The organism is Mucilaginibacter sp. UYCu711, from assembly GCF_050433825.1.
Classification (GTDB): domain Bacteria; phylum Bacteroidota; class Bacteroidia; order Sphingobacteriales; family Sphingobacteriaceae; genus Mucilaginibacter.
On sequence record NZ_JBNPWM010000007.1, the window covers coordinates 1 to 57,671 of the forward strand.

At 38.7% G+C, this 57,671-nt stretch carries 51 protein-coding genes, 1 tRNA gene and 1 pseudogene (1 of these 53 running past the window's edge); 37 read left to right on the plus strand and 16 right to left on the minus strand.

What is annotated here, in order from left to right:
* The first annotated feature begins 180 nt into the window (after positions 1 to 180).
* Genes ABIB50_RS15440 through ABIB50_RS15455 form a run of 4 tightly spaced genes read left to right on the plus strand, consistent with a single transcriptional unit; the run spans position 181 to position 1,996 of the window.
* Positions 181 to 468, plus strand: coding sequence for a plasmid mobilization protein (locus tag ABIB50_RS15440; RefSeq protein WP_429381011.1), 288 nt, complete (start codon positions 181 to 183; stop codon positions 466 to 468).
* A 25-nt stretch (positions 469 to 493) separates the two neighbouring features.
* Entirely contained in the window at positions 494 to 1,378 is an 885-nt protein-coding gene (locus ABIB50_RS15445) for a relaxase/mobilization nuclease domain-containing protein (protein WP_429381013.1), read from the plus strand.
* Entirely contained in the window at positions 1,375 to 1,734 is a 360-nt protein-coding gene (locus ABIB50_RS15450; RefSeq protein WP_429381015.1) for a hypothetical protein, read from the plus strand. Before ABIB50_RS15445 ends, ABIB50_RS15450 begins: the two co-directional genes overlap by 4 nt.
* 25 nt (positions 1,735 to 1,759) lie before the next feature.
* Positions 1,760 to 1,996: a hypothetical protein gene (locus ABIB50_RS15455; RefSeq protein ID WP_429381017.1), complete on the plus strand. Its 237-nt coding sequence runs from the start codon at positions 1,760 to 1,762 to the stop codon at positions 1,994 to 1,996.
* A 318-nt stretch (positions 1,997 to 2,314) separates the two neighbouring features.
* Here the strand turns inward: ABIB50_RS15455 and ABIB50_RS15460 are convergent, their stop codons facing one another.
* Complete coding sequence (locus ABIB50_RS15460) at positions 2,315 to 3,685, minus strand: S41 family peptidase (RefSeq protein WP_429381019.1); 1,371 nt, start codon at positions 3,683 to 3,685, stop codon at positions 2,315 to 2,317.
* Between the two features lie 230 nt (positions 3,686 to 3,915).
* Complete coding sequence (locus tag ABIB50_RS15465; RefSeq protein ID WP_429381021.1) at positions 3,916 to 5,205, minus strand: hypothetical protein; 1,290 nt, start codon at positions 5,203 to 5,205, stop codon at positions 3,916 to 3,918.
* 146 nt (positions 5,206 to 5,351) lie between these two features.
* On the opposite strand from ABIB50_RS15465, the gene ABIB50_RS15470 reads away from it, so the two are divergent.
* The 12 genes and pseudogenes from ABIB50_RS15470 to ABIB50_RS15525 all read left to right on the plus strand — a co-directional run.
* Positions 5,352 to 6,455 (plus strand): efflux RND transporter periplasmic adaptor subunit, encoded by a 1,104-nt coding sequence (locus tag ABIB50_RS15470; protein WP_429381023.1) that lies wholly within the window; start codon positions 5,352 to 5,354, stop codon positions 6,453 to 6,455.
* A gap of 10 nt (positions 6,456 to 6,465) precedes the next feature.
* Positions 6,466 to 9,549, plus strand: coding sequence for an efflux RND transporter permease subunit (locus ABIB50_RS15475; RefSeq protein WP_429381025.1), 3,084 nt, complete (start codon positions 6,466 to 6,468; stop codon positions 9,547 to 9,549).
* A complete protein-coding gene (locus ABIB50_RS15480; protein WP_429381027.1) occupies positions 9,524 to 11,029 on the plus strand; it encodes a TolC family protein in 1,506 nt (501 codons plus the stop codon). Before ABIB50_RS15475 ends, ABIB50_RS15480 begins: the two co-directional genes overlap by 26 nt.
* 9 nt (positions 11,030 to 11,038) lie before the next feature.
* Positions 11,039 to 14,164, plus strand: a complete 3,126-nt coding sequence (locus ABIB50_RS15485; RefSeq protein ID WP_429381029.1) for an efflux RND transporter permease subunit — start codon at positions 11,039 to 11,041, stop codon at positions 14,162 to 14,164.
* 247 nt (positions 14,165 to 14,411) lie between these two features.
* Positions 14,412 to 14,837 (plus strand): hypothetical protein, encoded by a 426-nt coding sequence (locus ABIB50_RS15490; RefSeq protein WP_429381031.1) that lies wholly within the window; start codon positions 14,412 to 14,414, stop codon positions 14,835 to 14,837.
* 193 nt (positions 14,838 to 15,030) lie between these two features.
* The gene (locus ABIB50_RS15495) at positions 15,031 to 16,161 is read left to right on the plus strand and encodes a 6-bladed beta-propeller (protein ID WP_429381033.1); all 1,131 of its coding nucleotides are present in this window, start codon (positions 15,031 to 15,033) and stop codon (positions 16,159 to 16,161) included.
* Between the two features lie 11 nt (positions 16,162 to 16,172).
* Entirely contained in the window at positions 16,173 to 17,105 is a 933-nt protein-coding gene (locus ABIB50_RS15500) for a DUF1573 domain-containing protein (RefSeq protein WP_429381035.1), read from the plus strand.
* 84 nt (positions 17,106 to 17,189) lie between these two features.
* Positions 17,190 to 18,470 carry a hypothetical protein gene (locus tag ABIB50_RS15505; RefSeq protein ID WP_429381037.1) on the plus strand — a complete coding sequence of 427 codons (1,281 nt, stop codon included), beginning with the start codon at positions 17,190 to 17,192 and terminating at the stop codon, positions 18,468 to 18,470.
* A gap of 83 nt (positions 18,471 to 18,553) precedes the next feature.
* Entirely contained in the window at positions 18,554 to 20,020 is a 1,467-nt protein-coding gene (locus ABIB50_RS15510; protein ID WP_429381039.1) for a hypothetical protein, read from the plus strand.
* 56 nt (positions 20,021 to 20,076) lie between these two features.
* The gene (locus ABIB50_RS15515) at positions 20,077 to 23,085 is read left to right on the plus strand and encodes a discoidin domain-containing protein (protein WP_429381041.1); all 3,009 of its coding nucleotides are present in this window, start codon (positions 20,077 to 20,079) and stop codon (positions 23,083 to 23,085) included.
* A 486-nt stretch (positions 23,086 to 23,571) separates the two neighbouring features.
* The gene (locus tag ABIB50_RS15520; protein ID WP_429381535.1) at positions 23,572 to 23,703 is read left to right on the plus strand and encodes a DUF6934 family protein; all 132 of its coding nucleotides are present in this window, start codon (positions 23,572 to 23,574) and stop codon (positions 23,701 to 23,703) included.
* Between the two features lie 92 nt (positions 23,704 to 23,795).
* A pseudogene (locus ABIB50_RS15525) lies at positions 23,796 to 23,924 on the plus strand (IS1595 family transposase); the annotation flags it as partial.
* A 1,888-nt stretch (positions 23,925 to 25,812) separates the two neighbouring features.
* Here the strand turns inward: ABIB50_RS15525 and ABIB50_RS15530 are convergent.
* From ABIB50_RS15530 to ABIB50_RS15540, 3 genes are all read right to left on the minus strand, one after another.
* Positions 25,813 to 25,959 (minus strand): transposase, encoded by a 147-nt coding sequence (locus ABIB50_RS15530; RefSeq protein WP_429381043.1) that lies wholly within the window; start codon positions 25,957 to 25,959, stop codon positions 25,813 to 25,815.
* A gap of 728 nt (positions 25,960 to 26,687) precedes the next feature.
* Positions 26,688 to 26,761: transfer RNA gene (locus ABIB50_RS15535), tRNA-Ala, on the minus strand.
* A gap of 138 nt (positions 26,762 to 26,899) precedes the next feature.
* The gene (locus tag ABIB50_RS15540; RefSeq protein WP_429381045.1) at positions 26,900 to 27,712 is read right to left on the minus strand and encodes an SDR family oxidoreductase; all 813 of its coding nucleotides are present in this window, start codon (positions 27,710 to 27,712) and stop codon (positions 26,900 to 26,902) included.
* Between the two features lie 123 nt (positions 27,713 to 27,835).
* Here ABIB50_RS15540 and ABIB50_RS15545 point away from each other — a divergent pair, with 123 nt between their 5' ends.
* The 9 genes from ABIB50_RS15545 to ABIB50_RS15585 all read left to right on the plus strand — a co-directional run bounded on the left by ABIB50_RS15545 (position 27,836) and on the right by ABIB50_RS15585 (position 37,211).
* A complete protein-coding gene (locus ABIB50_RS15545; protein WP_429381047.1) occupies positions 27,836 to 28,462 on the plus strand; it encodes a response regulator transcription factor in 627 nt (208 codons plus the stop codon).
* Between the two features lie 95 nt (positions 28,463 to 28,557).
* Positions 28,558 to 29,652: a DUF4856 domain-containing protein gene (locus ABIB50_RS15550; protein ID WP_429381049.1), complete on the plus strand. Its 1,095-nt coding sequence runs from the start codon at positions 28,558 to 28,560 to the stop codon at positions 29,650 to 29,652.
* Positions 29,653 to 29,729: 77 nt separating this feature from the next.
* Positions 29,730 to 30,842: an imelysin family protein gene (locus tag ABIB50_RS15555; RefSeq protein WP_429381051.1), complete on the plus strand. Its 1,113-nt coding sequence runs from the start codon at positions 29,730 to 29,732 to the stop codon at positions 30,840 to 30,842.
* Positions 30,843 to 30,845: 3 nt separating this feature from the next.
* A complete protein-coding gene (locus tag ABIB50_RS15560; RefSeq protein WP_429381053.1) occupies positions 30,846 to 32,210 on the plus strand; it encodes an HTTM domain-containing protein in 1,365 nt (454 codons plus the stop codon).
* A 4-nt stretch (positions 32,211 to 32,214) separates the two neighbouring features.
* A complete protein-coding gene (locus ABIB50_RS15565) occupies positions 32,215 to 34,644 on the plus strand; it encodes a TonB-dependent receptor domain-containing protein (protein WP_429381055.1) in 2,430 nt (809 codons plus the stop codon).
* A gap of 621 nt (positions 34,645 to 35,265) precedes the next feature.
* Positions 35,266 to 36,471 carry an MFS transporter gene (locus ABIB50_RS15570; RefSeq protein ID WP_429381057.1) on the plus strand — a complete coding sequence of 402 codons (1,206 nt, stop codon included), beginning with the start codon at positions 35,266 to 35,268 and terminating at the stop codon, positions 36,469 to 36,471.
* A gap of 204 nt (positions 36,472 to 36,675) precedes the next feature.
* Positions 36,676 to 36,858, plus strand: a complete 183-nt coding sequence (locus ABIB50_RS15575; protein ID WP_429381059.1) for a hypothetical protein — start codon at positions 36,676 to 36,678, stop codon at positions 36,856 to 36,858.
* A gap of 12 nt (positions 36,859 to 36,870) precedes the next feature.
* On the plus strand, positions 36,871 to 37,026 hold the full coding sequence (locus ABIB50_RS15580; RefSeq protein ID WP_429381061.1) for a hypothetical protein: 156 nt from the start codon (positions 36,871 to 36,873) through the stop codon (positions 37,024 to 37,026).
* Between the two features lie 35 nt (positions 37,027 to 37,061).
* Positions 37,062 to 37,211: a hypothetical protein gene (locus tag ABIB50_RS15585; RefSeq protein ID WP_429381063.1), complete on the plus strand. Its 150-nt coding sequence runs from the start codon at positions 37,062 to 37,064 to the stop codon at positions 37,209 to 37,211.
* Between the two features lie 72 nt (positions 37,212 to 37,283).
* On the opposite strand, the gene lpxB is transcribed toward ABIB50_RS15585, so the two are convergent.
* From lpxB to acs, 5 genes are all read right to left on the minus strand, one after another.
* Complete coding sequence (lpxB, locus tag ABIB50_RS15590; RefSeq protein ID WP_429381065.1) at positions 37,284 to 38,396, minus strand: lipid-A-disaccharide synthase; 1,113 nt, start codon at positions 38,394 to 38,396, stop codon at positions 37,284 to 37,286.
* 47 nt (positions 38,397 to 38,443) lie between these two features.
* Entirely contained in the window at positions 38,444 to 39,217 is a 774-nt protein-coding gene (gene surE / locus ABIB50_RS15595) for a 5'/3'-nucleotidase SurE (protein ID WP_429381066.1), read from the minus strand.
* A gap of 167 nt (positions 39,218 to 39,384) precedes the next feature.
* A complete protein-coding gene (locus ABIB50_RS15600) occupies positions 39,385 to 39,642 on the minus strand; it encodes a Txe/YoeB family addiction module toxin (RefSeq protein ID WP_429381068.1) in 258 nt (85 codons plus the stop codon).
* Positions 39,633 to 39,845 (minus strand): DUF2683 family protein, encoded by a 213-nt coding sequence (locus tag ABIB50_RS15605; RefSeq protein ID WP_429381070.1) that lies wholly within the window; start codon positions 39,843 to 39,845, stop codon positions 39,633 to 39,635. Before ABIB50_RS15605 ends, ABIB50_RS15600 begins: the two co-directional genes overlap by 10 nt.
* Positions 39,846 to 39,931: 86 nt before the next feature.
* Complete coding sequence (gene acs / locus ABIB50_RS15610; RefSeq protein ID WP_429381072.1) at positions 39,932 to 41,833, minus strand: acetate--CoA ligase; 1,902 nt, start codon at positions 41,831 to 41,833, stop codon at positions 39,932 to 39,934.
* Between the two features lie 119 nt (positions 41,834 to 41,952).
* On the opposite strand from acs, the gene ABIB50_RS15615 reads away from it, so the two are divergent.
* The 11 genes from ABIB50_RS15615 (at position 41,953) to ABIB50_RS15665 (ending at position 51,975) form a co-directional block, all read left to right on the plus strand.
* Complete coding sequence (locus ABIB50_RS15615; protein WP_429381074.1) at positions 41,953 to 42,150, plus strand: hypothetical protein; 198 nt, start codon at positions 41,953 to 41,955, stop codon at positions 42,148 to 42,150.
* 130 nt (positions 42,151 to 42,280) lie between these two features.
* Positions 42,281 to 42,514, plus strand: coding sequence for a 50S ribosomal protein L28 (rpmB, locus tag ABIB50_RS15620; protein ID WP_144247620.1), 234 nt, complete (start codon positions 42,281 to 42,283; stop codon positions 42,512 to 42,514).
* Positions 42,515 to 42,620: 106 nt separating this feature from the next.
* A complete protein-coding gene (rpmG, locus tag ABIB50_RS15625) occupies positions 42,621 to 42,803 on the plus strand; it encodes a 50S ribosomal protein L33 (protein WP_175269406.1) in 183 nt (60 codons plus the stop codon).
* A gap of 84 nt (positions 42,804 to 42,887) precedes the next feature.
* Positions 42,888 to 43,049 carry a DUF4295 domain-containing protein gene (locus ABIB50_RS15630; protein ID WP_429381077.1) on the plus strand — a complete coding sequence of 54 codons (162 nt, stop codon included), beginning with the start codon at positions 42,888 to 42,890 and terminating at the stop codon, positions 43,047 to 43,049.
* A 190-nt stretch (positions 43,050 to 43,239) separates the two neighbouring features.
* Positions 43,240 to 44,205, plus strand: coding sequence for a signal recognition particle-docking protein FtsY (gene ftsY, locus ABIB50_RS15635; RefSeq protein ID WP_429381079.1), 966 nt, complete (start codon positions 43,240 to 43,242; stop codon positions 44,203 to 44,205).
* Between the two features lie 19 nt (positions 44,206 to 44,224).
* Positions 44,225 to 45,559: a 30S ribosomal protein S12 methylthiotransferase RimO gene (gene rimO / locus ABIB50_RS15640; RefSeq protein ID WP_429381081.1), complete on the plus strand. Its 1,335-nt coding sequence runs from the start codon at positions 44,225 to 44,227 to the stop codon at positions 45,557 to 45,559.
* Between the two features lie 124 nt (positions 45,560 to 45,683).
* Positions 45,684 to 46,430, plus strand: a complete 747-nt coding sequence (locus ABIB50_RS15645; RefSeq protein ID WP_429381083.1) for a hypothetical protein — start codon at positions 45,684 to 45,686, stop codon at positions 46,428 to 46,430.
* Positions 46,431 to 46,480: 50 nt separating this feature from the next.
* A complete protein-coding gene (locus tag ABIB50_RS15650) occupies positions 46,481 to 47,071 on the plus strand; it encodes a hypothetical protein (RefSeq protein ID WP_429381085.1) in 591 nt (196 codons plus the stop codon).
* Positions 47,072 to 47,153: 82 nt separating this feature from the next.
* Positions 47,154 to 48,776 (plus strand): bacillithiol biosynthesis cysteine-adding enzyme BshC, encoded by a 1,623-nt coding sequence (bshC, locus tag ABIB50_RS15655; RefSeq protein WP_429381087.1) that lies wholly within the window; start codon positions 47,154 to 47,156, stop codon positions 48,774 to 48,776.
* A 341-nt stretch (positions 48,777 to 49,117) separates the two neighbouring features.
* Positions 49,118 to 50,839, plus strand: a complete 1,722-nt coding sequence (locus tag ABIB50_RS15660) for an IPT/TIG domain-containing protein (protein ID WP_429381089.1) — start codon at positions 49,118 to 49,120, stop codon at positions 50,837 to 50,839.
* A gap of 41 nt (positions 50,840 to 50,880) precedes the next feature.
* Complete coding sequence (locus tag ABIB50_RS15665; protein ID WP_429381091.1) at positions 50,881 to 51,975, plus strand: Ldh family oxidoreductase; 1,095 nt, start codon at positions 50,881 to 50,883, stop codon at positions 51,973 to 51,975.
* Positions 51,976 to 52,074: 99 nt separating this feature from the next.
* Here ABIB50_RS15665 and lepB read toward each other — a convergent pair whose 3' ends face one another.
* The 5 genes from lepB to ABIB50_RS15690 are packed head-to-tail and all read right to left on the minus strand — an operon-like array spanning position 52,075 to position 56,466.
* On the minus strand, positions 52,075 to 53,214 hold the full coding sequence (gene lepB / locus ABIB50_RS15670) for a signal peptidase I (RefSeq protein ID WP_429381093.1): 1,140 nt from the start codon (positions 53,212 to 53,214) through the stop codon (positions 52,075 to 52,077).
* A gap of 36 nt (positions 53,215 to 53,250) precedes the next feature.
* Entirely contained in the window at positions 53,251 to 53,997 is a 747-nt protein-coding gene (dapB, locus tag ABIB50_RS15675) for a 4-hydroxy-tetrahydrodipicolinate reductase (RefSeq protein WP_429381095.1), read from the minus strand.
* A gap of 44 nt (positions 53,998 to 54,041) precedes the next feature.
* Positions 54,042 to 54,734: a DUF5683 domain-containing protein gene (locus tag ABIB50_RS15680; protein WP_429381097.1), complete on the minus strand. Its 693-nt coding sequence runs from the start codon at positions 54,732 to 54,734 to the stop codon at positions 54,042 to 54,044.
* A gap of 3 nt (positions 54,735 to 54,737) precedes the next feature.
* Positions 54,738 to 55,661 (minus strand): ParB/RepB/Spo0J family partition protein, encoded by a 924-nt coding sequence (locus tag ABIB50_RS15685; protein WP_429381099.1) that lies wholly within the window; start codon positions 55,659 to 55,661, stop codon positions 54,738 to 54,740.
* A gap of 1 nt (position 55,662) precedes the next feature.
* Positions 55,663 to 56,466 carry a ParA family protein gene (locus ABIB50_RS15690; protein WP_429381101.1) on the minus strand — a complete coding sequence of 268 codons (804 nt, stop codon included), beginning with the start codon at positions 56,464 to 56,466 and terminating at the stop codon, positions 55,663 to 55,665.
* Between the two features lie 232 nt (positions 56,467 to 56,698).
* On the opposite strand from ABIB50_RS15690, the gene ABIB50_RS15695 reads away from it, so the two are divergent.
* Positions 56,699 to 57,220, plus strand: a complete 522-nt coding sequence (locus ABIB50_RS15695; protein ID WP_429381103.1) for an NADPH-dependent FMN reductase — start codon at positions 56,699 to 56,701, stop codon at positions 57,218 to 57,220.
* 38 nt (positions 57,221 to 57,258) lie between these two features.
* On the opposite strand, the gene ABIB50_RS15700 is transcribed toward ABIB50_RS15695, so the two are convergent.
* Positions 57,259 to 57,671 carry the 3' portion of a VIT1/CCC1 transporter family protein gene (locus ABIB50_RS15700; protein WP_429381105.1) on the minus strand. It continues 295 nt past the right edge of the window, so the window shows 413 of its 708 coding nt (coding positions 296-708); the start codon falls outside the window, past its right edge; its stop codon occupies positions 57,259 to 57,261.

Consider the following 57,671-nt stretch of genomic DNA (forward strand, 5'->3'; position numbering starts at 1 on the left):
TACTCATTTACCTATCTCCTGAATTACCCTGCTAAAGTATGAGCTATGTTTTGGTGTTACCAAAACTTGCTGGCCCCATTCATGCTATCGCATTCATGGGGAGATTTTTAAGACAGGAAAGGATTTAAAGATGCTTGAAAAAATAACAAAGGCGGCAGGCCGCCAAAAGAAGTAAAGCGGTTGCGAACACTTTCCGTTAAGTGTTCCTTTTTTGAGGGGATGCAGATTGAAAACAAGGCTAAACAGGTTGGTTTAAGCGTATCCGAATACTTGCGGGAAATGGGCTTGAAAGGAGCGGTAAAATTCCGGGTTAAAACCCTAAATCGAGAGGTATTACAATTGACGGGAACTCTAAACCACATAGCTGCCAACCTTAATCAGATCGCTAAAAAGCGAAATAGCTTTGATGAATTAAGCGTACTTGAACGTGCAAGGCTCAACCAGCAAAGCACCAGCCTACACAAGTAGTTACGGATATTAAGAACTATTTGCAATGATTGGTAAGATAAGCACCGGGAAAAGTTTTCGGGGATGTTTGAACTACCTGCATGAAGGCAGATTACAACAGAGTAAAGCTTTGCAGGAAATAGAACAGGGGAAAAAACAGGCACAGGTTATCTGTTATAATCAATGCTTCGGTAATAAAAAGGAATTGATACAGCAGTTCAATGAGGTGCATTATTTAAACGCAAAGCTATCTAAACCAGTATTACATGCCTCTTTAAGCTTTGCCCATTCAGACCAGTTAACTAACCAGGATAAAATTGACATTGGTAAACAGATGGCTAAAGACTTTGGATTTGAAAAAAACCAATACGTGGTTATAGAACGTGCTGACCGGCAGCACCAGCATGTGCATATTGTGGCCAATAGGGTTGGTTATGATGCTAAAACGGTATCCGATAGCAATAACTATAAACGAATGGCAAACTTTTGCCGAAGTATGGAAAGGAAGCACCAATTGGAACAAGTGCTTAGTCCACGTAAGTTTCTGTCTAAAGAAGAAAGGATGTTGCCACGTCAGGACATCCGTAAAGAAGCATTAAAAGAGGCTATTGCTAAATTCTTAAAGGAATCCACAACCATGAAAAAATTTCAGAATAAGATTACTGCAAAAGGCTATGACGTCGAATTGGGCAGAGGTATCGCTTTTATAGATGCGCAGGCGGTCAGGTTTAAAGGAAGCCAGATTGGTTATCCTTTATTAAAAATTGAAAAGCAATTAGCACAAAACAGACAGATGCAGCAAGAGCAGCAACAACAACCAAGTATGGCTCAAAAGTTAAGGGAGGTGATTCAGCAGCAGAGGCAGCAAGAACAGTTAAAGCAAAAAGAAGAAGAACAGCAAATTAAACAATCGGGAGGATTTAGATTATGATAAACGAAACAGATTTTAATTCGGTGATGGAGGATTTCACCAAAGAATTACAGGCAGTAAAAGACGTGGTTAAAGTATTACCTGCAAAGGTTGATGAACTCACTAAAAAAGTAGAAGGCTTCAAAAGTAAGATAGAGAACATACAGGTAACAGCGCCCGCGCCGGAATTATTACCCGTCTATAACATTGTGGCTGATGGTTTTAGCACTATAAAAAACGCCGTACAAAGGCAGCTTGCCGACCTTTTCATCAAAAACCGTATATTGGTATTGCCGGAGGACGGCGGTAAGGGCTTTCTAAAGATTATGGGCAAACGCTCTATGTATTTAACTGGCCATTATTGCCTGCTTTTTTAGCTGGTTTGGTTTCCGGTACTGGTATATGGATAGCGAGAACACCCGTTTCCGCAAAGCCTGGTATTGGAATTATATTAAACTGGACAAAAATGACAAACAGGAAATGGTTAATGATTTGGACAGTTTTAAGGTATCTCGTATCAACAGCTACAGAACAGACAGCATAGAAAGGTATCAAAAAGGGCAGGAAACTGAGTTGCGTATCAAACAGCTCGAAAGGGAAGCGGATAGTTTGAAATCATTAAAAAAGCAGTCTAATTGACAAAAGCCCTCCATTCCGGCAAAGCAGGTTCATTCATGAATCCCCGGTATCCGGGAATCACTCCTTCACTCGCTTTGCCGGACGCACGGCAGAGTGAAGCTTCGCAAGACACTTGCCCTTTCCCGCCCACAAAAAAATACCAGATTCGCGGCATCCGGCAAAGTTAAAATGGGATAGTGTGGCGACAATAATTTATGTTGGTTGGAAACCCGGCCTCGGGGCTATAAAATATAGGTTTTATCTTTGAGTAAACCCTCCTGGATTCGAACCCATCTTTATTATTGGGGTGATTAGTTAATAATAACAAAGAAGGGCTTTTTATTTATATGCCCCCTTTGCTTTAATGTCATTATATATCCATGTATCCTCCAGATCCGTCTCGTTTAAATAATCATTAATAGTGTAAACAATAGGTACGTCAGGCATTACGCCCCGCCCATATTGTTTCGCCTCCGGTGAAATTTTCAACTGAATAAGGCCAAATCTAAAAAGCAGGCCACTGTTAGGCAAAGCAGACTCATGGGTTATCCCGGCAGTACAGCCATTGCGGCCTCCCCCTGTTTCTTCGCCTACTAAAACAGCTCGGTTGACTTGTAAATTGGCGGCGAGTAAAGCCGCTGCCGAAAAGGAAACGCCATTTATCATGACATAGACCTTTCCTTCAAAATGATTGCTGTCGGGTAATATTGGTGTTTTACTGCCGTAGTCTAATAATTTTGCTGTTGTTTTTTGAGCGTTGTTTAAATCGCCCATTTTTGTTTTGTAAAAATAAGTGGGCTTCCCTATAAGATGTCCAAAAAGCTTACCCATTTGTACAACGTTGCCACCCATGTTATTTCGCAGATCAATTACCAGGTATTTAACACCCTGTTCTTTAATCGTTTTAAAAAGATTAACAAATGGGTCAGATGCGTTAACAAACCCTGCTACCATAATATAGGCAGTGCGCTGCCTGCTAAGTATATAGTAGGAACTTGTTATAACCCCATTAGCGTTGGATTTTGGTTTGGGCCTCGTGAGAACAGATAATTTGCAGGTTTTTATGCTGCCATGTTGCTTTACAGTAAAGGTTAGTTGATCTTTTAACCCATACGTGAAATAATAGCGGGAGGGAAAATCATTTAAGTTTAATCGCCCAATTTTATAAGTTTGATTATAGCCGTCTGACGGCCACTCGTCCGAAAAGTTTTTAATAAGCTCAGAGGCTGGCTTATTATCGATCGAAAGAATTTCCGCACCGGGCAATAGGGTATTATCTCCCGAACTGTTTTTTAAAACGTACAGTTTGCTATTTATGATCTTATATGCCAGCTGCTGTATGGGATATGCTTTGTCACCGTTAAAAAAAAGCATATCAGCTGGGGGGATCTTCGGCTCATTAAATAATAAAGATATATGCCCATCTCCAATACTTGACAAAACCTGGAGTAGCTTAATTCTGAATTGGGGTGCAGTTAAAGGGGTATTGATGGCGTTTTTAAGACTATCAAACTTATAATCAAGCTTGGCCCTACTTATATACCAATATAGATTGGGCTGCTTTTGTGTAAGCGAATCGCGTACATAGTCAATATCCTGCCGTAACTGCTGTGGCGTAAAGGTTTTAACAAAAATGCTGTTGGCATTTTGTTCTTTACCCTTCTGGCAGCCGCATAGCAATAACAGGATGATAAGATAATATTGTTTCAAAGGTTATAGTTTGGTTGGCCTAATATAGATAAATATATTATTTACAGAAATATAATTAGATGTTAGTCACGGCAAACGCATTAAAATTTGACCATGTTACTTTAGAATATGTTGTTAATCATTGGATATTCGGTACCAAGTATACTAATATCTTAACGTACCGAACTTATAAATTAAGAGGTTGATGTTAGAGTCTTATTTAAGGATAGACGTAATAAAATGATGGATTACTAAGCAACCCACAAACCGGAGAGAAAACGATCAAATAAATATATCGATATGAGTATATTTATAAAAAAGATGGTTTTTAGAAAAAAAATCTTTTTTTCTAATGCAACGTAATAGGTAATTATATAATATATTGATGAAATCATAAAGTAAACTAATGTCTGATAGTAATAGGTATGTTGCACGTTTTTTTTATAGAGGCCTAGTTCGAACAAAGTAAATATTAAAGCAAAAAATGCAAAATTTGAACTTTTTTTGATAATGTCTTTTGGAATCTGACTTATAAAAACCATAAAGAAAGGAGTTGAAAAAATAAATCTATTTAAACTCCATAGGGATGTCCCATTATTTAACCGCGTAACGCCACCATAAAATATACCTATAAAACCGATAATAGAAAGGTAGGCAATTGATAAGATAAATGAATTATCAACCGCAAAAAGCTTGTTTTTAATTTTCTTGATAATTAAAATGCAAAGTACAATTATGGCATAATTAGAGAGTAGCAACGCAAAACCATCCAGCCAAAGAATAGAAGTTCCCTCAATTGTGGTTAAAGGAAACTTAGGGAATGAAAAATTCCTGCCAAAGAACGACTGTGCTTCAAAAAAAACAAACCATTCATTTGTTTCGACATATTGAAAGTAAAAAACAAGAAACGTATTTAATACAATAACTATAATTCCTCCAATTAGTTGTTTTTTCCCAATTGCTTTATTGGTGTTTTGTGACATGAGATAAATTAAAATTAATGCTGGTAAAAAAACTATACCAACGGATCTGACCCATGAGGATGCAGCTAAGCCTATCAAAAACAACTTGTAGTTATGCTTTTTAAGTGCTATCAAAATTATTGTTGAACTTAAAAAGAACAAACTTTCGGAATATGGCAAGAAGTAGAATATTGTACTTGGAACAGAAAGAAAAAGTAGCCGATGTATCTTTTGAAAGCTGAAGGTTTTTGAAAGCCAAATAAAAGATGTGAAGTATAATGTAAAATTGAATGCAGATATCTGTAGTTTAGATAAATGTAATAATCGCCATAAGTAGGGAAAGCCAGGAAAAAAAGCTATCGTAGTTCGCCTATTTATTGGGTCATGATAATAACCATTAAAGGCAATATCCTCATACAAAGATGCATCCCACTGTCCAAGATGAAAATTTGTCGGGTAATATTTTATAAGTTGTGCATAATAGCCCACTGCGAATAATGCAACAAAGCAACCAATATATATCCAAATGTCAGTGAGTTGCTCTATGATCGGTTTGATCCATAATTTTTTTCGGGTCATTATTATCTAATGAATTAACGTATGATGGTTTAGTTTAAAGTAAATATGTATTTGATTAATCTTTTTTTTTAAAAATAGCGTAAAAAGCAATAATTAACTAATTTAGTGCATTGAATTAACTAAACCTTTATCATAAACCACATTTCATGCATCTACATCCCAAGGCAGCATATTTGCCCTTCCTTAAATTACTTCTATTTCTTTCAATCTTTTTAATTAGTTGCGGCAGTGAAGAAGAAAAGGCAACTGCGGATTCTGTAGAAAAATTAACAGCTGATTTACCGGCAATTGTTGAGGTTGAAACCCTACGAAAGACAAATTTTAATCAAGAAACTATAAGTAATGGCCACATTAGCTCAGCATCTTTAGTGACATTGAAATTTAACATGCAGGAGATTATCAAAGATGTTTATGTTGCAAATGGATCTATGGTGAGTAAAGATCAAAAAATAGCGGAGTTGGAAAGTTATACTTTGCAAAAAAGTGTCGAACAAGCTAAAACAGGTCTAGCCCGAGCTTATATAGAATATCAGGACTTGTTAATAGGTCAAGGATATAAAGCGGACAATGTAGAAAGCGCTTCAAAGGAGTTAAAAGATCTTGCAAAGATTAAAAGCGGTGTTAACGCTGCGCAAACTCAATATGACTTAGCTCAATATGCACTGAAACATGCCACTCTTCGTTCGCCAATTAGTGGCAAGGTAATAAATTTGTTTGCTAAGGCTAAAACGATGTCTACTGGTGAGCAGTTCTGTCAAGTGATTGATGTTCATAATATGGAAGTTACGTTCCCTTTGATGGAAAGTGAAGTCTATAATGTAAAGATAGGTAATCAAGTTCGCGTAGTGCCATTTAGTAGCCCAAACTTATCTTTTAATGGAGTGATAACCGAAATTAACCCAACTGTGGATGAAAAAGGCACCATTAGAGTTAGGGCAAAGGTTAACTACGACCCATTAATTATTGATGGGATGAATGTTCATGTAAATATTAAAAACCGCGGAGAGATGCAAATTACGGTTCCCAAAGATGCTGTTGTAGAAAGGACCGGCAGACAAGTGGTTTTTTCATTATCCCATGGCAAAGCTGTGTGGAATTATGTAACGGCGAAGCTTGAAAACGAGAATGAATATTCAATTCAAAGTGAAACGCTCCATGTAGGCGACACTATAATCACGAAGGGGAACCTGACACTTGCCCACGAATCGCCAGTTAAAGTAATCAGTCATTTAGAAAGACAACCCAATTAATTCAACAATTATGGTTAAATTCTTTTTAACGCGACCAACATCGGTAGTGTTGGTTTTCATTGCTTGCACAATTCTTGGTGTTATAGCCTATTCTGCGCTTCCGGTTTCACTTTTGCCGGATATATCAATTCCGCAAATAACTATTAAATGCCCCACCAGTCAAATGTCAGCCCGCGAAATTGAAAGGTTAATAGTTGAACCTATTCGATCAAAAGTATCACAAATAAACAGCATAACTGATATACACAGTGAAACTCGGGACAGGTCGGCTGTCATTTCATTAAAATTTAAGTATGGAACTAATACCGATTTGGCATTTATTGAGGTAAACGAAAAGATTGACGGATCAATGAACGGTTTGCCGTACGGGTCAGCCCGGCCTCGGGTGATTAAAGCTAGTGCATCAGATCTGCCTGTATTTTACCTTAATCTTACCTTAAAATCAGATAAAAAAGGTCTCGGCACCAATGATGGCAAATTTTTAGATCTATCTCATTTTGCAGATAATATTGTTAGAAAACGAATCGAGCAATTGCCTCAGGTTGCCATGGCTGATATGACCGGCCTGATGTTTAATGCTATTCAAATCAATCCCGATTACGATAAATTACGTTCTGTCGATCTTACAATAGACGACATTGAAAATGAATTAATTAGGAACAATGTGGAGCCCAGTAGTATGATCTTGAAGGATGGGCAGTATCAATTTAACGTAAGATTTTCGTCTCCATTAAAGTCTCTAGAGGATATAAAAAACGTTTACATTAAAAAAAATGAGAAATTTTATCAAATAAAAGATTTTGCAGAGGTAAGTGTATCTAAGCAAAGGGAAAATGGGTTGTCGATCGTTGATGGGAAGCGTGCAGTTACAATAGCCATTATAAAACAAGGCGATGAAACTATAGGTAATTTGAAGTCGGAACTAAACAAAGTATTAAGAGATTTCCAAAAAAAATATCCCGATGTTGAATTCACAGTGAACAGGAACCAAACGGAACTCCTTGATTACACTATCAACAACTTGCAGTCAAACCTACTTCAGGGATTTGTGTTAGTACTGATTATTGCTGTGTTTTTTCTTGGTAATATCAAGCTACCCATTATAAACGGTATTTGTATGACGGTAGCTCTTATTATATCATTTATTTTTTTCTACCTCTTTAAACAGTCTATAAATATTGTAACATTATCGGGATTAATATTGGCTTTGGGTAACATGATGGATAGTTCCATAGTGGTATCGGACATAATAACACAAAATATAGAAGAGGGATATTCATTAGAAGAAGCCTGCGAAAATGGAACCCGTGAAGTAGCCATTCCTATTTTTAGCTCTACTCTAACATCAATTGCAATATTTGCCCCGTTGGTATTTATGAGTGATGTTGCCGGGGCTATTTTTACGGCACAGGCGTTAGCTGTAACTATAAGCCTACTAGTGTCTTACTTAACCGGAATCATACTTTTACCAGTATTGTATAAGATCTTCTATACGAGCAAAAAAAGTAACAGGATAAATTTGATTTTTTTGAACATTCAAAGAAGTATAGATAAAGTAACGTTTAGTTTCTACGAAAAAGGGGTGGATTATATTTTTAATAATAAGGCCATATTCACTACTTTAATGGTTTTAAGTTTTCCGATATGTTTCCTGCTTTTTAGGATAATGCCCACATCAACTATGCCTCAAATTGATTATATAGAAACGAACGGACGCATAGATTGGAATGAAAATATACATGTAGAGGAGAATGCAAAAAGGATATATGCGTTACTGGCTATTGTCGATACATCATCAGCTAATAATGCTGCTTACGTAGGTGAAAGGCAGTTTTTCATTGACAAAAACAAGGAATTAACGTCATCACAAGCCGAGGTTTATTTAAAGACGGATGCGTCAAGAAAAATTAAAACGATTCAAGAACGCGTCAACAAATGGATAAAGCTAAATTACCCTAAAGCAATAGTTAACTTCGATCCGCCTGAGAATATTTTTGAAAAAATATTTGAACCTGATGCGGGCGATTTTGTAATGGAATTGTATCCAGAAACAAATGATGTTACTAGTTACCCAGCTATAGTTGAATCTGTCCAAACAAAGTTAGCGGCTATTACAAATGAGAAATTTGAACCGGTAAATTTTGAGCAGCAGTATCTGATTGTTCCTAACGCTGATAAACTTTTGAATTTTGGAATTAACCGTAATGACGTGTTCCGGGCCTTAAAAAGCGCTTTAAATGATAGTGAGATAACTTCAATTCAGTCTTATCAAGAAACCATGCCTATAATGATAGCTGGAAGCAAAAAGGGGATATCGAATTTGATTAACAGCACGTTTATCAGGAGCGCAAAAGATGGCTTTGGAAAATTTATAGAAATACCTGTCAGCAGCCTGGTAGAGATTAGAGTTGTGCAGGATTTAAAACAAATTGTTGCCGGCAGAAGCGGCGAGTATATCCCGATAGTATTTCATCAGGTGAAAAACCTTGATAAACTTTCTAAGCAGGCAAAAGCACTTGTAAATACTATGCCGAGATGGTATGCAAAATATTCGGGTAGTATGTTAGCAAACAAAGATTTACTTAAACAACTCCTATTCGTTTTGATAGTGTCTCTACTTTTGATGTATTTCATACTCGCAGCTCAATTTGAAAGCTTAACACAACCCTGGATTATTTTAGCCGAAGTACCTATAGATATAGCCTTTACTCTGGTTATACTTTGGATAACAGGCAATACACTAAATTTAATGAGTGCGATAGGTTTAATAGTGATTATCGGAGTAATAATCAATGATTCAATATTAAAAATTGAAGTTATGAATGAGCAAGTCAAAATAGGAAAAAGCATAATGGAAGCCATACATATTGCCGGAAAAAGACGATTAAGGGCTATAATCATGACGGCATTGACCTCTATCCTTTCGATCATTCCTGTTTTATTAACTAATGATCTTGGATCAGAGCTGCAGCGTCCGCTCGCCATAGCAATGATAACCTCAATGAGCATCGGTACTTTCGTTAGTATATTCTTTATCCCTTTACTTTATTGGTTTTTATACAGGCGGAATGAAACTATCCCAAATTCAATATAGCATGAGACGGTTATTTCTAAGGATCTTTTATTTAATAATTTTATTTCCATCATTTGTCAACGCACAACAAATTAAGGATGTAGAACTAGACTTGATGGAAACTATTAGGTTGGCAAACGATAGTTCATTAACGATCTTCAGGGTGAGAAATGGTTATTTATCAGATTATTGGGCGTTTCAATCTTTTAAGGCCGCCAGGCTACCGTCATTGTCGCTCTCTGCAACTCCGGCTCAATATTCCAGGGATTTCGTTAAACGTTACAATTCAGATCAAAATGTTGACACTTATAGAAGACAAAGCTCTTACTATGGTGAAGCGACTTTAAATTTGCAACAAAATATCGATTTTACCGGCGGAACACTATTTGCACAATCCGGCCTGAGTGTTATCCGAAATTTTGGCGATAATCCGTTTCAGCAATTTTCCAGCATACCAATTAGAGTTGGATATCAGCAAGATTTAATTGGATATAATCCGTTTAAATGGTCAAAGTTGATCGCCCCTTTGAAATTTACAAAAGCTGAGAAAGGGCTTATTTACGGCATAGAAGAAAATTCGGAGACAACTTCACAGTATTTTTTTGATTTAGCGATTGCTCAAAACGAAAATGATTTAGCTCGTGAAAACTTAAAAAATGCCGATACTCTTTACAAAATCGGTATTGAGAAGTTTAAAATACTGTCAATGGGAGAGGCAGATCTTCTAACGTTGAAATTAGATATGATGAATGCGCGTAACAGTGTACAAAGTGCTAAAACGAACTTGAAAAGGGCCATGTTTACACTTACCGCGCATATAAATAAATATAGGGATGCAAATATAAAAGTGAAAATTCCTGATCCGCCACAAAAAATCGAAGTAAATCTCTCTGAATTATTACGATTTGCCAAAGAGAATAATCCTGATATTTTAGAAGGCAAGCAGCAGCTATTAGCGTCCCAACAGGCTTTAGCAAGAACAAAAATAGAGTCGCAATTTAATATTGGTTTTAACGCGACTATTGGCTATAGCCAAATAGGTAGTTCGTTCAGTCAAGCTTACCAGTCCCCTTTACAACAAACTGTGTTTTCGTTGGGTTTAACTATACCTATTATAGACTGGGGCGTCAGAAAAGGTAATTTCAATGTAGCTAAAAGCAACATGTCTATCATTAGTTTATCAGCAAAGGAAACGGAAACAAAACTTGAACGTGAACTCTTAATGACAATAGATGAGTTTTCAACGCAATCGGAATTTATTCAAACCGCGTTTGAGGCACTTCAAATTTCCAAGCGAGCTTATGAACAGAATAAACAACGTTTCATCATTGGGAAAACTGACATAAACAGTTTAACACTTTCTACAAACCGAATGCAGAATGCGCAAAGAAATTACATGGCTGTTTTAAAAAACTACTGGCAAGGTTATTTCAAATTGCGGAAGCTGACATTATATGATATTAACAATCGAAAGCCGATTCGTTTTTATTATCCGCAATAATAACGTTGTATGAATAAGATCTCATCTTTTACGATTATAATGTTATTTGTATGTGCAGCAATAATTGGCTGCTTGCTTTTGCCATTTATACCTGTTAAACTTTTTCCTGATAAAAAGCATCCGGTTTTGAACGTATCTTATTCTATGCCAATGGGATCCCCGAGAAGTGTTGAAATGGCTGTCACGTCGAAATTGGAAGGAATGTTCTCTAGAATTAAAGGAATCGTAAATATCTCGTCGACTTCTGCAAACGGATGGGGGAGCATACAAATGGAGTTAGATAAACATACTGAAGTAGATGCAGCACGATTCGAAGCCTCGTCAATAATCAGACAAGCCTGGGAGCAACTTCCTCAAGGTATATCATATCCTACTTTAACGATGGATTTACCTGATGGTGAATCAATGCCATTTATGCAATATGCGATCACATCAAATAAGAAAGTATCGGAAATCAATTCATTTGCTGAAAAAGTTATAAAAAAAGAACTAAGAAATATACCGGGCATTTACGATATCCAAATAGATGGTTCTACAACAGTGGCCTGGGAGTGTGAATTTGATTACAGGCAGCTTCAATCAATGGATATAGATCCAAATAGTATAAAAGTTGCGTTAGGAGCCCATTTCACAAACGATTTTTTAGGGTTGGTTACAATCAATGAAAAATCTAAGTTTCCGCAGTTTGCAAGAATTCTTGTAACTAATCCAGGAGCATCGATAGCGGATATAAGATTGATTGATGTCTATAACAGAAAAAAAATCCCGGTGAAGCTTGGTGACATAACAAAAATTACTCACGTAGAGGATTTGCCGGATTCCTATTACAGAAGCAACGGAAGAAACGCGATTAATATCTCTATTACGGCAGAACCAAGTTATAGTCAATTGAAATTGAGCACTGCCGTAAATAATTTGATGCATGGTATTAGTATGAAGGAATCTTCAAATTATTCTATAAATTTATTGTATGACTCTTCAAAAATTATCAGGTCAGAACTTGTAAAAGTTTATTACAGAATGGGGTTAACAATCTTATGCTTGCTGGTGTTTGTGTTCTTAATCCGGAGAAGCGTATATTTTGTATTGTTAATTTTTTCTGGTTTATTCATAACGTTCTTTATTTCGTTTATTTTTTATTACTTATTTAAACTGGAAATACATTCGTATTCGCTGATTGCAATAACAATATCATTAAGCTTGGTTATTGATAATGTAATTATTACTTCTGATCATTTTATCAACCGTAAAAACAATAAAATTTTTGCGTCTATATTTACAACTGGTTTAACCTCTGTTAGTTCACTTTCATTGATTTTTTTGCAAAAGGAATCAGTTATCGAAAATTTATCGGATACTATTATTGTTATAGTAATAAATATTATTGTATCAATTTTTGTGGTAGTGTATTTCGTTCCGGCGTTTATCAGCCAGTTTTCAAAGAAAACAGATGCAGCAATTAGCAACCGGAACAAAATAAAAAGGATTAGCCGGTTTCGCATGCTTTATAAGAAGCTTATCAATTTGTTGATAAGAAGGAGGCGACTTGTTTTATTGGTAAGCGTACTCATATTTGGTATACCGTTTTTCTTAATGCCTGATGAATTGATGAAGGGTACTTTCATGTCAGGTGTTTATAATAATCTATTCAATAACAATACTTTCAAGAAACAGATTAAGCCAAAAATTGCGACCTTTTTAGGGGGCTCAATAAACTTTTTTCATGAAAAAGTAACATCGAAAAAGCCTGAGAATACCCCCGCCATGAAAGAAAGCATAACAATTATGGCTAAGATGCCCCCTGGTTCAAGCATTCAGCGCATAAGTGATGCGATCGGCCAGATGGAACGTTTCCTTTATAGATTTGACGGTGTAGAAAAATTTGAAACATCAATCTACAATAATAAACAAGCGGTAATAGTCGTAAAGTTCACCAAAAGTGCAGTGAAAAGCCGCTCTAATTTTTATATTAAAAATAGGATTATTGATTATGCGCTTAGCATCGGCGGCGGGAGCTGGACAATATCCGGGTTAGATAACCAAGTATTTACAAATGACATCCAATCTAAATCATCGCAATATGCAGTTAAGCTTCTGGGTTATAATTATGACGATTTGTTTAATTGGGCAGACACATTACGGACAATACTTTCCAAGCATGAACGTGTTAAGAGGATATTCATAAGCCCAAGGTTTATGGGAGATGCCAACGATTACGATGAAATTGTATTTAAGCTTGACAAGTTTAATTTGGCATATTATCAGTTAAGTCCGAGCACTTTTTTTGGATCTGTTTTCCCAATATACGGCAAGAGAATGTGGATGGGTAAGTATCCTTACAATGGTCATGATGAGCCAATTTACTTAAAAAGCAGGCAGGCTGACAACTCTGATCTGTGGGCAATGGAGCAAGACGTTAATGTAGTTGATGGTCATAGTTTTAAGTTGGGAACAATATCGACTATTGGAAGGGAGCAAATGCCACAAGAAATAGTAAGATGGAATCAACAGTATCAACTTATTTTGCAATTTGATTACCTGGGAGTAGGTACACAAGCTGGTTTAATATTGAAGCAATCTGTGGAGCAGCTAAATCAAAAGTTGCCATTGGGCTTCTCAGCAGAAAAATACTTGGACGGAGGGTTTGATTTTGTGGTCAGAGAAACATATTTTACAATTTTTTTGCTCATCATTATTATGTATTTCTCAACTGGTATATTGTTTAACTCCATTAAGCAGTCAATTGCTATTATCCTGACTGTTCCGGCTTCTTATATAGGTATTTTTATAACTTTCTGCTTGTTTGATATTCAGCTTGATAAAGGAATTCTTGCAGCGTTATTTATATTGACAGGGATTACCGTTAACTCTGGTATATATCTGATAGATGAGTATAATAGAATAAGCAAACAAAGGAAAGCTCTAAGTTTTTCAGATGCTTACTCCAGGGCTTGGAATTTCAAAATTGCTCCAATAATGTTTACTATGATATCCACATTATTCGGGTTTATTCCTTTTCTGGTATTTGGGCGTAATGAAGAATTTTGGTTTTCATTTGCTGCATGTTCAATTGGTGGCCTAATAACAGCAATATTGGCATTAACGTTATTTTTACCTCTTTTTTTAAAGAAATAAATTTGTTTAAAGTTTCATTAAAGAACTTTAATATTTGTTTTTACGAAGAAGTGTTATTATATTTGATAACGATCGGCTATTTATATCGATCAAAATCTAAACCGTCACATGCCTTTGAAAAATTATATTTTTCAATATTCCTATTGGTTTCCTTAGGCTCGCCCGAGCCGAATTAAAATCTATACCCTGCATTTTGTTATAAATGCTTTCATTTAATTCATTAAGAAAACCATTAAATTCTATAAACATGAAAATAATCAAATTTGTATTTTGCGCGATCGTCGCAATTTTCGCTTTAACTTTAAATTTCGATAACGTAACAACTAAAAATTACGGGGTTAAAAATTTTATTGGTGCAAAAGCTTTTGCCGATCCCCCTCCTCCTCCTCATTATGACAGAACGTGTACGTCAACACCCATGACATGTACTAAAACGGTAACTCATACTGTTGGTGCAAGTGCAGGTGCAAGTGCAGGTGTGCCAGGAGTAGGTAGCGCAAACGCCGGGGTAAGCGGTTCAGGTACAGTAACAGAGACTGTAAGTTATACCCTTGACGGAAATCGCTGTACTTGTGCTACAAATCCGCGCGGAACATTTACCCATTGTACCCCGTGTGAATCAGTTTGCGACCCTGCCGCGACAAGTTGCCCAGTGCCAACTGTAACTATTTAATTTTAGTTCTATTTCAAAACATAGTGTAGTATTAGCTACGCTATGTTTTAATGACCATTTTTTCACAAAAAATAATACTAACTATATGAAATTTTCTTTAGCTGCTTTATTGTTTCTTACTGTTATGCTGGCAGGTTGTGACAATGTTCGAAAAAGGGACCTGGGCTTCAGTACAGATACCAAACTTAAATATTTGAATGAAAAACATGAAGCCGGTGTTACTATTCGGGTTCCCGGAATATTGTCAGCCATGCGCAAAAACAGTTTAGTGAAAAACTTCCGGATGCTTAAACTGGAAACAACTCCTGAGTGCTTAATTGGTAACATAGAACAGTTGTATCAAATTGACAGTTATATTTTTATATTTGATCGCAATAATTATTCAATATTAAAATTCGATAACCAGGGACATTTTCTTAAAAGGATTGGAAGACGTGGGCAAGGGCCGGCTGAATATATTAATTTGGTTGATGTTGATCTGAATAAATCAAATAAAACTCTTAGCGCGTTAGATCTGGACGGCAGAAAAATAATAACCTATGATTTTGAAGGTAACGTAGTTAGTCAGAAAAAAATCCCTTTTTTGTTCAATGCATATAAGTTTAAAAACAATCAGGTTTATTTGAATACCTGCCTGTTTACAAACGTAGCAAATCCTGCAGTAGACCTTAATCAGCTCATCGTATCAGATACCGCTTTTAATCCTCAATTAAAATCATTTGCATACAGTACAGCTTTGCGTAAAAGCGAATTTATCAAGACTGCTCAATTGCCATTTCGGGATTACAACAATCAACTTTATTATTTCAACACACTTTCGCCTGATACGATCTGGAATCTTAACAAAGACACAAAGTCTCCTGCTTATGTGCTTTCTTTTTCAAAAAAATATTTTCAGGATCTTGATCAATTAGAGATTTCTAAAATGGTTATGGAGAAGAAAAACCAATCGTTTAACGGGCACTATTATATTTCGAAGGATTTTGCCTGTTTCGGGATTACAGAAAAATCAAATTACATTTATCCTCTTTTGTACTCCATCAGCACAGGCCATATAATGTACGGCGGTATCACTGGTGATAGTAATTTGCCTGGTATCCCACCTCAAAGGCTCATTAATTTAATAGGCGATGCTTCGCCAACATTTGCTTTAGAGAACGGAGATTTTTGCAAGGTTTGGCAACCCTTTGATTTAAAGGGAATTATTGGCTCATGGAATGACAAAACGAAGAAGTTACTTTATGGACCTGATAAAAAGTTCATCGACGACTTAAGCGAAGATGATAATCCTGTATTGTTCTTATATAATTTTGAAAAATTTTAGTTTCTCAAAACATGAAAAAGCTTCTCGTTTTAAGCTCTGTAATCATCATAGCTTTAATCACAGTCATTATGTTTTACAAAAATAAGCTTTATGGAAACGGATATGGTAATTATAATGCAAGTGAGATCGAAACCTTCTTTTTTTCGCATATAGATGAAATAAAAATTCCGATAGAAAATAATTTGGTTCTTAGAGATACCTCCGGAAATGAGGTACCTATAAGCAAGCTGACTGATAAATATCGTTTAGGGATTTATATGGATACTCATAGTTGTGATTTATGCGCTAAAGAAGCAATCAAATTTGCCAGTGATCTTATTGGGAAAGATAAAGATGTTCAACCGCCATTTGTGCTGGTAGACAGAGGATTTGCTAACCCAAGGCAGTTGAAGCTGTATAATAGAGGATTACCGATCCAGATCTTTCTAGTGGATGCTAAAGAGAGTAAGAGTATGACCGCTCTTGCCGATCTGCATAAACCGTTTTACTTTCTTCTGGATTCTAATAGTAAGATTTCATCAATCTTTTTTACCGAAGAAAAGATAAACATGGCATTAAGAGAAAAATATTTTGCAAATATTCATCATAAAATTATTTCAAACGATATCGGAAAAGGTTTCACAATAACTCCGCAGGTTCAAGATATTGGGAATGTACCGTTACGTAAAAAGCAGAAGGTTATATTCGTTTTAAACAATAATACTCCTAACAATTGCTGGGTTACAGATATAAAAACATTTTGTGGATGCGTTTCAATCAATAAGAAATTTCCATATAATATAGCCCCAAAAGTTACGGATACAATAACGGCTTATGTTATAGTGACCAATAAAGGAGATTTTTCGCATCCAGTCCTGATTTTTACTAACCTAAAAAAAGAACCTTATGAACTTAAAATAAATGGTACTGTTAGTGACGAAAAATTGAGCAGTAAAAAGCTTTAACCATTCATCGGCATTATATGTGCAGGCAATATTAAAGCTTTTGATGATTAACCAAGTTTTTTTTCTTACAAGGTTTATTATATAATGATTGTTTTTAACACGAAGCTAATCACACTTTTTAGCAAAAACGAAAGAAGCATTTTCTTTACCTTTTGTTTGGTTGTTTGTGTATTACTTGTTTTTTATCCGCTACTGAATAATGAATTTCTTAATTCATGGGATGATCAATGGGTGGTTACTAATACTTATACTGAAGGAGGATTCACATTCCAAAATTTGAAAGCGATATTTTTGGAAACTTATAATACACAATATGCCCCTTTTAATGAATTATTATATTTAACCTTATATCAGCTATTCGGGTACTATCCTTATGTATTTCATTTTGCAAGCATTGTAATACATATAATAAATGTTTTACTTGTTTACCGAATCAGTACGGAATTGATACTTAGATTAGATAGAAATGACAAGCGTAAGGCTCACGCTTGTGGTTTTCTTATTGCATTATTTTTTGGTATTCATCCGTTTAATGTTGAGGCTGTTGCATGGATAAGTGCTTCAAAAATACTAGTTTACGCTACGTTCTACCTTTTAGCTACTTATACAATTATTGTATTTATGGAAAAACGGGAAGTGAAATATTATTTACTAACCGTAATTCTATTTGTATTCTCGTTTTTTGGCAAAGAGCAAGCTGTAATATTTCCGATCTGGATGATATTGCTATGGTGTGGTTTGGGAAACAGTTTAAAGAATAAAAAGATCTGGTTTTACATCACCCCATTTCTGATACTTTCGTTAGTTTTTGGAATTTTGACCATGTTTGCTCAATCAAAGCTGGGTTACGGCGTTCTTAGCAAGGAAAAGGATTACCCTTTTTGGCAGCGGATCTTTTTAGGTAGTTATGCGTATGTTGATTATTTGGCGAAAAGCCTTATTCCTACAAAGCTTTTTTATTTATATCCTTTTCCATCGCCTAAGGGGAAACCGCTGCCTGATTGGATTTTATTATGCCCACTAGCTATAATTACTGTGTATTTAGTTTGTTGGAAGTTTATAAACCAACCAGTGTTGTTATTTGGCCTAATGTTTTTTTCTATTCATATAGCAATCGCTTTACACATTATACCATTATCACGACATGCAATAATTGCAGATCGTTATGCTTATGTTTCTACAATTGGTATTGGATTGATTATCGTTTATTACGCTTACAGCCTTATTTATAGTAATATAAATAAATTTATTAAGCCTATAGTGGTATTAAGTCTGTTTTCATTGCTGGTTTATTTTGCAGTTTACTCGCATCAAAGAACTTACCAATGGCATGATTCAGAATCGATAAAATGGCAGGCCAAATGAGGGTTAATTGCCCCAAATTCTGATTGGGAACTGATGGTCGTTATTAAACACAATTGTTCTCTAATAATTTTAATATGATTTCAATGTTTTCCAACTATTTAAAAACAAATTTTACTGTAATATTAGCATTTTCAGTAATTGTAATATACCTGATTGCGTCTATATTTAGTAATGGGTATCATCATCCGGATGAACATTTTCAACTTATTGAATTTGCCGGTCTTAAAGCAGGTTGGAACAATGACACCGATTTAACCTGGGAGTACAATTATCTTCTTAGGCCGTCATTGCAACCTTACATAGCTTTAGTAATTATTCGTTTGGGTGAATTTATAGGCTTGAAAACCCCATTTGCTATAGCAACTTTACTTAGGATGTTGACCGGGATATTTGTTCTTTCATCTATAAGATATTATGCTTTGAGCTTAAAAACGCAAATTAACAAGCGTCATTGGATGATGTTTTTGTTATTAAGTTTTTGCCTGTGGTTCTTACCAATTATAAATGTCAGATTCTCGTCCGAAACCTGGTCAGGAATGTTTCTGATAATCGCACTTGGACTTATTAATAAAAATACGGAAAATCCCTGGCACTATTTTATAGTAGGCGTGTTATTAGGTATTATGTTTGAGTTTCGATTTCAAATGGCACTATGCATCGTTGGCATTTTTGCTTGGTTAGCTGTTTACAATAAGGCTTATAAATCAATTCTCAAGGCTTCGCTTGGCATAATAGCTGTGGTTTTACTGGCAACAGTTTTAGATTATTATTATTATGGCATGCTTACCTTTGTTCCATACAATTATTTTAAAACCAATATAATAGATAAAGTTGCGGGCAATTATGGGTTATTGCCCTGGTATTTTTATTTTGTTGAGATTGTAACGAGACTTACAATTCCAATAGGTATAATTTCTTCAATTGCCTTTGTCTTTGTAATTCTGTTTAACAAAAAAAGTATTATCGTATGGTGCATAATTCCTTATCTGCTTATTCACTCGATAATTGGACACAAAGAAACTCGTTTTCTTTTTCCCATCGCAAACCTGTTACCCTTTATAATTGTAAACGGGTTTGAGTGCTTTGATAACAGGTTCAATATTTTTAGTAAATATTATTGGGGGAAAATTATTTTATACGGCCTTATTTTGATCAATACCATAGGATTATTATTCATATTTAAACCGGCGGGATTTGGCCAAGTCCATTTAGCCGAAAAAATTTATGATGATTATTATAACGGACATCCGATTGATGTGTACTCATTTTATTACGGGCCGTTTTCATTCGGAACAGTGCAGGGAGCTGTTTCTAGATTTTACACTTCAGATAAAATAAATGTCTACACGATATACGATCGTTTTATTCCTTATGCCTATTCTGCCACCACATTAGTGACTGTCCCGGCTTTTGATGTTTATAATAAAAAGAAAATTGAAGGTCAAGGCTATGTATTGAAAGCCAAAAGTATTCCGGACTGGTTTCATTATTTAAATATATTTTATAATGTTTACGATGAAAAATATATGCTTTTGTTATATGTAAAATAATCAGTTATTTAGGAGAACACTCTATTTGATTGATTTTAGACCTATCATCCATATCCATGCACATAAAACTGATAAAACTGATAAAAGAAATTTTTATTTGTTTCACTATAATATTTACGCCGGTAGTTGTTTCTGCACAGAAAGATGTATTAACCCAACACAATAATTTATATCGTACTGGATGGTACTCTTCAGAGAAGATATTAAATACTAAAAACGTTAAGCAAGGTAGCTTCGGCAAGATATTCAGTAGGGCGGTTGATGATCAAATATATGCGCAACCGTTAGTGAAATTGAATTTATCAATTCCCGGTAAAGGAAAAAGAAACGTTGTATTTGTAGCTACCGTAAATAACACTGTTTATGCTTTTGATGCAGATTCTGCTAATCGTTCCATACCTTACTGGAAAGTAAATTTAACTCCACGAGATTCAAGGCCGGTAAAAAATTCAGATATGACGGAGGCATGTGCCGGTAACTATCGCGATTTTACTGGAAATATCGGCATAGTAGGCACACCCGTTATAGATCCGGCTACTAATACTATTTATCTTGTATCGCGCAACTTCAATACTATTTATCGAACTTACGAACAATATATTCACGCACTTGATATTACCACTGGAGTAGCAAGGCCAAATAGCCCAACACTAATTACAGCACGCGTTTCTGGCTTGGGCAGTGGTAGCGTAAGAGGGAAAATATATTTTGATGCCCAAAAAGAAAATCAGCGCTGCGGTTTACTGTTGTTAAGAGGGATTGTTTATGTTACATGGGCATCGCATTGTGATTGGACTCCGTATCATGGCTGGATATTAGGCTATGACAAAAAGTCGCTTACACAAAAAATAGTGTACAATACAACTCCACAAGGTTACAATGGCGGGATTTGGATGAGCGGCGCAGCGCCGGCAGCAGATGAATATGGTAACTTGTATGTAGCCGTCGGGAATGGCTCTGTAGGAGTTGGTTCAGATCTTAGCGATGTAACCAACCGCTCAGAAAGTGCTGTAAAACTAAAACCTCAGGGATCGAAACTAATCGTTAAAACATTTTTCACCCCCAATAACATTCTTGAATTAGAGGAAACTGATCTTGACTTTGGCGTAACCGAAGTGATGTTGGTTCCAGGTACAACTATGGCCATTACAGCCTGTAAGGATGGTAAAATATATATACTTAATCGGAACAATATGGGTGGTTATCATAGTGATGGTAACAAACCCTTACAAACAATAAATTTGGGGACAAATGCACATTTACGGTCATCGTTTACCTACTATAAAGGGCAAAATAATCAATTTGTTTACTCGTGGTCTGAAAACGGATTATTAAAAGCTTTTCCATTAGACCGGACCTCGCAACAACTTGATCTTACTAAAACGATAAGCAGTGGTGTACAAGGGCCTACCGGAAATAGCGGAGCCTTTTTGTCGATCTCGTCAAATAATTCTATTGATTCAACCGCTGTGCTTTGGGCTACCTATGCTGCAGATGGTGATGCCAATCAAGCAGTTAGGTCAGGTATTTTACGTGCTTTTAGTGCCAGTGATATAACTAAAGAACTATGGCACTCCTCATCGAATGAAGCCAATGGGGGTAATTACGCTAAATTCAATTGTCCGACAATTATTAACGGCAAGGTCTACTTAGCTACATTTTCCAACAAATTAAACGTATATGGCCTTACTAAAAATATTGATACTTGTAATTCAATCAACATCGCTTTAAATAAAAAGGGCGTAGCATCGTCTGATGAGGGTAATGTTAATACTTCTGTAGATAAAGCATTTGATGGCGATAAAACCTCAAGATGGGCCAGTAAGCATAATTCTGATGCTGAAAGTATTTATGTTGATTTGGGTGCACAATTTAACATATGTCAAGTTGTTTTGCGATGGGAGGTTGCTTTGGCAAAGAGTTTTGATATACAGGTTTCGGACGATGCGATAAACTGGTCAACAATTTCTTCTCTAAAAAACAATCTAAATTCAGACAATTATATTTCGCTCAAGGCTACTGGAAGGTATGTACGTATGAAGGCTGTAAAACGTGGATCCCCTTACGGTTATTCATTATATGAATTTGAGGTATATGGCGAGCCTGTTGGAGGGCAATGTCCCGCACCGAGAAATATTCGCAAAGGAATTATTACGGAAAATTCGGCCGAAATAAAATGGGATGGCTCTGTCGGTACAGGTTATATTTTACAGTATAAAGCAGTAGCGGCAGTTGGTTGGACGAATGCAAAAGTAACTGTTAATGATATAATTATCAAAGGGTTATCTTGCGCCACAGATTACCTGGTTAGGGTGCAAACCAACTGCACTAACGGTGGTGTGGGTGCAGTTTCAACAGCGATAGGATTATCTACTCTCCCTTGTTCAACAATTTGTGGCCCGCTACCTACCAGATGGACCACACAGGATATCGGTGATGTTGGTATGTCCGGTTCTGCATGTTATAAAAATGATGTATTTACTTTATATGGGGGTGGGCAAAGTAGTTCAAATATTTTTGATGCGCTGCATTTTGCATATAAAACTTTTGTCGGCAACGGTGAGATAACAGCACGAGTTGTTACCTTAGATCAGTCATCGGGTGCATCAAGTGGTATAATGATACGTGAAAGTATTGCCCCTGGAGCAAAATATGCTTTTATTGGATTAACAAAAGAGGGCTGTACTTTTCAATATAGATTAAAAAATGCTTCGAGTCCTATAACAACGGGCTCTCCGGCTAAAATCAAAGCTCCGTGCTGGGTTAAATTGCTTAAAGTAAAATCTTTATATACAGCGTATATTTCTTCAAACGGTGTTGACTGGATACCATTTAAACAATCTATAGATTTGAATTTTGGGGCAACTTCCCCGGTATATGTTGGATTATCTATTTCAAGTAATAACAATACCACGCTTGCTGTAGCTACCATTGATAATTGTAAGATTGATAACGATTCAATCAAAGAACAAAAAAGAGGGAATTCCTATTCTATTTTAATAAGCATAATTATTTTCTTGGTCATCGTAATATTTCTTCTCCAAAAAAAGATATTTAAGTACTAAGAGCCTGTTTAAATTTTATTCAATAATAGTTTTATAGGGGCTAAAAGCACGAATTTCATTTGATTAATGATTACTTTAGATTTCATTTTCTAAAGGGGGTGCTATCATCGCCAATATTTAAAAAAGCATAGTTTCGTAGCTATATAAATTTCCTTTAACAAATTTAAACAGGCTCTAATAATTTGTGGTAAATAATCCATTCATCTAATATCTTTCTTCATCCTTTAATATCGCAATTAAACATATAGTTTTTTGATTAGAAGTTATTGGGATAATACGGTTTCAGAAGGAGAAGTTGAAAATTGTACTGGCTCGAAAATGAAATTAATTAGCTTTTTACATAAAGCTAATTAATTTGTATTTTTCAGTTAGTTTTGTCGTAGTCGCTATGAATTTAGAACGCTATAATTATTTCACTAATGACTACCAGGCTTACGAGCTTAATAGAGAGGCGCCGAAAGAGAAGATTCCCGATACAGAACGCCAATCTATAATTTAACTTTCGGTGATGTACACCATGAAACTGGCAAGCTAGATGATAAGGTTATCAGCAATAATCAAAACAGCGATATCGTATTGGCGACAGTAGTTAATCCCATCGCTATATTTTTGCGATAACTTCGGTGATCAATATGTCTATATTGAAGGTAGGACCGCTTCAAGAACAAGATTATTTTTTAGAATAATATACTGAACAAAAGAAAGTATGCTCCCGGCAATGCATTAATTGTAAATATGCTGAGTCGGCTACTGCAAGAACTTTGTTTCATAAAGTGAACTTTCCTTTGCGCAAGGCATTTTACATTGGATTTATGGTAGTAACGAAAACAAAAAAGGTATGTCAAGTCGATCCGTAACGCTTTCAATCTTTTGGAAAAAAAAAGAACGCGAAATGGATTATATCTTATTTGCATAGTTCATATAAAAAGGGGTAAATAGAATATCCATATTCACCACATTCGCGAAGATAGCCCACCGCCAGGTAAAAGTAAAGCCTATAAGTTAAAGCGTTCTTCAATAATTTAGTAACAAAAACATACGCCCATGCAAACTCCACAATTATTTATCGGCATTGATGTCCATAAGAAGAACTGGTCAGTGAGTATCAGGACGGATCTTTTTGGTCACAAAACATTTAATATGACATCCGATCCGGGTATCTAATAGATTACGTGAACCAACATTTCCAGGGTTATCCTGTAGAATGCTGTTATGAAGCATCTTATTGCGGATTTTTCCCCTATCGGCAACTAAGCCAGGCGGGGTGGCAGGTTAAACTTCTCAACCCATCGGATATACCGCAAAGAATAGGGATCAAAAGAGTGATCGTGTAGATTGCCAAGCAATTGCAATCCGGCCATCTTACGGGTCTATACGTACCTGATGAACAGCAGGAACAATTAAGAAGTCTTATCAGGTAAAAGGATTTTTTAACTAAAGTCATACGCAAATTAAAAAGCCAAATCAAGGGTGAATTACTTTACTATAGTATTAAAATTCCTTTACAGTACGATATGCCGAGATTGACAATGGAATTAACAGCTTGGCTTAACAGGTTAGAATGGAAGCACGCACCAGGCCATTCAAGTATGCAGAGCAAGCTAAGACATTTAGACTTTGTACGTCAGGAATGGCTGGCTCTCAATACCGAACTCAGAAAGTATGCTTGTAATACCTACTTCGTAGCTATTTGGTTGAAAGTGCCTGGGTCTATGTAAGAAGAGATCCTACCATGCAGGATTATTATCGAGCCATAAAGGTAAACAGCCCAATAAGATTATTATCAAGGTGGCACATAAACTTTTACGCAGAGTATGGCATGTAATCAAAACAGGAGAAGAGTATAAAATCGGGTTAAAGGAGAACCCTGCTGAAGCAAGTTAAATATGGCGCATACGTGTTAGTATATGGAAAACTCTTCGAGTTTACACACATACTAACACGATAATAACAACAATAAAGGATTTTCCCGTTAGTGCTCAAAAACAAGGGTGACTGCAATATATACCCGGCAGTTGTTACTGGCCAGGCTATTGCACACAAAGAAAAAGGTGACTGCAATGTATAGCCTGCGGCTGTTTTACAGTTTGCAAAGTCAAGTAGGCAGCACCTTTTAGAATAACACATAATTAATGCTCGCGGCTCTTTTAAAGATGATCGCAAATAGGAGACTGAAAAACAAGGGTAATCTTAAGGAATGGCAGAAATTACTGCCGATGATAACTATTGCCCTAACTGAAGGCTGGCAGAAGAAAAAAATATTTTATATGTATAAAAAGAGAAAAAATAACCATTTTTATATAAACGCTTTACATAGAAGGCTATAAAAGCGGGCGAGTTGTTCGCTTTCAGCGGCCCCGCCCGTATTCTAAGACTTTGTCAAGTATTATTTTCATCTTATCTCTTCACAAAGTTTTTATTTTGCCCGGAACCCGTCGAGGGTAATATAAACAGCGCCGCCCAAGGGCCTGCGCTTCGCTGCCCTTGACCGAACCCGGGCAAAATAAGAAGGGGTGTTTACGAGTTAAGATGAAAAGCACTAAGCTGCATATTTCACAGATCCACGTAAGCGGTTCCCCTGTTAACTATTGCAAACATTCTGGCAATAAGCTTATTCCGAATAACATTGAGTGTGCTCATTTTATTTTTTCCCTTCACTTATCCTTCTTTTATAATAGCCCTTCAATTCTGGATTATATGCGCAAGCGCATATAGCTACCAAATGGATCAATTTTTTATTTGCCGGTTCGATAAGCTGCTGACTCGCGTTTTACCCTTAATGCTGGTACCCGGCTGATGCTCAGAAGGGGCTGTGCCTACATAACAGGCCAACTTGCGCCAATTGGTAACCTGGTAAATTATGGGCGCAGACAATCATATTAGCAGCTAAAACAGGTCCCACGCATTACCAATAACGTGTTGTATTTCATGTCGAATAGATTAATTGATGTACTCGGACTAAAACCTTTAAGACCTTATGTCTAAAATTCTAATCTGTCATTGACATCGACTTGCAACTCAGAATAGGGCATAATACGAAACATAGGTCGTAACCTGGGCTTGACTGGGTTCACCCCATTCTTTGTCAACAATTTAGTTGTTCGTTATGTTTACACGGTGAACCTAATGACCGGAAATGGCACTAATACGGGCCATAGGTCTTTAGCCTGGGCCTTGACACGGTTCACCCTGTTCCTTGCCATTAAGTTCATCACGTCAACTTATCCATACAAGATTGTTGATCAAAAAGAAAAAGGTGTGGAAATATGGAAAACTCTATCGAGTTTACCACATTTCCACACCCCAACAATAACAAACTTTTGATTAATGATTTCACTCTGCTAAATCTAAAGAGCCTTGACTATCTATCCGGCTCGTGCTGTTTGTTGCTTAAGCGGTAAATACTGAATGTGTGTTCAATAATTTAATCCACAACCGGCATTGTCTAAGCTATTTTGACTAAAAAACCTAACTGTTTTTGTTTTTCAGGCAGGTTGTGGTGAATAAAACATGATAAAACCAAAGAAAAGTGTTGTACCTATGTTGTACCCTCAAAAAATCAGGCTTTTAGAAGTTGATCTAAAAGCCTGATAATCAATATGTGGAGAATATCGGAGTCGAACCGATGACCTCTTGCATGCCATGCAAGCGCTCTAGCCAGCTGAGCTAATCCCCCGTGTGTTGGGATGGCAAAAGTAATAAAAAGTTGGGCAAATGGAAATTATATAGCTAAAAAGTCTTTATAGAAAAGTTTGGCGGCTGTGCCTAACTATTTATACATTACTTCAAATAGTTTTCAGAACGCTCGGATTAACTACACCCCACTATTTATTGCAAAACCGCCATCAACATTAATAACTGTCCCTGTCACAAATTTTGATGCATCGCTTAATAACCACAATAACGCACCAACAAGTTCGTCGGGTTCGCCAAAGCGTTTAAATGGAGTTTGTTTTATTACTAAGTTACCCCGCTCGGTATAGCTACCATCGGGCTGGGTAAGCAACGTCCGGTTTTGCTCAGTAAGGAAAAAGCCCGGTGCAATGGCATTCATACGCAACTTATCGCCATGGCGGTTGGCCATTTCTACCGCGAACCATTGCGTGTAAGCATCAATAGCAGTCTTAGCCAACGTATATCCCAATACCTTGGTGATAACTCTTTGGGATGCCATGCTTGAAATATTTACAATGCTGCCTTTACCTGCGTTGGCCATCGTTTCGCCGAAAACCTGCGTTGGTATCATTGTGCCCCATAAATTTAGTTCCATCACCTGGCGTAAACCTTCCATGTCTAATTTAAAAACACTGGTATCGGGTTGTATAATTCCGCCGGGCATATTACCACCCGCACCGTTAACCAGGCCATCAACACGTCCAAATTCGGCCAGTACTTTGTCGCGGGCTAACAGTAATTCTTCTTCTTTCATAACATCGGCTATTAAAGCCAGTGCCTTGCCCCCAGCTGCTTTTACAGTAGCGGCACGTTCTTGCGCAATTTTTTCATTACGGCCCAAAATACCCACGGTGCCGCCAGCCGATACTATACCTTGAATAAAGGCCTCGCCCAAAATACCCGTCCCACCGGTAACTATAATTACTTTATCTTTTAATAAGAAATTATCCATTTCTAAAATTATAAATTTTAACAATAACTGGCCGGACAATCATCTCTCTGCCATCAAATTCATATTAAAATTCATTGAAATATATATTTTTCGTATCATTGTTTAGAATTAGACTAAATAACATTGATTGACGTATTAATAGCCGATAACCAAACTTTAACCCGCGAGGGTGTAAAAGCTACATTAGCTAATATTGTAGATATTAATATTGTTGGTACCGTCGCTTACTCAATAGAGCTGGAGCAACTGTTAATTAGCCGCAAACCCAGGGTTATTATTCTTGACCCGAATTATAACCAACGTTTTACCCCCGCCGACATTAAAAACATTAAGCTAAAGCATCGTGGCACCCGCGTACTTGTGCTGACAAACCGCCAATCGCGCGAAGAGATCCAAGCACTGATAGATCTTGGGATTAAGAATTGTGTATTTAAAGAGTGCAGTCGTGAAGAATTAGTCCATGCTATATATAGCGCGGCTAAAGGCGAGCAGTTTTTTTGCAAAAACACCTTCCAGACGCTTTTTGGCAATAAGCTGCTTCCTGAAAAAGATGATAATATCCCCCAACTATCATCACGCGAAACCGAGCTTATCCACCTGATAGCCGAGGGGTTAACCAATAAAGAAATTGCCGACAAACTGTTTCTGAGTGTGCATACTATTAAAACACATCGTAAAAATATTATCAAAAAACTGGGTTTTAGCTTCAAAAACACAACCGAACTGGCCCAGTTACTAAACAAGCAATAGTTTATTTAGACTTATTATAAATTACCCCCAAGGGGGTATTGCCCGGGATAAGCGGGCAGGGTACTTTTGTCCAGAAAAAAAATTTACCACACATCATGAAAAAAAACTTATCAATATTTAGCGCTCTGTTTATCGCATTAGTGGTAATGGCCGGTTGTAAAAAAACCGAAACCGCACCACCAGAAGAAGTATTTAATTATACCGTACCAACAACTTACAATTTTGCCAATGCAAATTTCGCAGATGTTACTACCCGTTTAGGTATGTACACCGAAATTAATAACCTGATGAAAACCGTGCTTACCGGCACATTTGATGTTGTTAAAGTAAAAGCTATGTTAAATAATACCGGCAATAATTTTACTACTGCTGGTTACAATACCTCAGGCTTACAGTTGATGGATCAGTATGCACCTGCCTTTAAAACAGATGTAATTAGATTTATAGATACTTTGGTTAAAATTAACGCGCTATATACTACCCCAGCCAGCAGAAGTGTTGCTGGCGTTGGCGCTAGCTCTGCAAACGCTGCATCTAAATATGCTTTAACCGGTGCAGGTGTTAACTATGCGCAGGTATTTGCGAAAGGTAATATGGGTGGCCTGGTTACTTACCAGATCGTATCTACTATGACCGCAATTGCCAATCAAACTATTGATAATACAACTGTAGTTAGTGGTTCAACTGCTATGGAGCATGCATGGGATGCGGCTTTTGGCTACTGGGGTGTTCCAATTGATTTCCCTACCAATAAAATAGGTGTTAAACTTTGGGGCAGCTATACTACTCAAGTTGACTCTGGTTACAAAGCCAACAAAATTTTGATGGACGCTTTCTTAAAAGGGAGAGCAGCTGTAACAGCAAAAGACAAAAAGACATTTGTTGCACAAGCAAAGATCATCATTAATACTTTTGAAAGATTACACGGTGCCGCTGCTTTACAAGAGGTAAAAGAAGCTAAAGAATCTATCAGCGACAATATTTTAAGGAATAGCCGTGTATCTGAAATGTTCGGCTTTGTTTACGGTATAAAATACAATCCTAATAAAGTAACAACCGATGCACAATACAACGCTATGCTTGCAGCGTTCCCGGCAAATTATTATGATTTGACACTGACGCAGCTTAACGCCTTAAGAGATATTATTGCAACGCAATACGACTTTACTGCGGTTAAGGATATACTATAATATAAAAGTACACATAAACAAAAGTGCAACCATCCGTACCATATATGTACGGGTGGTTTTACTATAAATATAACATCATGAAAAAGATAATCGGCTTGGCTGTAATAGCTATATCAACATTTATACTGGTACAATCTTGCTCAAAATCAAATACTGCGCCTGATGGCAGTGGCGGCACCGGTACCGGGTTTGATCGCAAGGCAATGCTTACCAACATCAGCACTAACATTATTATACCGGCCTACACAACCTACCAGGCAAATGTGGTAAGCCTGGATGCTGCTGTTACTACATTTAATACTACACCAAATGCCACTACTTTAAGTGCTTTACAAGCTGCATTTGTGGTTGCATACAAACAATGGCAATCAACATCACTATATGACTTTGGCCCGGCTGCTGATGTTAATTTAAGGGTGAATACCAATACTTATCCAACAGCTGTTGATCAAATTACAGCTAATATCACATCAGGCACTTATAACTCTGGTTTATTAGCTAACCTGTCTGCTAAAGGTTTCCCGGCATTAGATTATTTGTTGTTTGGCACAGGCGCTGACAACACCGCTATTTTAGCACAATTTACTACTGATGCTAAAGCCTCCAATCGCAAAACTTATCTTGCAGCGCTATCCGCCGAATTGAAAACTAACGCTACTACGGTACTAAACGCATGGAATGGCAACTACAAAGCTACGTTCCTGGCAGCTACCGGTACAGACGCGGGCAGCTCTACCGGCCAATTGGTTAACCAGTTGATCTACGATTACGAAACTATTAAAAACTATGAGATAGGTGTACCTGCAGGTTCGCAATCAATGGGTACAATATTCCCAACCAAGGTTCAGGCTTATTATTCAAAAATATCTTTGCAGTTAACCAACCTGCATTTACAGGCTATACAAAATTTATACTTAGGTGCATCAGGGTCGGGCCTTGATGATTATCTGGCTTATTCGAATGCTAAATATAACGGAGGTTCGCTAAACGATGCTATTAAAGTACAGTTCACAACTTCGTTTACCAAATTGAGCACGCTATCAGACCCATTATCAGTTAACATCACTAATAATACAACAGCTGTAATGGCAGCCTTTACCGAACTACAAAAACTAACGGTAATGTTAAAAACAGACATGACCTCATCATTAGGCATTGCAATTACTTTCGGCGATAACGACGGAGACTAAATAATGTCCAATTCTGCAAAGTTTAACATCACAGCACTTTTAAAAGCGCCGGTACATATCGCTCCCCTTGCTGTCCTCAGGATAGCATTCGGGAGCATTATGCTTGTTAGCACTTTGCGCTTTATTTTAAAAGGATGGATCTATTCCTTTTACATAAAGCCACCCTTCCATTTTACATTTTATGGGTTTGATTGGGTAAAAGTCCCTCCCGGCATTGGCATATACGTATTGTTTGGCATATTGGTACTTGCAGCAATAATTATTACCATAGGCCTGTTTTATCGTGCAGCTATTATCGCTTTTTTTTTATGTTTTACTTATGTAGAATTATTAGACAAAACCACTTACCTAAACCATTACTACTTTATAAGTGTAATGGCCTTTTTAATGATATGGGTACCTGCCCATCGTTATTTTTCTGTTGATGTATGGCGCAGGCCAAAATTGGCAGTAACCCGTATCCCTGCCTGGGCAATAAATATATTTAAGCTACAATTAGTACTGGTGTATATTTTTGCCGGGATATCAAAACTAAACTACGATTGGCTGATAGCTGCTATGCCGCTTAAAATATGGTTACCTGCTCATGCAGATATGCCCATAATTGGCGGACTGCTTACCCAAACCTGGACAGCATATTTGTTTAGTTGGTTTGGGGCGATATTTGACCTTTTCATCGGGTTTTTATTGTTAAATAACCGATATCGTAAATGGGGATATGTTTTGGTTATAATTTTCCACCTTTCAACAGGCTTATTCTTCAAGATAGGTATGTTCCCTTACATCATGATATGCGTTACTATTATTTTCTTTTCAGAAAAAACACATATCCGGATCATCAGTTTCTTAAAGCTTTTATTGCCTAAAACCAAAACCTACATCCCCAATAAAGACTATCACTTCTCCGCATTTAAAGCTCAGCTTATTGGTGTGATTTTAACGCTTCATTTTATCATACAATTAATAATGCCTTTCAGGTTTTTAATGTATCCCGATAAGTTGTATTGGACAGAAGAAGGTTACCGGTTTTCGTGGCGGGTTATGTTGATGGAAAAAGGTGGCACTATATTTTTTCATGTAAAAGATCCGGCCACCGGGCGAAAAGCAGAGATCATCAACTCACAATACCTAAACACGTTCCAGGAAAACCAAATGGCTACACAGCCGGATATGATTTTACAATACGCGCATTTCCTTGCTGCCGAGTATGAAAAAAAAGGAATTCAAGATCCAATTGTTACTGCCGATAGTTACGTAACCTTAAATGGCAGCGGCAGCCGGTTATATATTGACAGTACTGTAAACCTGGCAACCGAACAGGAAACCTTCGGGCACAAAAAATGGATCCGTCCATTTAATACCAAATAAAAAAATGAAATATTTATATATCCTATTATTCTTATTGATAAGCGCGCTGCAATTATCGGCACAAACCTTTACTATAAACGGCACCGTTAAAACCACAGCAGGCAAAGGTGTAGCTAACGCGACTATTATATTAAAAAACTCCCGCTATGCTACCAAGTGCGACACCGCAGGTAATTATCAATTAAGCGGTATTACTACTAATAAATATACTATTACCGTTACTGCCATAGGCCATAAGCAGGTAAGCCAAACTATCAATGTAAACAGCAACCTAACCATTAATTTGGTGATGGAAGAAAGTGTACAGCAGTTAAACGATGTAAACGTAGCGGCCACAAAAGATAAAACATTCGGCGTTACCCGCCTTAAAGCTATAGAGGGCACTACAATAAACGCCGGTAAAAAAAGCGAAGTTATTGTGATGGATGATATTAATGCCAATAAATCAACCAATAATAGTAGGCAGATCTACGCTAAGGTAGCGGGCCTGAATATTTGGGAAAGCGATGGCGGCGGCATACAGTTAGGTATAGGCGGACGAGGATTAAACCCTAACCGGGTAACCAACTTTAACACCCGCCAAAATGGCTATGATATTAGTGCCGATGCTTTAGGCTATCCCGAAAGCTATTACTCGCCGCCGGCAGAGTTGACAGAACGGATAGAAATATTACGCGGAGCCTCATCATTACAATATGGCACCCAGTTTGGCGGCCTTATTAACTTTAAGTTGCGTAGTGCCCCTGTGGATAAGCCTATTGAAGTAACCGCGAGCGAAACCGCCGGTTCATGGAACTTTTTTAATACCAGTAGCAGTATTGGCGGTACCATAAAAAAAATACAATACTATACGTTTTTCCAACATAAACAGGGTGACGGCTGGCGGCCAAATGGGCATTTTAATGATAACACGGCTTATGCAAGTATCACCTACAATGCTACTGATAGATTAGTCCTGACTCTCCAATACACCTATATGGATTACCTGGCGCAACAACCGGGCGGGCTTACTGATAAACAGTTTGCTGCTGATCCGCGCCAATCTATTCGCTCGCGAAACTGGTTTAGGGTAAACTGGAATTTAGGAGCTTTTATATTGGATTATAAGATCAATGATAACCTGAAGTTTAACAGCCGCTTTTTTGGCTTGTATGCAGGTAGAGATGCTGTGGGCAATCTTGACTATATAAACCGCACCGACCTGGGTGCCGACAGGAACCTATACCGCGACAAGTATAAAAACTATGGTAACGAAAGCCGTTTGTTATATACCTATAAAATTGGCAACACTCCGCAAAATTTATTGGTGGGTATGAGATACTACAGCGGACATACCGACCGCAGACAGGGATTAGGTAATAATGCTTCTACCGGAACTGATGCCGATTTTGAATATGGCACTTCTGCTACTGATGTAAATGCTTTTCAGCACTACACTTTCCCCAATTATAACCTGGCATTTTTTGCCGAGAATATCTTTCGTATAACACCAAAATTCAGCATTATACCGGGCATACGCTATGAAAACATAGTAACCAAAGCCGCCGGATCATACGTTGTTGTTAATACCGACTTGGCGGGCAACGTTATTTTCAGAAAAGATAGTATCGACAATAAAAACCGGAACCGCAGTTTTTTAATCGGCGGTATAGGATTTAGTTATTTTCAAAGTGAGGCTATGCAGTTTTATGCCAACATATCGCAAAACTACAGGGCTATTAACTTTAATGACTTAAACTCAAGCCTTAGAGGGTTACGTGTTGATCCGAACTTGCAGGATGAAACCGGTTACTCGGCCGATTTGGGCATGCGCGGAAACATTCGCGACATATTTAATTATGATGTAAGTGTATTTGCTATTCAGTATGACAACCGTATAGGTAACTTAGATACCGCCGATGCAAGTTTTAATGATTTTAGATATCGGACCAACATAGGCCGGTCAAGAAATATCGGTTTAGAATCATTTGCCGAACTGGAAGTTCTGCACTTCATAAATCCGGATGCGAAAACAACCCAGGTATCAGTATTTAGTAACCTGGCATTAATAAACGCGCGTTATTTAAACAGCCGTAAAACAGCATTTAATAACCGGAAAGTAGAGCTTGCGCCTGATGTGATCTTTAAAACCGGTTTAACGTTTAGACAGAACAAATTTAAAGCAAGTTATCAGTTTGCTTATAACAGCCAACAATATACAGACGCCACCAATGCCGAGTTTACAGCCAATGCTATAAACGGATTGATACCGGCTTATACCGTTATGGATTTGAGTACATCGTATAAATTCAACAAAACTTTCACTTTACAGGGTACCATAAATAACCTTACAGATAAGCGTTATTTTACCCGCCGTGCAGAAAGCTATCCCGGCCCCGGCATTATTCCTGCTGATGCGAGAGGGTACTTTTTAACCTTACAGGTTAAGCTATAACTGCCAAGAATTCCACTATTTATGCTTGATGCTTTTAGGAAAAGTACAGAAACAAGTAAGGCCCCTGATGGGCAGGGGCCTTTACTAAACCAATTATAAACCTAAATTATGAGAAGACTATTTTAATATGCTGTTGAGATGTTATCCCGTTTGCATGGTGTAAAGGTAACACTAACTTTTTTACTGTGCAAATTTATTTTTGTAATTTTTTTGTAAAATTGCCTCAACCAGCTATAATATTAATAATTAATTGATTGAAACATTACAAGAGTTTTAATTACAATCAAAAATAGCAATTTAGATTCCATAATTAAGTATTTCTATTAAAAATATTCGTTTTAATTTATTTAAGGCGTTTTATTTAAGTTGTTTTTCAATAAAACACCTAAATAGATAACAAAAACACCTAATAATTGAGTTTTATATGCCTTTTTAAAACATTAATCAGATAAAAAAGTCAGATTATCATCCGAAAATATATTGTAACATTTTTTTGACATATTTTTAATACCATAACGCTATCCCAGTGTTTTCTTATTAAAAAACGACGTGCAAAAATATTACCTTTTATAAACATGAATGTTAAATTGCTTTTACATTTTTGTAACCATTTAACAACATATGCCTGCCACTACTACAAAAGCACCCTATTTAAGCACAACTACTTTATGGGTAATGGCCATTACCACCGCACTGGTTGTTGGCAATTTATATTATAACCAACCCTTGCTGGTTGATATTAGCCACACTTTTAATATAACCAGCGCTAAAGCCGGGCAAGTTTCGGTATTTACACAAATTGGTTATGCATTAGGTATGTTCTTTATTATACCATTGGCAGATATGTTTAAGCGCAAACAGCTAATGCTGATAGATTTTGCTTTTATAGTAGTATCATTAATATTGGCAGGCATTGCGCCGAACATTCATATATTATTATTAGCAAGCTTACTTATCGGCGCGTCATCCATGATCCCGCAGTTATTGATACCAATGGCGGCGCATCTGGCTAACCCGGCCGAGCGGGGCAAGAAGATTGCTTTTGTAATGAGCGGCTTATTAATAGGTATATTACTGTCACGCACCTTTAGTGGCATAGTTGCCGCACATTTTGGCTGGCGCGCCATGTTTTATATTGCTGCAGGTTTAATGGTAATAATGTGGTTATTGGTATATCTGTTATTACCAGAGGTTGAACCCGACTACAAAGGCAGTTATAAAAACCTGATGCTATCGATGGTACATTTAATAAGGGATGAGCCAAGATTACGATTAGCCGCTATGCGTGGTGCTTTATGCTTTGCTTGTTTCAGCGCATTTTGGAGCACGCTTACCTTCTTATTAAAACAAAACTTTAATATGGGCAGCGATGTTGCCGGCTTGTTTGGTTTGGTAGGCGCCTTTGGCGCTTTAGCCGTAGGCGCAATGGGCCGGCTAAGTGATAAAATGGATCCCTACCACATATCAACTTTTACTTTGATTTTGGTTATCATATCATTTATAGTATTCGCGCTTTCGGGCCATAACCTAACCGGCTTAATAATAGGTGTTATATTAATGGATATGGGGGTACAGGCTACGCATATATCAAACCAGGCTATAATCTTCGCCGCTAACCCGGATGCGCGCAACCGTGTTAATACCATATACATGGTTACCTATTTTATTGGTGGTGCATTAGGCACATTTGCAGCTACCCAGCTCTGGTACCGATATCAATGGAACGGTGTATGTATATTAGGTATAGTTGTATCAGGCATCGCCTTAACAATGCACCTGGTTAACCGCAAAAAAATACAGAATAAAGCTACAATTGTACACTCCTGAGTACTGCTTAAAAAATTAGTGTTCTGTTTTTCTGGACACTTTTAATGTTAGCCACATTTATTTTCATATTAATAAATATGCTTATTTACAGCATGTTACACCGTAATGTAAAATAAATCAGACTTATCTGTGACTTTTTTTCCCTTGATTTAAAATCTTGGCATTTGTTTGGAATAGTACTTATCAACCATCAGGGATTTAGTTATGATTGTTGAAAGCAAAAAACCGGAAGACACTAAAGATAAGGAATGGGAAAACCCCATAGATCCTACAAAGTCGACCGATGAGCGCGATAAAGAGCAGCTGTTAAGGCAGTATAAAGAAGCCAAGCGCCGCCACGACAATTTAAATGAAACTGACGATAACAAAAACGAAACAAAAAACTAAAAGACATACATTATGAAAACCATCAATCAAAAACCGGCAGTAAGCAAATTAGTAGCCCAGTTTGATAATCAACTTAGAGAGATCATAATGAATGATCTGAGAATGCTAAAAGTAAACGGCCGTAATTTTTTAAGAGCTGTTAAAAATGAACAACTATCAGTAGCCTAATTAATAAAGATATTCAACCTTAAAGACATCTACTTATGAAAACTTTACAACAAAAACCAGCAACCAGCAAATTACTTATCCGTTACGACAATGAGTTAAAAAATCTGTTATTGGCAGACCTTAAAGCTTTCAGAGAAAGAGGTCAGTTTGCCCGCAACAACCAGTCAGCCGCAAAAGCTGCCTGATCAATATATACATCTACCTATAAAAAATCTACTACCTATGAAAACGATAGAGCCCCGCAATTTTGCGAGGCTCTATTTTTTTGCAGCATATTTTAATATTAATGCAGCAGTCTTTGCTGAAGCGCCCGGCAAGCCCATTTTTTCATCGAGCTTATCATAATTAACCAGCATGGTTTGGCGATACTCGGTATTATTAAGGATAAGCCCTAATTCGGCACCAATAGTGGCTGGTTTGCAATCATCCTGGATCAGCTCCTTTACAATGCCCTTATTGACTATTAAATTAACCAACGATATATAATTGATCTTTATAACCATCCGGGCTATGTTGATAGATATCGGGTTGCCTTTATAAACCACCACCTGTGGCACATTAAACAACGCGGCCTCTAACGTAGCCGTGCCCGATGCTACAACGGCGGCCTGCGCATTGTTTAATATATCATAAGTGGCATCAAACAGCACTGGGATAGCTTTACCTTTTAAATACTGCTGATAGTAATCCGCAGTAAAAGATGGCGCACCTGCAATTACAAACTGGCAGTCGGGAAACCGATCAGCAACGGCCAGCATATCCGGCAACAGGTAGCTAATTTCCTGCTTGCGGCTGCCGGGTAATAGTGCGATTATTTTTTTATCAATGAGGTTGTTTTTTTCGAGAAAATGCGGGTCGGGGTTAAATGCAGCTACTGCGTCTAATAACGGGTTACCTACGTAATCAACCTCCATCCCCCATTCTTTATAAAAATCAACCTCAAACGGAAGGATGCAAAACAGGTGGTCGACGATCCTTTTTATCTTCAATACCCGCTTTTGGTTCCAGGCCCAAACTTTAGGCGATATATAGTAATTAACGGGAAGGTTATTTTCTTTAGCAAAGGCCGCTATCTTTAAATTAAAGCCCGGGAAATCTATCAGGATCAAAACATCCGGCTGGTATTGCGCAATGTCGGCTTTGCAGGCTGCCAGGTTTTTTAAGATAGTGCGCAGGTTTATTGCCACTTCAAAAAATCCCATAAATGCCATGTCCGCGTAATGCTTAACCAGTGTGCCGCCCTCGGCCTGCATCAGGTCGCCACCAAAATAACGAAACTCTGCTTGCTGGTCGAGCTTTTTTAACTCCTTCATTAAATTGGCCCCGTGCAAGTCGCCCGAAGCCTCGCCGGCTACCAGGTAATATTTCATTGCGCAGGGTTATTGATTATCAGCATAAAAACCAAAAATACAAGAAATTATACGTTAAATGTCCAGCTGTTTAATACAGGGATAGCGTGGTGCGCTGTCATATCAAACTGGATAGGCACTACCGACACATAATTATTTTCCAATGCCCATGAATCGGTATCCTCACCCTTGTCATTTACCTGGAAAACGCCGCTTATCCAGTAGTATGGGCGTTTGTATGGATCGACACGTTCATCAAAATCTTCGGCCCATTTGGCGTTTGCCTGCCGGCAGATCTTGATACCTTTTATATGTGCCGTATTAGGGAAGTTTACATTTAATAAAGTAGCCGTAGGCATGCCGTTAGCTAAAACCTGCAGCGCAATTTCTTTTATATATTTTTCGGCATGACTAAAATTGGCCTGCCAGGTATAGTCATCTAACGAAAAACCTATTGATGGGATCCCCTCGATGGCCCCTTCAACCGCGGCTGACATTGTGCCCGAGTACAGCACATTGATACCATTGTTCAACCCATGGTTGATGCCTGATACGCAAAGATCGGGCTTTTTGCCCTTAAATATTTTGGTAACGGCCAGCTTCACACAATCAACCGGCGTGCCCGAGCAACTGTACATCTCAACACCCTCGTAAATATCAACTTTATCCAAACGCAACGGCTTACCAATGGTAATGGCATGCCCCATGCCCGATTGCGGGCTATCCGGCGCTACAACCACTACGCGGCCAATCTCTTTCATGATATGGATAAGTACTCTTATCCCCGGCGCGGTAATGCCGTCGTCGTTTACTACAAGGATATTGGGTTTGGAATTTGTCATCGGGCGAAATTACGACATAACGGCAAGAGTTGAGAATTAACAGGCGAGATAATTCTGGTTTCATGGTGTACTGTGCCAGGTACAGGTGTAACACCTGGCACAGTTGGCACACCTGGCACACTGTTACTGTTACAGAAACAGGTGTCACACCTGTAACATTTCCCAAACTAATAATGAAAACGTAATTGAGCTACAAGAATAGTATCCTCTGTTACTTTATATACTAAACGATGCTCGCTTGTTATGCGTCTTGACCAATATCCTGTCCAGTTATGTCTTAAGGCTTCTGGTTTTCCTGTTCCTTCAAAGGGGCTAACTTGAATTTCTTCAAGTAGTTTTTTTATTTTTTCAAGCACTTGTTTATTTCCGCTTTTCTTCCAATACTGTAGTTGGTCTAAAGCACTGGGAGAAAAAATTATTTCCATAGGTCGTCAAGGGATACTTTAACACCTTGTCCGGATTCTAATTGCTGGATGCTATCGTCTAAAGCATTACGGTTTGCTTTACTTGACATCAGGTATTCAGTTTCGTCAAGCTCCTTTTCATATTTAATACTAAAGGCGTCAAAAATAGCTTTCAGCGCTTTTTCTTGTGCATCGTCTTTTGGATGAATAGTGAATGTTGACATTTGATTTACAGTTATTTCAATACAAATTTAGCTAATTTCGCTTTAATCTCATATAACATCAAAGCTAAATTAATTGTGCAGAAATCTTACAACGCTCCCGCCTTTATCTCTTCAACCACACCCGGATCAAGCAAGGTTGAAGTATCACCTAAATTACTGGTATCTCCCTCAGCTATCTTCCTTAATATCCTGCGCATAATTTTACCCGAACGTGTTTTTGGCAAGCCGGTTACAAACTGAATTTTATCCGGCTTGGCAATTGCACCAATAATGCGCGCAACCGTCATCATGATATCTTTGCGGGTAAGCTCGTCGTCGCTATGTTTGTTGGGGCATACCACAAAGGCATACACGCCTTGTCCTTTTATATCGTGCGGGTAACCTACCACAGCCGATTCAACCACACTGCTATGCATATTAATGGCGTTCTCTACCTCGGCAGTGCCAATGCGGTGGCCCGATACATTTAATACATCATCTACACGGCCGGTTATACGGTAGTAGCCATCCTCGTCGCGTAAGCAACCATCTCCGGTAAAATACATATCCGGGTAAGTTGCAAAATAAGTTTGGCGGCAACGCTCATGGTCGCCATAGGTAGTGCGCAGCATCCCCGGCCATGGAAACTTTATACATAAGTTACCGCTTACACCGTTACCTTCTATTACTTTCCCGGTTTCATCTACCAGTACCGGCTGTACACCGGGCAAAGGCAAACCGGCATAGCCCGGTTTTAAAGGCGTAACACCGGCTATAGCGCTTATCATATGGCCGCCGTTTTCGGTTTGCCACCAGGTATCCACCAGCGGGCAATTGCCATGGCCTATCTTTTCGTCGAACCAATGCCAGGCTTCCTCATTGATAGGTTCGCCTACTGATCCCAATTTGGTTAATGAACTTAAATCTTTTTGTTTTAGCGGATCGTCGCCAAAGCTCATTAATGAGCGGATAGCCGTTGGCGCGGTATATATAATATTCACCTTAAACTTATCAACGATGTCCCATAGCCTGCCGGGTGTTGGGTAAGTCGGGATGCCTTCAAACATCAACGAAGTAGCGCCTTGTGACAGGGGGCCATATACTATATAAGAGTGCCCGGTTATCCAGCCAATATCGGCGGTACAGAAATAAACCTCTTCGGGCTGATATTGAAACGTGGTATCGAAAGTAAAACCGGTATAAATCATATAGCCGCCACAAGTATGTACAACGCCTTTAGGTTTACCTGTGGATCCCGATGTGTACAGGATAAACAACATATCCTCGGCATCCATTTCTTCAGCGGGGTAATCTGTTGCGCCTTGTGTTTCAACTTTCTTAATCTCATCTTCCCACCAAACATCACGGCCTTTTATCATAGACACCGGTGTACGGGTACGGGTTAACACAATTACCTTTTTAACTGACGGGCAGGTTACCAACGCATCATCAATAATAGATTTTAGCGGGATGTCTTTATTACCCCTAAAGCCACCATCGGCCGTTATTACAATATTACATTCAGCATCCTGGATCCGGTCGGATATCGACTGGGCAGAAAATCCCCCAAAAACAACCGAGTGGATGGCCCCTATCCTGGCGCAGGCTAATATGGCGATAGCCAACTCGGGCACCATGGGCATATATATACAAATGCGGTCGCCTTTTTTGGCGCCGTTGTTTTTAAGTACGTGGGCAAACTGGCAAACCTTTTCGTACAATTGGCGATAGGTTATTACCCTGTGATGTTCGCTGGGGTCATTCGGCTCCCAAATGATGGCTGTTTTATCGCCGATGGTATCCAAATGGCGGTCAAGGCAGTTCTCGGTAATATTCAGCTTAGCTCCCTGGAACCATTTAATTTTTGGCTCTTTAAAATTCCATTCTAAAACTTTATCCCACTTTTTTTTCCATAAAAATGTGTCCGCTACACCTGCCCAAAAGTCTTCGGGCTGCTCTATGCTATGTTTATAAACTTCTTTGTAATGGTCGAATGAGGTAATTTTCATTGCTGTATGTATAAAATTGGTTATTGGTGGTTTTTCTTAGCGGAGACGCAAAATAGTGATTTATTACAGATGTGTAAATGAAAAAACACACTTTGGAAAGATTGTATTATTTTTGAGTAATGAAAAACCTTTTTAAGAAGAGATACTTTTTAGAAGTTTATATACCAATAGGGATAGCTATTGCTCCTTTTGTAATGCTGCTTGGGGGGCTGTTCGGTTTAAATTTAAAGCTTTCAGTATGTTTTGGCGCAGGCATGTTGGTTGCAATAATAGGCCGTATTATATACTTAGCCACACGTAAAACCAGCCAAACTTAGGGCGCGTAAATACTTGTTTTTATTGCCGTTTGATATTTTTTCAAATATTTTAAAAACACTGTTGTCTATTTCACTTTAAATCCTGATATTTGCAATCCCTTTAATAAAAGGGATTTTTAAATTAATTGTCATGTCAAGAATTTGTGATCTAACAGGAAAAGCGTCAATAGTTGGTAACAACGTTTCTAACTCAAACCGCAAAACTAAACGCAGGTTTCATCCAAACCTTAAGCTTAAAAAGTTTTATATCCCTGAAGAAGATAAATGGATTACCTTAAAGGTATCTACATCAGCTGTTAAAACTATCAGCAAAAACGGGATAACAGCTTGTATCAACAAGTTTGTAAAAAAAGGTTATATATAGTAGTTGTACGTTAGACGTTTTACGTTGTACGTAGAGCAAATAACGGATAACATCATTTGAAAATAACGTAAAACGTTTAACGTAATACGTACAACATAACAAGAAGATGGCTAAGAAAGGTAATAGAGTTCAGGTAATTTTAGAGTGCACAGAGCACAAGGCAACCGGTATGCCGGGTATGTCTCGTTACATTACCACCAAGAACAAAAAGAACACAACCGAAAGATTGGAAATGAAAAAATTCAACCCGGTTTTGCGTAAAGTAACTGTTCATAAAGAAATTAAATAATTAGTTGCAAGTTATATGTTGCAAGTTGCATGAACAGATCAGCGACTTACAACTTAAACCTTACAACCTTCAACAAATAAAAACATGGCAAAGAAAGTAGTTGCAACCCTGAAAGTTGCCGGTAAAGGCAAAGATTATTCAAAAGTTATTACCATGACTAAGTCTCCAAAAACTGGCGCTTATTCATTCAAAGAGCAAATCGTAGCTAACGAGTTAGTTAAAGAAGCTATTGCCGGTAAATTATAATCGGGAATAACCTTATATAATATTAAAGCCATCTTGTTAACTCGAGAGGGCTTTTTTTATTTGATGTGCAGATGCGTGGATATGCAGATGTGCAAATGAAGAAATGATTTTAATCTTATAATTGTTAACTTACATAGCCGCATATTTGCATCTGCACATTTGCATATTTTCACATCTGCACATCTAACACATGGGACTATTTGATTTTTTCAAGAAAAAGGAGAGCACACCACAGGAACAGGAGGCGCTTGATGTTGGTTTAGAAAAAACCAAGGATAACCTATTTTCGAAGATCACCAAGGTAATAGCCGGTAAATCAACCGTTGATGATGATGTACTGGATGAGCTGGAAGAAGTACTGGTAACATCAGATGTTGGGGTAAAAACTACCTTAAAAATTATCGACCGGATCCAGGCCCGTGTAGCCCGCGATAAATATGTAAGCACTACCGACCTGAACGGTTTGCTTCGCGATGAGATCCAGCAACTACTTGCCGAAAACAACAGTAATGATTTTTCGAGTTTTGAATACGGCACCCATAAGCCCTATGTAATTATGGTAGTTGGCGTTAATGGTGTGGGCAAAACCACCACCATTGGCAAGCTGGCCAACAAACTAAAACAAGCCGGCAACCAGGTAGTGTTAGGTGCAGCCGATACTTTCCGCGCGGCAGCGGTTGACCAGATAAAACTTTGGGGAGAGCGTGTAGGGGTAAAAGTTGTAGCGCAGGCTATGGGATCAGATCCGGCGTCGGTAGCTTTTGATACCTTAAAATCGGCCGTTGCCAATGGTGATGATGTAGCAATTATTGATACCGCAGGCCGTTTACATAACAAGGTTGGTTTGATGAACGAGCTAACCAAAATCAAAAATGTAATGGATAAGGTGGTGCCTGGCGCACCGCACGAGATATTGCTGGTATTGGATGCATCAACCGGGCAAAATGCTATTGAGCAATGCAAACAGTTTACAGAAGCTACTGCAGTAAATGCCCTGGCGTTAACAAAATTAGATGGCACAGCCAAAGGCGGTGTAGTTATAGGCATATCAGACCAGTTTAAAATACCGGTTAAATATATAGGCGTTGGCGAAGGCGCAGATCAATTACAGTTGTTTGATCGGAAGGCGTTCGTGGACTCACTTTTTAAGGATTAAGGCGGGATAGAATAAATACATGCGTACTAAAGAAATTATAAAGCCGATACTAACCAAAAAACCATGTGTAAACGTGGTGACTTTAGGTTGTTCAAAAAACACTTACGATTCTGAGATCTTGATGGGTCAGCTTAAGGGCAATATGTTTGATGTTGTGCACGAGTCGGATAAAGTGGGGAAGGACGATATCATTGTAATTAACACCTGCGGCTTTATTGATAATGCCAAGCAGGAATCCATCGACACCATATTACAATACAGCGAGCTTAAGGACCAGGGTAAAGTTGGGAAGGTAATTGTTACCGGCTGTCTGTCTGAACGTTATAAGCCTGAACTGGAAGCAGAGATCACTAACGTTGATGCTTATTTCGGGACTAACGATCTGCAAAACCTGCTAACCTCGATAGGTGCAAACTACAAGCACGAGTTAATTGGCGAACGTTTATTAACTACGCCATCGCACTTTGCTTATTTTAAAATTGCCGAGGGTTGTAACCGCCCCTGCTCGTTTTGCGCGATACCATTAATGCGTGGCAAACACTTAAGTACGCCGATGGAGGACCTGGTTAAAGCCGCAGAGAAATTAGCCAAAAGCGGAACCAAAGAATTAATATTTATTGCCCAGGATTTGACCTATTACGGCCTTGACCTTTACGGCAAACGTAACCTGGATGAGTTACTTCGCCGCATCTCTGATGTTAATGGCATTGAATGGATCAGGTTACAATATGCCTACCCTTCCGGCTTCCCGATGGAGATTTTGGATGTGATGAATGAGCGCAGCAATATCTGTAAGTATATGGATATGCCGTTGCAGCACATCACTGATAACATGCTGAAATCAATGCGCCGTGGTATCACCAAACAAAAAACTATCGACGTAGTAAATGAAATCCGTGATAAGGTGCCCGGCATTGCCATGCGTACCACGCTGATAACCGGCTATCCCGGCGAAACCGAGCGCGACTTTGAAGAAATGCAGCGCTGGGTTGAAGATACCAAGTTTGACCGGTTGGGTTGCTTCACCTACTCGCACGAAGAAAAAACGCATGCACACGCTTTGGTAGATGATGTGCCTGAAGAAGTAAAACAAGCACGCGCTGACGCCATTATGGAAATTCAGCAGGAAATTTCTTTCGAAAAAAACCAGGAGCGGATCGGCAATACCTATAAAGTGCTAATCGACAAAAAAGACGGCCCTTACTTTGTTGGCCGTACCGAATATGATTCGCCCGAGGTTGATAATGAGGTTTTAATTGACGCAACAGTTGATTATGCCACCATCGGCAGTTTCGTGAATGTAAAGATTGACACTGCCGAAGACTTTGACCTTTATGGACATATTGTAAAATAATACTTGTTTTCATTTAACTACGTATATTAGTTAAGTGAAACCATTAAATCTTATCTTAATTTTATTCTACTGCTTTATATTCTCTTGTTCTCAACACGAAAAAAACAATAAAAAGCGAATATCGGTGAAAAATAGCCGTTCCCTATCAACCCAAGTTGATACATCGTCAGGCATCTTTATTGATACAGTTTATGGCTCGTGGGATAGTATCAAACTAAAAAAGATAAAATACTATCTTACCCCTCCACCCATTACCCCTTTACCATTTGGCCTTAAAGTAAATTTGAAGAATTTTGTAACCGCCACAGAATTCTTTGCTAATCTTCAAAGTGGCCGTGGTAATGTAATTAATTCAAATTCAAATTTTTTCAGAGAGGTTAAAATATATAAGCTACCTCCTGTCCAAAAGGTAAATTTCATTTCCGTTGATCAGCCCAACCCTACTAAATGTCAAGATGGGCAAATGTTTAGCAATCTACTAAAGTTTGACCTGTATCAATACCGGCTTCCTGATATAAATAAATATCAAGTTTATTATTTCACTGATTTTAACAACGAGCAGCTATATCCCTCTAATGTCCGAAAAAATTGTATTGTGCATTTGAACGAGTTTTATGCAGGCTATCTAATATTTTATGACCCATTTACAAAAGAGGCGAACGTAATCAGAATTTATTCTGATGCTTATGTTGATGGGATGGCACTCCATACATTTTTCTACATTGATAAGAGTCAAACTATAACATTATCCAATTTTTCGGCTCCTTCTGATGATCAGGGTGATGACCCAGATCACCCATACAAAGGCTATGATACTATTGTTAGGGTTACATCAACAGGAGAGATTGTTTTGAAACAGATGTCTAACTAATATCACCTATTGATCTTTATGGACATATTGTAAAATAGTACTTGTTAGACATGAAAAGATTAGCTTGTTTCTTCGTTATCATATTAACTACTTCCTGCTCTACTCAACAATCATTAATTAAGTCCTCAAAATTTGATATTAGGAAATTTGAGCTTAATAAAGTTAATGGCGAGGTTAATTATACATTAAAGGACGGAACGACGATTAGGCGGCTGGAATATCAAGACGTCTTTTTAGAGGAAATAAGAAAATCTAATAGTGCCTTTACTTTCCGAAAATCCTATTTCATAAGCACCGGGCGACTTAAATCTTTTGCAACGTTATTTTATTCATTTCCTGTAGCAAGTGTGAACGAATACAACGAAAGCGGGAAACTTACTAAGTCGACCAATTTTGACAAAAACTATAAGTTTTCTATTTACGATTTGGCAAAAAAAATAAAATCCGAATTTAAAAAAGATATAATGGTTAGTAGTCTCGGTTTAGGCGTTAACCGGGGATATGAAAAAACACCTTTCTATGAAGTATCTATCCTTTTGGGGCCTTCTGCAAAGTCTAATCGACGAGTAATTAAAGTCGATGGAAATAACGGAAATATATTATCTGATTTAATTCAGGTATATGACGACGGTGCTCAGTAAAACAGCAGAGCCCTTTATCGACATATTGTAAAATAAAACAAACCCATTGCGTAATAGTCTAAATGATTTTTACATTTGAGCAATGGACGTTGCCTGTATAAGCTATAAAGAAACTGGGTTCTTTTCCCCAACAGTAATTGATTACCTGGAAGATAAGCCGGAATTAAGAGAATTTTATAGCCACCGCCCTACTCCTGACGGCTTTGATGAGTTCCTAAAAAACAAAAAAGTAGTTGCCGACAGGGAACTATTGGCTGACACATTAACAGACCAATATCAAATCATTGCACAATATGCCCGCATCTGGAATCCCGGATTTTCTGTGCCTCAACCCGTTCAGCAAAATATCAAGAGTTTAAGATCGCCCAATACTTATACCATAACTACCGGGCACCAGCTGAATATATTTGCAGGTCCCCTATACTTCATTTATAAGATAGTTACCGCCATAAAGCTTACGCAACAGCTAAAGGCGCAGTTCCCCGATAAAAATTTTGTGCCCGTTTACTGGATGGCATCGGAAGATCATGATTTTGCCGAAATAAGCTATACCATCATTGGTGGTAAAAAAGTGCATTGGTGGCTGGAGTCATCCGGCGCGACAGGCCGCATCCACCCCGAAACTTTGCGGCAGGCCCTTAACCAATACAAAGGCGTGCTGGGTATGGCGGATCACGCGCCCGAATTAGCCGAGATAGTTGAAACCGCTTATACCCGGTTTGACAGGCTGGCCGATGCTACGCGTTACATGGTAAACGCCTTGTTTGGCCAATACGGCCTGGTTATAATTGATGCTGATAACCAGCGTTTAAAGCAGCAGTTCGCCCCTATTATTGAGCATGATATTATTGAGCAAAACAGCTTTAAAAACATTACAGCCACCAACGAAAAACTACACAACTTAGGCGTACATATCCAGGTTAACCCCCGCGAGATCAATTTCTTTTACATGAAAGGCAACCTGCGCGAACGTTTGGTGTTTGAGGATGGCCGCTATAAAGTATTAAATACCGACATCAGCTTTACCGAAGACGAACTAAGGCAGGAAATAAAGAAACATCCCCAAAAGTTTAGCCCTAATGTGGTAATGCGCCCGCTGTACCAGGAATGTATTTTACCCAACATTGCCTACATAGGCGGCGGCGCAGAGGTGGTTTACTGGCTGGAGTTAAAATCCAACTTTGAGTATTATCAAATTGATTTCCCTATACTGATATTGCGTAATTCGGGATTGGTGATACGTAAAGAATCGGCAGCTAAAATAAAGCGGATGGAACTGGCACCGGCTGATATCTTTAAATCAACAGATCAGTTAAAAACCTACTGGATAAAAAAACATAGTGGTCATAACTTATCGCTGCAAACAGAATGGGCGGAATTGACCGCTATCTTCTCCAAACTAAAAGAACGCGCTGCCAAAATAGACCCAACGCTCGGCCCATCAACCGAAGCCGTACAGGCGCGCTTAAAAAAGGCTATAGACAACCTCGAAAAGAAGTTAGTTAAAGCCGAAAAAAACAACTACCATACCCGCCTGGAGCAAATAGAACAAATAAAAACCGAGCTTTTCCCCGCCAATAGCTTACAGGAACGTAATGAGAACTTTGGTTTGTTGTATGTTAAATGGGGACAAACTTTTATTAATGAGCTTATCCGCAATTTTGAGCCGCTGGCTTTTGAGTTTGCGGTTTTAACCGAAGCATAAAGCGGCGCGACAATAAAGAGTATTATATTTGCACATGCTCGTTACCGAATCGGCTTTAAGAATCTTCACCCAAAATATTTTCCTGGCAATGGGTTGGAGGAACGTAACGAGGACTTGGTTGCTATAGGTTAAATGAAGACAGGTTTTTATTGACGAACTCATCCAAAAATTTTGAACCGTTTGGATTTCGAATTTGCGGTGCTGACGGAATAACTTTATTTAGTTCTTTTTAATTATTAATTTATTCAGTTACGTTGGGATTTTACTATTTTTAGCTTCCTTATCATAATTGATCTATGCGGACCATTTACAAAAATTTAAGTTACTCTTGCTGTGTTTTTTTGATCGTTTTATTTGCAATAGCTTGCTCTAAAAGTGGCAATGACCCAAAACCAGACCCTACTCCAACAAACCCTACTAATAATCCGGTTACTATTTCGTCACTTAGTGTAACCAGCGGTGAGGCTAGTACAACAGTAATAGTAAATGGAACTAATTTTAGTACAACCATATCTGCCAACCAGGTGCTTTTTAATGGCACCGTTGCGATTGTTACAGCTGCAAGTACTACCCAACTAACAGTTAAAGTACCGCAAGACGCAAGTAGCGGTGCTGTAACAGTTACAGTAAATGGCGGCGCAACCGTAACCGGTCCGGTTTTCACTTTTATAGGACCAGTAAAAATAACTTCAATTGATGTTAACAAAGGTACTGATGGTGCTGTGGTTAAAATTACCGGGGCAGGGTTTAGCACAACCCTTACAGACAACAAAGTGTTGTTTAATAACAAACCCGCAAGTATTACTGCGGCTACTGCAACGTTATTAACGGTTACTGTCCCAGTTAATCCCGGAACAGGGGCAATTACAGTTTCAGTTGGTAGCGGTTCTCCAGTTACAGGCCCAACGTTTACCTATGTAGAGTTCTTGAAAATCACATCTACGGACGTAACCAAAGGAATCGCGGGAGCTACTGTTAATATAACAGGCACAGGATTTAGCACTTCAATAACAGATAACAAATTGTTTTTTAACGGGATAGCGGCAACAGTATCGTCTGCAACTACTACACTTCTTTCTGTCAAAGTGCCGCAAGGCTGCGGGGTTGGTAAATTATCAATATCAGTTGGCGGTCAATCTTTTGAAGGCCCAAGTTTTGATTACTATTTAAGTACTACGGTTACAACACTTGCAGGTAACATACCTGCCTTTGCAGATGGAACAGGGACTGCGGCAAATTTTGAATATATTAAAGGAATTGCGATTGACAATGTCGGTAATATATATGTAACTGATTATGACAATCATAGAATACGTAAAATTACCCCAAGTGGAGTGGTAACTACCTTGGCTGGAATAGGTATCAGCAATACATCACCTGTACAAAACCCTTACTGTATAACTGTTGATAAAGATGGTAATGTGTACTTTACAGGTTCAGCTCGTGGTGTTCAAAAAATTACGCCTGCAGGTGTTGTAAGCACCTACGCCGGAGATTCCGGCTCTACTTATATAGCAAATCCATCCTTTAATGCTATTTCAGGACTTGCAACTGATGCGAATGGTAACGTTTATGTAGCAGATGAGAATTCTGCTATACCTACTGCATTAATTCGTAAAATATCTTCTAATGGTGTGACTACAATAGCTGGAAATGGCCGGGGTACGGCAGTTGACGGGACAGGTACAGCTGCACGTTTTGCAGGTTTAGGTGGACTTAGTGCCGATGCGGCAGGTAATATCTATGTTAATGATTATGGACTTATAAGGAAGATTAATACATCTACACAGGTTACCAGTTTTTCTCCGCAGGCAGATGTAGTTAGTACTGCCGTCGATAAAAACGGAAATGTGTATTTTGTAACTTCGATAGGCCGTCAAGTTAAGGTTGTTAACCAGCAAGGTATAGTTAGTATTGTAGCTGGCAATTGGGCACTTGATGGATATGATGACGGGGATCAATATACAGCAAGGTTTACCAATAAATGCACGCTTGCTGTTGATGCTGCCGGAAATATTTATGTAGCAGATCAACATAGGGTAAGAAAAATAACAATCAAATAATTCTATCCGATGGCCTGCATAAGATTGTTTTATCTTTACACATGCTTGTTACCGAATCTACTTTAAGAACATTCACCCAAAATATTTTCCTGGCGATGGGTTGCAGCGAAGAACACGCCGTTTTAGCGGCTGATGTTTTATTACTGTCTGATCTTCGCGGGATTGATTCGCATGGTGTTGCCCGGTTAACAGGCTATATCCGCCTGTGGGAGAAGCAACGCATCAACCCTACACCCAACATCCAGATAGTACACGAAACACCAACCACCGCCACTATTGATGGGGATGCAGGCCTTGGCTTAGTGGTAGCGCCGTTTGCTATGCAGGTTGCTATTAAAAAGGCGGAACTATACGGTTCAGGCTGGATCTCTATCCGCAACTCCAACCATTTTGGTATTGCCGGCTATCACGCTTTAATGGCGGTGCAGAAAGATATGATCGGCTTTGCCATGACTAACGCAAGCCCATTGGTTGCGCCTACATTTTCCAACGAACGTATGTTAGGGACCAATCCTATGTGCTATGCTTTCCCGGCCGGCAAATATCCACCGGTGGTAGTTGATATGGCTACTTCGGCAGCGGCAAATGGCAAGCTGGAAATAGCCCAACGGTCAGGCAAGCAGGTGCCAGAAGGTTGGATCCAGGATAAGGATGGAAACTATACTACCGATCCTCACGCTCTAAAAAGTGGTGGTTCATTATTACCATTAGGTAGCGACCGCGATCATGGCAGCCATAAAGGGTTTGGGTTAAGCGCTACGGTTGATATTTTATCGGCTGTATTATCGGGCGCTAATTATGGCCCCTGGGTGCCGCCATTTGTGTCGTTCCTTGAGCCACCTACCGACCCGGTTGGCTCGGGCATCGGCCATTTTTTAGGCGCTATGCGCGTAGATGGTTTCCGCCCGGTTAACGAGTTTAAAGATCACCTGGATAATTGGGTGTCGCGCTTTAAATCAGCCTCACAAATTGATCCCAGCCAAAAAGTAGTTATCCCCGGCGAGCCTGAGTATGAAGCTGAAATAGACCGCCGCAAAAACGGTATACCATTGGTTGATGCTGTGGTTAAAGATTTGAATGAACTGGCAGAGAAGATGAATGTTAGCCCCCTCCGCCCCCTAAAGGGGGTACTTTAGGAGTTAAGTTCGATCTATATCTTATAAACAAAAAGGGACTTGGTAAAACCAAGTCCCTTTTTTATGCTATTAAGTACCCCCTTTAGGGGGCGGAGGGGGTTAATGAATAATCTTAAATAACCTGCTCCATCTTATCTTGCTAAAAAAGGAAGCATCGTCATCAATGCTCATCCATACAAATAGCGCCTTACCAACTATGTGATCTTCGGGAACAAATCCCCAAAAGCGCGAATCGTCCGAGTCGTGGCGGTTATCGCCCATCATCCAGTAATAATTCATTTTAAAGGTATAACTGTCGGCTTTTTTACCATTAATTAATATATCGTTGCCTACTATCTGCACTTTATTGTTTTCATACACGCTAATACAACGCGCGTATATTGGGTAAGTAACGGTATCCAGTTTTACTGTCCAGCCTTTTTTAGGAATGATGATTGGCCCGTAATTATCTACGTTCCATTTAAAATCATGCTGTTTCGCAAACAACAAGTTTGGTGCAACAGCGGGGTGGTTAGGGTTGGTAGGATAAACCCAATCCGCGTCGCCTTGTTTTTTTATGTTTGGCGTGATGGATTTAATATTTGAATATCCTTTTAAAGTAAGATAAGCATCCTTTGTCATAGTAGGATAGGTCGCACCTTCATACATAGAAACATGCAGATCCTGTAATACGTCCGGATTAAGATTCACTCCGGTGGTTTGGACCGAGTAATCAATTTGCGCCTCTGGCGGGTTCTCTGCAGCTTTGCCGTTTATAAAAACCTGCGCGTTAACAACGCTTAAGGTATCGCCGCCAACACCCTGGCAGCGTTTAATAAAATTCTCACGCTTATCAACCGGGCGATAAAGCGGCGAATCGGCATCCATTGGGTAGTTAAATACTACTACATCGCCTTTTTTAACATCGCTAAAACCTGGCAGGCGGTAATAAGGCAGTTTGATGCCGTCCCAATAAGCTTTGGTATTTATCAGCGGCATGGTATGGTGCGCAAACGGAAAGGCCACCGGTGTCATTGGTGTACGCGGGCCATAATTTAACTTACTAACAAATAAAAAATCGCCAACCAGTAACGATCTTTCCATTGATGGTGTAGGTATAGTGTAAGCCTCTATAAAAAAGGTCCTTATCAGCGTAGCGGCAATTACAGCAAACACAATGGCATCCAGCCACTCACGGCTTTTGGTTTTCTTTTTGGCCTTTGTATTTGTTTTTTTCTTATTCCAGAATTTCCAGTTCATTATCTTTTTAAATATCGGGGGTAAAGTATTTATTATTTAGGATAAATCAAACATATCCGCTACCGAATAAAAGCCCTTTTTATCAGCCACCCACTCGGCAGCTAATACGGCACCCAGCGCAAAGCCATTACGGTTATGCGCGGTATGTTTTATTTCGATGGTGTCAACTTCCGAATCATACAGCACGGTATGTGTGCCCGGCACGCTATCTATCCGGTACGATTCGATTAGTACATCCTGGGCCTTAGCATTATCATCGGCAGGGTTATTAATATCTGTTAAGATATTTACCCATTGCTTTTTGTTGTCCAGGTTTTCAATTATGCCTTCGGCGATGGTGATAGCCGTTCCGCTGGGCGAGTCTAATTTTTGGGTATGGTGAATCTCCTCAACCTGCACCTCATAATAGGGGTGCTTGTTCATGAGCTTGGCCAATACTTTGTTGATATGGAAAAATATATTTACGCCTACGCTAAAGTTGGTTCCGTAGATAAAGGCATTTTCGCTGGCGTTATATTTTTCTTTTATGGCTTCTAACTGTTCATACCACCCCGTAGTGCCTACAACAATAGGTACGCCTGCGTTAAAACAGTAATCAATATTTCCTAACACGGTACCTGGTGTGCTAAACTCTATCGCTACATCAGCTTTTTGCAGGTTTTCGGCGGTAAGATCGTGCTGGTTATCCTGATCTATGGTTAATACAATTTCGTGTTTACGGTCGGTAGCGATCTTTTCAATGATCTTACCCATTTTGCCGTAACCTAATAATGCGATCTTCATTTGTGATATTTTACTTTTATTGGCGGGTGCAAATATAACCCTCTTTATCTGAGTGTAAAGGTAAGTTTTAAACCCGGAATAAATGCGCCATCAAAATTTTGAGCATACACCGGCTGGTTCATCAAAGTAGGTGCAAGCTTTACGCTAAAATTGTTATCCATAGAGTAGGAATGCATAAACTTGGCATCAACATAAGCATCAATAGTTTGTATGCCCCAGGCTGCTACAAAAAGCAATACGCTTAAGTCGCGGTAACGCGCATAACCTCTTACTGCGTCGTTAATTGCGGCATCGTCATAGTTGTTGGCCTTAAATAATTGATACAAGTCATAATACTTATCGCCGGGAGCGGGCTGCGTACCTTTGGCCCGGTACCGCGCTATAGCCAGGTCCTCGGTATAGGCGCCCTGATTAAACCTGTACATTAAAACCAATAAGGTTAACCCGGTATAAATAACCGGCACTTTCCATATCCTGTGGTTATACACCTGGCCCAGGCCGGGTATTATTACTGAACGGTGCCATGCCTTGCTTGGGCTATGTGTACTATCGGGATGATAAACTTTTTCGACAGTTGATTTTGGCGCAAAAGCTTTGCCTTTGGCCGTGTCTTTACGTGCCTGTATACTATCGGCCCTGCTTTGTGAGCCGGGCATTAAAGGCACAACCGGCACTTGTGCCATGGCCGAAAAACTAAATGCTATTAATAAGCCAATAATTAAAAAGTATCTCTGCATTTTTTACCAATCCAACATTTCAAGAATGCGGCCAAGATCATCTTCCGACAAAAAAGGAATTTCAATAACACCTTTACCCTGGCTGCCTACTTTTAGTTTAACTTGCGAGCTAAACTTAGAGGCCAGGTCGTCCTGGATCTTTTGTATCTGAAACGACGGCGGCTCGGGTTGTTTCCCTTCCTTTTTGATACGCAACTTTTGCAGATCGCGCACCATCTCTTCCACTTTACGAACGGATAAACCTTGCTGAATAATATGTTTGTGCAAATATAATTGTTGTGCGGGGTCCTCAACGGTTATTAACGCACGTGCATGGCCCATGCTTAACTCACCGTCGCGGATAGATGCCTGGATGGATGGGGGAAGTTTTAACAACCTTAAATAGTTGGTAACGGTCGACCGGTTTTTACTTACACGCTCGCCCAGTTCTTCCTGTTTCAGGCCAACCTCATCCAGCATCCGCTGAAAAGATAAAGCTACTTCAATAGCGTTAAGGTTTTCGCGCTGGATATTTTCTATCAGCGCCATCTCCAGCATTTGCTGGTCGTTAGCCGTGCGTACGTAAGCCGGGATATGGGTTAACCCTGCCAGTTTTGATGCACGTAAACGGCGTTCGCCTGATATTAACTGGTATTGGTGGGCGTTAACGCGGCGAACAGTAATGGGCTGTATCAAACCCTGCAGCTTAATAGAAGCCGACAGATCGGCCAACGCCTGCTCATCAAAATCAGTACGCGGCTGAAACGGGTTAACCTCTATCTCTGATAATTTAATATCATTTACAGAGCCCAGCCCGTTAACCTCGGCCGATGCGCCGGTATTGTTATTATTGCTACTATTTGGTTTTTTATAAGGCAGTACGTTTTCAGAGTCGTTTAACAGTGCACTTAATCCCTTGCCTAAAGCATTCCTTTTTTCTGCACTCATGCTATACGGTTTCTGTTGTTGCGCTTACCTCGGTTTTCACTAATCCATTTTTTTTGATCACTTCGCGGGCAAGGTTCAAATAGTTTATGGCGCCTTTACAGGTGGCATCATGCATAATTACAGATACACCAAAGCTTGGCGCTTCACTTAAACGTGTATTACGTTGTATAATGGTATCAAATACCATGTCCTCAAAATGATTACGCACTTCTTCAACCACCTGATTTGAAAGGCGCAGCCTTACATCATACATTGTTAATAAGATACCCTCAATTTCTAACTGCGGGTTTAAGCGGTTTTGAACAATTTTTACCGTATTTAATAATTTGCCCAGGCCTTCTAACGCGAAGTATTCGCATTGTACCGGAATGATCACCGAGTCGGCAGCGGTTAAAGCGTTAATGGTAATTAAACCTAATGATGGCGAGCAGTCGATAATAATAAAATCATACTCATCGCGAATCTTATTAAAAACCTCCTGCATTTTATACTCGCGGTTGTCCAGATTGATCATCTCTATCTCGGCACCCACCAAATCAATATGCGCGGGTAGCAGGTCAAGGTTAGGCGTTTCGGTTTTGATGATAGCATCGCGCGGATCAACCTCGTTGATGATGCATTCATAAATACTGTTTTTTACGTTGCGGGGGTCAAACCCGATACCTGAGGTGGCATTAGCCTGCGGATCTGCATCAACTAACAATGTCCTATACTCTAATACGGCTAAACTTGCCGCCAGGTTAATGGATGATGTGGTTTTACCCACACCGCCTTTTTGATTGGCTAAAGCAATAATTTTACTCATTCTATTTCTCCAAAATTTTATAACGGTTTAACTGACAACGAAAAAAGAAATATTAATTTCTACCTTCGGGAAACTTTTTACCAAGCGCTAAGATATATATTTAAATAAAGGAGAAATCCACAGTTTTTGGCAATTTACAAACAATTTAAGGCAAGAATTATTGTGTTATTAGATTAAATGATTTCCAAATCAGCCAATTCAATAATTCTATAATTCAGTAATTCAATAATTAATGATCACTATCATTTCATCTACCAACCGCCCCGGGAGCTCGACCCTTAAAGTAGCACGCTATTACCAGAAAACGCTGCTTGAAAAGGGTGTCGAGGCCGGCATATTATCCATGGTGCAATTACCGCCAAATATCTTACAAACAGACCTATATGGAAAACGCAGCGCCGAGTTCCAGGAGATCCAGGACATTGTTGCCGCTACCGATAAATTCATTTTCATTATACCCGAATACAATGGCAGTTTCCCCGGCGCATTAAAAGTCTTTATTGATGCCTGTTCGTTCCCGGATAGTTTTTATGAGAAGAAAGCGGCGCTGGTGGGGATCTCATCCGGCAAATATGGCAACATACGCGGCATTGACCATTTTACCGGGGTATGTCACTATGTTAACCTACATGTTATGCCGCTAAAGCTGCATATAGCTAATATTAAAACAGAGTTTAACGAGTACAGCGATCTGTATAAAGAGGATACGGTGAAGTTTATTAATGATCAGATAGATAAGTTTATAAAGTTCTGAGTGGTGGGTGATGAGTTTTGAGTAGCGTTAACTCAAAACTATTTCCCTGTAATTAATTTGGCCATGCCAAATGCTGCAGCGGCCGCTAATGCGCCTATAACTAACACTTTAAATGCACCCGCTATAGGTGGCTGACCGGTAACTTTGCTTTTAAAATATCCAAAAACAAACAAGCAGATCATGGTAATAACGCATGAATATACCAGCGCTGTTTGCGAGTTGGCCTCAAAAAAATAAGGGCTTAGTGGAATAATCCCGCCAACTACATAGGATAAACCGATAGTAATGGCGCTTTGTGTAGCACGATTTGCCAACGGTTTTTCTAACCCTAATTCATAGCGCATCATAAAGTCAACCCATTTGTCTTTATCCTTGGCCATTTCATCGGCTACCTGCGTTTGCAACTGTTCAGACAGGCCGAAACTGGCAAATACTTCTTTCACCTCCGCTT

Coding starts and splice junctions, on each gene's coding strand:
- ABIB50_RS15445 (WP_429381013.1), top strand. CDS start 494: ATGATTGGTAAGATAAGCACCGGGAAAAGTTTTCGGGGATGTTTGAAC.
- ABIB50_RS15450 (WP_429381015.1), top strand. CDS start 1,375: ATGATAAACGAAACAGATTTTAATTCGGTGATGGAGGATTTCACCAAA.
- ABIB50_RS15455 (WP_429381017.1), top strand. CDS start 1,760: ATGGATAGCGAGAACACCCGTTTCCGCAAAGCCTGGTATTGGAATTAT.
- ABIB50_RS15465 (WP_429381021.1), bottom strand. CDS start 5,205: ATGACCCGAAAAAAATTATGGATCAAACCGATCATAGAGCAACTCACT.
- ABIB50_RS15470 (WP_429381023.1), top strand. CDS start 5,352: ATGCATCTACATCCCAAGGCAGCATATTTGCCCTTCCTTAAATTACTT.
- ABIB50_RS15475 (WP_429381025.1), top strand. CDS start 6,466: ATGGTTAAATTCTTTTTAACGCGACCAACATCGGTAGTGTTGGTTTTC.
- ABIB50_RS15480 (WP_429381027.1), top strand. CDS start 9,524: ATGAAACTATCCCAAATTCAATATAGCATGAGACGGTTATTTCTAAGG.
- ABIB50_RS15485 (WP_429381029.1), top strand. CDS start 11,039: ATGAATAAGATCTCATCTTTTACGATTATAATGTTATTTGTATGTGCA.
- ABIB50_RS15490 (WP_429381031.1), top strand. CDS start 14,412: ATGAAAATAATCAAATTTGTATTTTGCGCGATCGTCGCAATTTTCGCT.
- ABIB50_RS15500 (WP_429381035.1), top strand. CDS start 16,173: ATGAAAAAGCTTCTCGTTTTAAGCTCTGTAATCATCATAGCTTTAATC.
- ABIB50_RS15505 (WP_429381037.1), top strand. CDS start 17,190: ATGATTGTTTTTAACACGAAGCTAATCACACTTTTTAGCAAAAACGAA.
- ABIB50_RS15510 (WP_429381039.1), top strand. CDS start 18,554: ATGTTTTCCAACTATTTAAAAACAAATTTTACTGTAATATTAGCATTT.
- ABIB50_RS15515 (WP_429381041.1), top strand. CDS start 20,077: ATGCACATAAAACTGATAAAACTGATAAAAGAAATTTTTATTTGTTTC.
- ABIB50_RS15540 (WP_429381045.1), bottom strand. CDS start 27,712: ATGGATAATTTCTTATTAAAAGATAAAGTAATTATAGTTACCGGTGGG.
- ABIB50_RS15550 (WP_429381049.1), top strand. CDS start 28,558: ATGAAAAAAAACTTATCAATATTTAGCGCTCTGTTTATCGCATTAGTG.
- ABIB50_RS15555 (WP_429381051.1), top strand. CDS start 29,730: ATGAAAAAGATAATCGGCTTGGCTGTAATAGCTATATCAACATTTATA.
- ABIB50_RS15560 (WP_429381053.1), top strand. CDS start 30,846: ATGTCCAATTCTGCAAAGTTTAACATCACAGCACTTTTAAAAGCGCCG.
- ABIB50_RS15565 (WP_429381055.1), top strand. CDS start 32,215: ATGAAATATTTATATATCCTATTATTCTTATTGATAAGCGCGCTGCAA.
- ABIB50_RS15570 (WP_429381057.1), top strand. CDS start 35,266: ATGCCTGCCACTACTACAAAAGCACCCTATTTAAGCACAACTACTTTA.
- ABIB50_RS15575 (WP_429381059.1), top strand. CDS start 36,676: ATGATTGTTGAAAGCAAAAAACCGGAAGACACTAAAGATAAGGAATGG.
- ABIB50_RS15580 (WP_429381061.1), top strand. CDS start 36,871: ATGAAAACCATCAATCAAAAACCGGCAGTAAGCAAATTAGTAGCCCAG.
- ABIB50_RS15585 (WP_429381063.1), top strand. CDS start 37,062: ATGAAAACTTTACAACAAAAACCAGCAACCAGCAAATTACTTATCCGT.
- lpxB (WP_429381065.1), bottom strand. CDS start 38,396: ATGAAATATTACCTGGTAGCCGGCGAGGCTTCGGGCGACTTGCACGGG.
- surE (WP_429381066.1), bottom strand. CDS start 39,217: ATGACAAATTCCAAACCCAATATCCTTGTAGTAAACGACGACGGCATT.
- ABIB50_RS15600 (WP_429381068.1), bottom strand. CDS start 39,642: ATGGAAATAATTTTTTCTCCCAGTGCTTTAGACCAACTACAGTATTGG.
- ABIB50_RS15605 (WP_429381070.1), bottom strand. CDS start 39,845: ATGTCAACATTCACTATTCATCCAAAAGACGATGCACAAGAAAAAGCG.
- acs (WP_429381072.1), bottom strand. CDS start 41,833: ATGAAAATTACCTCATTCGACCATTACAAAGAAGTTTATAAACATAGC.
- ABIB50_RS15615 (WP_429381074.1), top strand. CDS start 41,953: ATGAAAAACCTTTTTAAGAAGAGATACTTTTTAGAAGTTTATATACCA.
- rpmB (WP_144247620.1), top strand. CDS start 42,281: ATGTCAAGAATTTGTGATCTAACAGGAAAAGCGTCAATAGTTGGTAAC.
- rpmG (WP_175269406.1), top strand. CDS start 42,621: ATGGCTAAGAAAGGTAATAGAGTTCAGGTAATTTTAGAGTGCACAGAG.
- ABIB50_RS15630 (WP_429381077.1), top strand. CDS start 42,888: ATGGCAAAGAAAGTAGTTGCAACCCTGAAAGTTGCCGGTAAAGGCAAA.
- ftsY (WP_429381079.1), top strand. CDS start 43,240: ATGGGACTATTTGATTTTTTCAAGAAAAAGGAGAGCACACCACAGGAA.
- rimO (WP_429381081.1), top strand. CDS start 44,225: ATGCGTACTAAAGAAATTATAAAGCCGATACTAACCAAAAAACCATGT.
- ABIB50_RS15650 (WP_429381085.1), top strand. CDS start 46,481: ATGAAAAGATTAGCTTGTTTCTTCGTTATCATATTAACTACTTCCTGC.
- bshC (WP_429381087.1), top strand. CDS start 47,154: ATGGACGTTGCCTGTATAAGCTATAAAGAAACTGGGTTCTTTTCCCCA.
- ABIB50_RS15665 (WP_429381091.1), top strand. CDS start 50,881: ATGCTTGTTACCGAATCTACTTTAAGAACATTCACCCAAAATATTTTC.
- lepB (WP_429381093.1), bottom strand. CDS start 53,214: ATGAACTGGAAATTCTGGAATAAGAAAAAAACAAATACAAAGGCCAAA.
- dapB (WP_429381095.1), bottom strand. CDS start 53,997: ATGAAGATCGCATTATTAGGTTACGGCAAAATGGGTAAGATCATTGAA.
- ABIB50_RS15680 (WP_429381097.1), bottom strand. CDS start 54,734: ATGCAGAGATACTTTTTAATTATTGGCTTATTAATAGCATTTAGTTTT.
- ABIB50_RS15685 (WP_429381099.1), bottom strand. CDS start 55,661: ATGAGTGCAGAAAAAAGGAATGCTTTAGGCAAGGGATTAAGTGCACTG.
- ABIB50_RS15690 (WP_429381101.1), bottom strand. CDS start 56,466: ATGAGTAAAATTATTGCTTTAGCCAATCAAAAAGGCGGTGTGGGTAAA.
- ABIB50_RS15695 (WP_429381103.1), top strand. CDS start 56,699: ATGATCACTATCATTTCATCTACCAACCGCCCCGGGAGCTCGACCCTT.